The sequence below is a fragment of the Nocardioides sp. genome, assembly GCF_025964975.1.
Classification (GTDB): domain Bacteria; phylum Actinomycetota; class Actinomycetes; order Propionibacteriales; family Nocardioidaceae; genus Nocardioides.
The window spans coordinates 1-54,714 of the sequence record NZ_JAOPXV010000226.1; the positions used below are offsets into that span (position 1 = coordinate 1).

The 54,714-nt window shown below is 70.1% G+C and carries 63 protein-coding genes and 2 pseudogenes (1 of these 65 only partly in view); 26 read left to right on the plus strand and 39 right to left on the minus strand.

From position 1 onward, the window contains the following. Window positions 1-744 (plus strand): isochorismate synthase (locus JWN68_RS17940; RefSeq protein ID WP_297741488.1); only part of this gene is annotated, 744 nt, incomplete at its 5' end. Between the two features lie 109 nt (window positions 745-853). Continuing rightward, on the plus strand, window positions 854-2,056 hold the full coding sequence (locus tag JWN68_RS17945; RefSeq protein ID WP_297741490.1) for a glycoside hydrolase family 16 protein: 1,203 nt from the start codon (window positions 854-856) through the stop codon (window positions 2,054-2,056). Window positions 2,057-2,123: 67 nt separating this feature from the next. On the opposite strand, the gene JWN68_RS17950 is transcribed toward JWN68_RS17945, so the two are convergent. Further along, window positions 2,124-3,995: a Na+/H+ antiporter gene (locus JWN68_RS17950; protein WP_297741492.1), complete on the minus strand. Its 1,872-nt coding sequence runs from the start codon at window positions 3,993-3,995 to the stop codon at window positions 2,124-2,126. A gap of 12 nt (window positions 3,996-4,007) precedes the next feature. Continuing rightward, complete coding sequence (locus JWN68_RS17955; RefSeq protein ID WP_297741494.1) at window positions 4,008-4,379, minus strand: hypothetical protein; 372 nt, start codon at window positions 4,377-4,379, stop codon at window positions 4,008-4,010. 59 nt (window positions 4,380-4,438) lie between these two features. Between JWN68_RS17955 and JWN68_RS17960 the strand changes: the two genes are divergently transcribed. Continuing rightward, the gene (locus tag JWN68_RS17960) at window positions 4,439-6,037 is read left to right on the plus strand and encodes a hypothetical protein (RefSeq protein WP_297741496.1); all 1,599 of its coding nucleotides are present in this window, start codon (window positions 4,439-4,441) and stop codon (window positions 6,035-6,037) included. Here JWN68_RS17960 and menD read toward each other — a convergent pair. The 5 genes from menD to JWN68_RS17985 all read right to left on the minus strand — a co-directional run bounded on the left by menD (window position 6,027) and on the right by JWN68_RS17985 (window position 11,033). After that, a complete protein-coding gene (gene menD / locus JWN68_RS17965) occupies window positions 6,027-7,613 on the minus strand; it encodes a 2-succinyl-5-enolpyruvyl-6-hydroxy-3-cyclohexene-1-carboxylic-acid synthase (RefSeq protein ID WP_297741498.1) in 1,587 nt (528 codons plus the stop codon). The genes JWN68_RS17960 and menD overlap by 11 nt on opposite strands. Next, window positions 7,610-8,557: an o-succinylbenzoate synthase gene (locus tag JWN68_RS17970; protein ID WP_297741500.1), complete on the minus strand. Its 948-nt coding sequence runs from the start codon at window positions 8,555-8,557 to the stop codon at window positions 7,610-7,612. Before JWN68_RS17970 ends, menD begins: the two co-directional genes overlap by 4 nt. Then, window positions 8,554-9,564: an AMP-binding protein gene (locus JWN68_RS17975; protein WP_297741502.1), complete on the minus strand. Its 1,011-nt coding sequence runs from the start codon at window positions 9,562-9,564 to the stop codon at window positions 8,554-8,556. The genes JWN68_RS17970 and JWN68_RS17975 overlap by 4 nt, the downstream gene beginning before the upstream one ends. A 269-nt stretch (window positions 9,565-9,833) precedes the next feature. Further along, window positions 9,834-10,469: a PAS and ANTAR domain-containing protein gene (locus JWN68_RS17980; RefSeq protein WP_297741504.1), complete on the minus strand. Its 636-nt coding sequence runs from the start codon at window positions 10,467-10,469 to the stop codon at window positions 9,834-9,836. A 69-nt stretch (window positions 10,470-10,538) separates the two neighbouring features. Further along, window positions 10,539-11,033 carry a hypothetical protein gene (locus JWN68_RS17985; protein ID WP_297741506.1) on the minus strand — a complete coding sequence of 165 codons (495 nt, stop codon included), beginning with the start codon at window positions 11,031-11,033 and terminating at the stop codon, window positions 10,539-10,541. A 94-nt stretch (window positions 11,034-11,127) separates the two neighbouring features. Between JWN68_RS17985 and JWN68_RS17990 the strand changes: the two genes are divergently transcribed. The 4 genes from JWN68_RS17990 (at window position 11,128) to JWN68_RS18005 (ending at window position 13,611) form a co-directional block, all read left to right on the plus strand. Then, window positions 11,128-11,262, plus strand: coding sequence for a hypothetical protein (locus tag JWN68_RS17990; protein WP_297741508.1), 135 nt, complete (start codon window positions 11,128-11,130; stop codon window positions 11,260-11,262). A 217-nt stretch (window positions 11,263-11,479) separates the two neighbouring features. Continuing rightward, window positions 11,480-11,914, plus strand: coding sequence for a hypothetical protein (locus JWN68_RS17995; RefSeq protein WP_297741510.1), 435 nt, complete (start codon window positions 11,480-11,482; stop codon window positions 11,912-11,914). A gap of 47 nt (window positions 11,915-11,961) precedes the next feature. After that, window positions 11,962-13,110 (plus strand): sterol desaturase family protein, encoded by a 1,149-nt coding sequence (locus JWN68_RS18000; RefSeq protein ID WP_297741512.1) that lies wholly within the window; start codon window positions 11,962-11,964, stop codon window positions 13,108-13,110. Window positions 13,111-13,140: 30 nt separating this feature from the next. Then, window positions 13,141-13,611: a tRNA (cytidine(34)-2'-O)-methyltransferase gene (locus JWN68_RS18005; RefSeq protein WP_297741514.1), complete on the plus strand. Its 471-nt coding sequence runs from the start codon at window positions 13,141-13,143 to the stop codon at window positions 13,609-13,611. A gap of 3 nt (window positions 13,612-13,614) precedes the next feature. On the opposite strand, the gene JWN68_RS18010 is transcribed toward JWN68_RS18005, so the two are convergent. Both JWN68_RS18010 and JWN68_RS19475 read right to left on the minus strand, forming a co-directional pair. Next, window positions 13,615-14,061: an isochorismatase family protein gene (locus JWN68_RS18010; protein WP_366519833.1), complete on the minus strand. Its 447-nt coding sequence runs from the start codon at window positions 14,059-14,061 to the stop codon at window positions 13,615-13,617. Next, window positions 14,024-14,251: pseudogene (locus JWN68_RS19475) on the minus strand (isochorismatase family protein); the annotation flags it as partial. The gene JWN68_RS18010 and the pseudogene JWN68_RS19475, both read right to left, overlap by 38 nt. A 102-nt stretch (window positions 14,252-14,353) precedes the next feature. Here JWN68_RS19475 and JWN68_RS18015 point away from each other — a divergent pair. From JWN68_RS18015 to JWN68_RS18025, 3 genes are read left to right on the plus strand one after another with little or no spacing between them, the layout of a single operon-like run. After that, window positions 14,354-15,187, plus strand: a complete 834-nt coding sequence (locus tag JWN68_RS18015) for an AraC family transcriptional regulator (protein ID WP_297741617.1) — start codon at window positions 14,354-14,356, stop codon at window positions 15,185-15,187. Continuing rightward, window positions 15,094-15,300 carry a helix-turn-helix domain-containing protein gene (locus JWN68_RS18020; RefSeq protein WP_297741518.1) on the plus strand — a complete coding sequence of 69 codons (207 nt, stop codon included), beginning with the start codon at window positions 15,094-15,096 and terminating at the stop codon, window positions 15,298-15,300. Before JWN68_RS18015 ends, JWN68_RS18020 begins: the two co-directional genes overlap by 94 nt. Window positions 15,301-15,330: 30 nt before the next feature. After that, window positions 15,331-15,615 carry a hypothetical protein gene (locus tag JWN68_RS18025; protein ID WP_297741520.1) on the plus strand — a complete coding sequence of 95 codons (285 nt, stop codon included), beginning with the start codon at window positions 15,331-15,333 and terminating at the stop codon, window positions 15,613-15,615. Between the two features lie 15 nt (window positions 15,616-15,630). On the opposite strand, the gene JWN68_RS18030 is transcribed toward JWN68_RS18025, so the two are convergent. Both JWN68_RS18030 and JWN68_RS18035 read right to left on the minus strand, forming a co-directional pair. Then, on the minus strand, window positions 15,631-16,050 hold the full coding sequence (locus tag JWN68_RS18030) for a hypothetical protein (protein ID WP_297741522.1): 420 nt from the start codon (window positions 16,048-16,050) through the stop codon (window positions 15,631-15,633). Between the two features lie 100 nt (window positions 16,051-16,150). Continuing rightward, window positions 16,151-17,170 carry a serine hydrolase domain-containing protein gene (locus JWN68_RS18035; protein WP_297741525.1) on the minus strand — a complete coding sequence of 340 codons (1,020 nt, stop codon included), beginning with the start codon at window positions 17,168-17,170 and terminating at the stop codon, window positions 16,151-16,153. Window positions 17,171-17,501: 331 nt separating this feature from the next. Here JWN68_RS18035 and JWN68_RS18040 point away from each other — a divergent pair, with 331 nt between their 5' ends. Genes JWN68_RS18040 through JWN68_RS18050 form a run of 3 tightly spaced genes read left to right on the plus strand, consistent with a single transcriptional unit; the run spans window position 17,502 to window position 19,839 of the window. Then, window positions 17,502-17,666 carry a hypothetical protein gene (locus tag JWN68_RS18040; RefSeq protein WP_297741526.1) on the plus strand — a complete coding sequence of 55 codons (165 nt, stop codon included), beginning with the start codon at window positions 17,502-17,504 and terminating at the stop codon, window positions 17,664-17,666. Beyond that, a complete protein-coding gene (locus JWN68_RS18045) occupies window positions 17,650-18,543 on the plus strand; it encodes a 1,4-dihydroxy-2-naphthoate polyprenyltransferase (RefSeq protein ID WP_297741528.1) in 894 nt (297 codons plus the stop codon). Before JWN68_RS18040 ends, JWN68_RS18045 begins: the two co-directional genes overlap by 17 nt. A gap of 30 nt (window positions 18,544-18,573) precedes the next feature. Beyond that, window positions 18,574-19,839 (plus strand): GNAT family N-acetyltransferase, encoded by a 1,266-nt coding sequence (locus JWN68_RS18050; protein WP_297741530.1) that lies wholly within the window; start codon window positions 18,574-18,576, stop codon window positions 19,837-19,839. A 13-nt stretch (window positions 19,840-19,852) separates the two neighbouring features. Here JWN68_RS18050 and JWN68_RS18055 read toward each other — a convergent pair whose 3' ends face one another. Genes JWN68_RS18055 through hemL form a run of 7 tightly spaced genes read right to left on the minus strand, consistent with a single transcriptional unit; the run spans window position 19,853 to window position 25,939 of the window. Next, window positions 19,853-20,119, minus strand: a complete 267-nt coding sequence (locus JWN68_RS18055; RefSeq protein WP_297741533.1) for a DUF4229 domain-containing protein — start codon at window positions 20,117-20,119, stop codon at window positions 19,853-19,855. Beyond that, window positions 20,120-21,043, minus strand: a complete 924-nt coding sequence (gene ccsB / locus JWN68_RS18060; RefSeq protein ID WP_297741535.1) for a c-type cytochrome biogenesis protein CcsB — start codon at window positions 21,041-21,043, stop codon at window positions 20,120-20,122. After that, on the minus strand, window positions 21,040-22,617 hold the full coding sequence (locus JWN68_RS18065) for a cytochrome c biogenesis protein ResB (protein WP_297741537.1): 1,578 nt from the start codon (window positions 22,615-22,617) through the stop codon (window positions 21,040-21,042). The genes ccsB and JWN68_RS18065 overlap by 4 nt, the downstream gene beginning before the upstream one ends. Next, the gene (locus JWN68_RS18070; protein ID WP_297741540.1) at window positions 22,614-23,369 is read right to left on the minus strand and encodes a cytochrome c biogenesis protein CcdA; all 756 of its coding nucleotides are present in this window, start codon (window positions 23,367-23,369) and stop codon (window positions 22,614-22,616) included. The genes JWN68_RS18065 and JWN68_RS18070 overlap by 4 nt, the downstream gene beginning before the upstream one ends. Further along, a complete protein-coding gene (locus JWN68_RS18075) occupies window positions 23,362-23,946 on the minus strand; it encodes a TlpA disulfide reductase family protein (protein ID WP_297741542.1) in 585 nt (194 codons plus the stop codon). The genes JWN68_RS18070 and JWN68_RS18075 overlap by 8 nt, the downstream gene beginning before the upstream one ends. Then, window positions 23,943-24,620 (minus strand): histidine phosphatase family protein, encoded by a 678-nt coding sequence (locus JWN68_RS18080; RefSeq protein ID WP_297741544.1) that lies wholly within the window; start codon window positions 24,618-24,620, stop codon window positions 23,943-23,945. Before JWN68_RS18080 ends, JWN68_RS18075 begins: the two co-directional genes overlap by 4 nt. Further along, complete coding sequence (hemL, locus tag JWN68_RS18085) at window positions 24,617-25,939, minus strand: glutamate-1-semialdehyde 2,1-aminomutase (RefSeq protein ID WP_297741546.1); 1,323 nt, start codon at window positions 25,937-25,939, stop codon at window positions 24,617-24,619. The genes JWN68_RS18080 and hemL overlap by 4 nt, the downstream gene beginning before the upstream one ends. Before the next feature lie 278 nt (window positions 25,940-26,217). Between hemL and JWN68_RS18090 the strand changes: the two genes are divergently transcribed. Continuing rightward, on the plus strand, window positions 26,218-27,441 hold the full coding sequence (locus tag JWN68_RS18090; RefSeq protein WP_297741548.1) for a lytic murein transglycosylase: 1,224 nt from the start codon (window positions 26,218-26,220) through the stop codon (window positions 27,439-27,441). An 8-nt stretch (window positions 27,442-27,449) separates the two neighbouring features. Here the strand turns inward: JWN68_RS18090 and hemB are convergent, their stop codons facing one another. From hemB to JWN68_RS18125, 7 genes are all read right to left on the minus strand, one after another. Continuing rightward, complete coding sequence (gene hemB, locus JWN68_RS18095; protein WP_297741550.1) at window positions 27,450-28,457, minus strand: porphobilinogen synthase; 1,008 nt, start codon at window positions 28,455-28,457, stop codon at window positions 27,450-27,452. Further along, window positions 28,454-30,082, minus strand: a complete 1,629-nt coding sequence (locus JWN68_RS18100; RefSeq protein ID WP_297741551.1) for a uroporphyrinogen-III synthase — start codon at window positions 30,080-30,082, stop codon at window positions 28,454-28,456. The genes hemB and JWN68_RS18100 overlap by 4 nt, the downstream gene beginning before the upstream one ends. Next, complete coding sequence (gene hemC, locus JWN68_RS18105; RefSeq protein ID WP_297741553.1) at window positions 30,079-31,020, minus strand: hydroxymethylbilane synthase; 942 nt, start codon at window positions 31,018-31,020, stop codon at window positions 30,079-30,081. Before hemC ends, JWN68_RS18100 begins: the two co-directional genes overlap by 4 nt. After that, a complete protein-coding gene (locus tag JWN68_RS18110; protein ID WP_297741555.1) occupies window positions 31,017-32,312 on the minus strand; it encodes a glutamyl-tRNA reductase in 1,296 nt (431 codons plus the stop codon). The genes hemC and JWN68_RS18110 overlap by 4 nt, the downstream gene beginning before the upstream one ends. Continuing rightward, a complete protein-coding gene (locus JWN68_RS18115) occupies window positions 32,309-32,992 on the minus strand; it encodes a redox-sensing transcriptional repressor Rex (RefSeq protein ID WP_297741557.1) in 684 nt (227 codons plus the stop codon). Before JWN68_RS18115 ends, JWN68_RS18110 begins: the two co-directional genes overlap by 4 nt. 162 nt (window positions 32,993-33,154) lie before the next feature. Beyond that, window positions 33,155-33,397: a glutaredoxin family protein gene (locus JWN68_RS18120; RefSeq protein WP_297741559.1), complete on the minus strand. Its 243-nt coding sequence runs from the start codon at window positions 33,395-33,397 to the stop codon at window positions 33,155-33,157. Continuing rightward, window positions 33,394-34,989, minus strand: coding sequence for an AMP-binding protein (locus tag JWN68_RS18125; RefSeq protein WP_297741561.1), 1,596 nt, complete (start codon window positions 34,987-34,989; stop codon window positions 33,394-33,396). Before JWN68_RS18125 ends, JWN68_RS18120 begins: the two co-directional genes overlap by 4 nt. A 111-nt stretch (window positions 34,990-35,100) precedes the next feature. On the opposite strand from JWN68_RS18125, the gene JWN68_RS18130 reads away from it, so the two are divergent. From JWN68_RS18130 to JWN68_RS18140, 3 genes are all read left to right on the plus strand, one after another. Then, complete coding sequence (locus JWN68_RS18130) at window positions 35,101-35,931, plus strand: HAD-IB family hydrolase (protein ID WP_297741563.1); 831 nt, start codon at window positions 35,101-35,103, stop codon at window positions 35,929-35,931. A 98-nt stretch (window positions 35,932-36,029) separates the two neighbouring features. Beyond that, complete coding sequence (locus tag JWN68_RS18135; RefSeq protein ID WP_297741565.1) at window positions 36,030-36,770, plus strand: sigma-70 family RNA polymerase sigma factor; 741 nt, start codon at window positions 36,030-36,032, stop codon at window positions 36,768-36,770. A gap of 97 nt (window positions 36,771-36,867) precedes the next feature. After that, window positions 36,868-38,139, plus strand: coding sequence for a DUF5667 domain-containing protein (locus tag JWN68_RS18140; RefSeq protein WP_297741567.1), 1,272 nt, complete (start codon window positions 36,868-36,870; stop codon window positions 38,137-38,139). A gap of 12 nt (window positions 38,140-38,151) precedes the next feature. On the opposite strand, the gene JWN68_RS18145 is transcribed toward JWN68_RS18140, so the two are convergent. From JWN68_RS18145 to JWN68_RS18165, 5 genes are all read right to left on the minus strand, one after another. Beyond that, complete coding sequence (locus JWN68_RS18145; protein WP_297741569.1) at window positions 38,152-39,297, minus strand: 1-acyl-sn-glycerol-3-phosphate acyltransferase; 1,146 nt, start codon at window positions 39,295-39,297, stop codon at window positions 38,152-38,154. After that, the gene (locus JWN68_RS18150) at window positions 39,290-40,291 is read right to left on the minus strand and encodes an NAD-dependent epimerase/dehydratase family protein (RefSeq protein WP_297741571.1); all 1,002 of its coding nucleotides are present in this window, start codon (window positions 40,289-40,291) and stop codon (window positions 39,290-39,292) included. The genes JWN68_RS18145 and JWN68_RS18150 overlap by 8 nt, the downstream gene beginning before the upstream one ends. A gap of 39 nt (window positions 40,292-40,330) precedes the next feature. Further along, window positions 40,331-40,432, minus strand: a complete 102-nt coding sequence (locus tag JWN68_RS18155) for an AURKAIP1/COX24 domain-containing protein (RefSeq protein ID WP_008356322.1) — start codon at window positions 40,430-40,432, stop codon at window positions 40,331-40,333. A 149-nt stretch (window positions 40,433-40,581) separates the two neighbouring features. Continuing rightward, window positions 40,582-40,788 (minus strand): helix-turn-helix domain-containing protein, encoded by a 207-nt coding sequence (locus tag JWN68_RS18160; RefSeq protein WP_297741574.1) that lies wholly within the window; start codon window positions 40,786-40,788, stop codon window positions 40,582-40,584. Between the two features lie 178 nt (window positions 40,789-40,966). Further along, window positions 40,967-42,148, minus strand: coding sequence for an acetoin utilization protein AcuC (locus tag JWN68_RS18165; protein WP_297741576.1), 1,182 nt, complete (start codon window positions 42,146-42,148; stop codon window positions 40,967-40,969). Between the two features lie 244 nt (window positions 42,149-42,392). Here JWN68_RS18165 and JWN68_RS18170 point away from each other — a divergent pair, with 244 nt between their 5' ends. Genes JWN68_RS18170 through JWN68_RS18190 form a run of 5 tightly spaced genes read left to right on the plus strand, consistent with a single transcriptional unit; the run spans window position 42,393 to window position 44,727 of the window. Further along, the gene (locus tag JWN68_RS18170; protein ID WP_297741578.1) at window positions 42,393-42,686 is read left to right on the plus strand and encodes a hypothetical protein; all 294 of its coding nucleotides are present in this window, start codon (window positions 42,393-42,395) and stop codon (window positions 42,684-42,686) included. A gap of 35 nt (window positions 42,687-42,721) precedes the next feature. Further along, window positions 42,722-43,138 carry a hypothetical protein gene (locus tag JWN68_RS18175; RefSeq protein ID WP_297741581.1) on the plus strand — a complete coding sequence of 139 codons (417 nt, stop codon included), beginning with the start codon at window positions 42,722-42,724 and terminating at the stop codon, window positions 43,136-43,138. Between the two features lie 6 nt (window positions 43,139-43,144). After that, window positions 43,145-43,555, plus strand: coding sequence for a DCC1-like thiol-disulfide oxidoreductase family protein (locus tag JWN68_RS18180; RefSeq protein WP_297741583.1), 411 nt, complete (start codon window positions 43,145-43,147; stop codon window positions 43,553-43,555). After that, window positions 43,521-44,195: a TetR family transcriptional regulator gene (locus JWN68_RS18185; RefSeq protein ID WP_297741585.1), complete on the plus strand. Its 675-nt coding sequence runs from the start codon at window positions 43,521-43,523 to the stop codon at window positions 44,193-44,195. The genes JWN68_RS18180 and JWN68_RS18185 overlap by 35 nt, the downstream gene beginning before the upstream one ends. 31 nt (window positions 44,196-44,226) lie before the next feature. Next, window positions 44,227-44,727 (plus strand): general stress protein, encoded by a 501-nt coding sequence (locus JWN68_RS18190; RefSeq protein WP_297741587.1) that lies wholly within the window; start codon window positions 44,227-44,229, stop codon window positions 44,725-44,727. Between the two features lie 19 nt (window positions 44,728-44,746). Here the strand turns inward: JWN68_RS18190 and proC are convergent, their stop codons facing one another. From proC to JWN68_RS18230, 8 genes and pseudogenes are all read right to left on the minus strand, one after another. Continuing rightward, window positions 44,747-45,562 (minus strand): pyrroline-5-carboxylate reductase, encoded by an 816-nt coding sequence (gene proC, locus JWN68_RS18195; RefSeq protein ID WP_297741589.1) that lies wholly within the window; start codon window positions 45,560-45,562, stop codon window positions 44,747-44,749. A 6-nt stretch (window positions 45,563-45,568) separates the two neighbouring features. Beyond that, a complete protein-coding gene (locus JWN68_RS18200; RefSeq protein WP_366519835.1) occupies window positions 45,569-46,498 on the minus strand; it encodes a proline dehydrogenase family protein in 930 nt (309 codons plus the stop codon). 44 nt (window positions 46,499-46,542) lie between these two features. Continuing rightward, the gene (locus JWN68_RS18205) at window positions 46,543-47,205 is read right to left on the minus strand and encodes an ABC transporter permease (RefSeq protein WP_297741593.1); all 663 of its coding nucleotides are present in this window, start codon (window positions 47,203-47,205) and stop codon (window positions 46,543-46,545) included. A gap of 71 nt (window positions 47,206-47,276) precedes the next feature. Beyond that, entirely contained in the window at window positions 47,277-47,606 is a 330-nt protein-coding gene (locus JWN68_RS18210; protein WP_297741595.1) for an AAA family ATPase, read from the minus strand. A 103-nt stretch (window positions 47,607-47,709) separates the two neighbouring features. Then, window positions 47,710-47,922: pseudogene (locus JWN68_RS18215) on the minus strand (ATP-binding cassette domain-containing protein); the annotation flags it as partial. A gap of 107 nt (window positions 47,923-48,029) precedes the next feature. Continuing rightward, window positions 48,030-48,620, minus strand: coding sequence for a TetR family transcriptional regulator (locus tag JWN68_RS18220; RefSeq protein ID WP_297741597.1), 591 nt, complete (start codon window positions 48,618-48,620; stop codon window positions 48,030-48,032). Next, complete coding sequence (locus JWN68_RS18225; protein ID WP_297741599.1) at window positions 48,620-49,408, minus strand: sugar phosphate isomerase/epimerase; 789 nt, start codon at window positions 49,406-49,408, stop codon at window positions 48,620-48,622. The genes JWN68_RS18220 and JWN68_RS18225 overlap by 1 nt, the downstream gene beginning before the upstream one ends. After that, window positions 49,405-50,346 carry a Ppx/GppA phosphatase family protein gene (locus JWN68_RS18230; RefSeq protein WP_297741601.1) on the minus strand — a complete coding sequence of 314 codons (942 nt, stop codon included), beginning with the start codon at window positions 50,344-50,346 and terminating at the stop codon, window positions 49,405-49,407. Before JWN68_RS18230 ends, JWN68_RS18225 begins: the two co-directional genes overlap by 4 nt. 54 nt (window positions 50,347-50,400) lie before the next feature. Here JWN68_RS18230 and JWN68_RS18235 point away from each other — a divergent pair, with 54 nt between their 5' ends. From JWN68_RS18235 to JWN68_RS18245, 3 genes are all read left to right on the plus strand, one after another. Next, window positions 50,401-51,177 (plus strand): hypothetical protein, encoded by a 777-nt coding sequence (locus JWN68_RS18235; protein ID WP_297741603.1) that lies wholly within the window; start codon window positions 50,401-50,403, stop codon window positions 51,175-51,177. A gap of 74 nt (window positions 51,178-51,251) precedes the next feature. Next, window positions 51,252-51,890, plus strand: a complete 639-nt coding sequence (locus tag JWN68_RS18240) for a VOC family protein (protein ID WP_297741605.1) — start codon at window positions 51,252-51,254, stop codon at window positions 51,888-51,890. Beyond that, window positions 51,815-52,567 (plus strand): class I SAM-dependent methyltransferase, encoded by a 753-nt coding sequence (locus JWN68_RS18245; protein WP_297741607.1) that lies wholly within the window; start codon window positions 51,815-51,817, stop codon window positions 52,565-52,567. Before JWN68_RS18240 ends, JWN68_RS18245 begins: the two co-directional genes overlap by 76 nt. Here JWN68_RS18245 and JWN68_RS18250 read toward each other — a convergent pair. Next, entirely contained in the window at window positions 52,564-53,607 is a 1,044-nt protein-coding gene (locus JWN68_RS18250; protein WP_297741609.1) for a LacI family DNA-binding transcriptional regulator, read from the minus strand. The two genes, JWN68_RS18245 and JWN68_RS18250, sit on opposite strands and share 4 nt — an antisense overlap. Window positions 53,608-53,688: 81 nt before the next feature. Between JWN68_RS18250 and radA the strand changes: the two genes are divergently transcribed. Continuing rightward, a protein-coding gene (gene radA, locus JWN68_RS18255) for a DNA repair protein RadA (RefSeq protein ID WP_297741611.1) crosses the window boundary here: on the plus strand, window positions 53,689-54,714 show its 5' portion. Its footprint extends 393 nt past the window's final position; 1,026 of the gene's 1,419 nt are visible here — the first part of the coding sequence; the start codon lies at window positions 53,689-53,691; its stop codon lies beyond the right edge, outside the window.

Genomic DNA, 54,714 nt, shown 5'->3' on the forward strand with positions numbered 1-54,714 from the left:
GACGCCGGCGACCTGGAGAAGGTCGTGCTGGCCAGGGACCTCATCGCCAGCTGCACGCAGCCGGTCGACGTGCGGTGGCCCCTTCGTCAGCTCGCTCGTGACTACTCGATGTGCTGGACCTTCCACGTCGACGGGCTCTTCGGCGCGACACCGGAGATGCTCGTCCGCCGCGAGCGGGGCCTCGTGACCTCGCGGGTGCTGGCGGGCACCATCCGCCGTACCGGCGACGAGGTGCGCGACGCGGCCCTCGCCGGCACCCTCGCCCGGTCGTCGAAGGACCTCGAGGAGCACGAATACGCGGTCCGCTCGGTCGCCGACGCCCTCGAGCCGCACTGCTCCTCGATGAACGTGCCCGAGGTGCCCTTCGTCCTGCACCTCCCCAACGTGATGCACCTCGCCACGGACGTGGCCGGGGTGGTCCACGACGCCGCGACGGTCTCCTCGTTGCTGCTGGCCGAGGCGCTGCACCCGTCCGCCGCGGTGGGTGGCACACCGAGCGCGCCCGCACTCCGCCTGATCAGCGAGATCGAGGGAATGGACCGCGGCCGCTATGCCGGACCGGTCGGCTGGATCGACTCCCACGGGGACGGCGAGTGGGGCATCGCGCTGCGCTCGGCGGAGATCAGCGGCAACACCGTCCGGCTCTTCGCGGGCTGCGGCATCGTGGCCGACTCCGTCCCGGAGGCCGAACTGGCCGAGTCGCAGGCGAAGTTCGTGCCCGTCCGGGACGCCCTCACCACCTGATCCCGCCGGTCAGTCACAATTTAGTAGACCTTCGCCCCCCCGTTATGGTGATGAAGCCCTCCGACGGATGCAGGGGGACTTCACACGCACCCGAGCGAAGAGAGATTTCATGTCTAACCGCCGCGCAGTGGCTGGAACGTTCGCCGCGCTGCTCATGCCCACCTCGCTGCTGATGGTCACCGCGACCACCACAGCCGACGCCGCCACCTCGACCGACACGAGCGCCATCCAGGCCAGGGCCAAGGCCAAGAGCAAGGCCAAGCTGGTCGCCATGCCGCAGATCGTGCAGCAGGGCCGCACCCCGGCGAGCGCCAACGCCGCCAAGGCCGCCCTGACCGCCACCGTGAGGCCCGCCAAGGCCGGCCGCCCGGTCGCCCTCCAGGTGAAGAAGGGCTCGAAGTGGAAGACGGTCAGCAAGACCAAGCTGACCTCCAAGGGGCTCGCCGAGTTCGGCGCCCCGATCTCCAAGAGTGGGCAGGCCCTCACCTACCGCGTCACCGCTGCCAGCTTCAAGGGCGCCGCTGCCGTGACCAGCAAGCCGGTCAGCACCTCGCGGTGGCTGACTGCGACCTTCACCGATGACTTCTCCGGTTCCACCCTCAGCCCGACCTGGAACCACCGTGGAGTCGCCTACGAGCCGTCCAGCCTGCGTGAGTGCTCCAAGGGCAGCCCGAGCGCCGTCTCCGTCAGCGGCGGCACCGTCAAGCTCTCGGTGATCAAGGACCCGGCCCGCAGCGCCGAGAAGTGCGTCGCCAAGAAGGACGGCAAGTCGACCGGCAAGTTCGCCTACCGCCTCAACGGCCACATCGGCACCGAGGGTGCCCTGTCGATGCGCTACGGCTTTGCGGCTGCTCGCATCAAGACGCACAAGCTCCGCGGCCAGCACGGCGGCTTCTGGATGCGGCCGACCGTCGCCGGTGGCGGCGACCCGCGCGCCGAGATCGACGTCATCGAGTACTTCGGTGACCAGCACCCCGAGGGTGGACTGACCTCGTTCATCTACTCCACCAAGAACAACCAGGCGGTCAAGACCGGATCGTGGATCAAGAACTCCACGTCCTTCCTCAAGAACCGCAAGGACCGCTGGTCGAAGAACTACCACGTCTTCTCGGTCGAGTGGACCCCGTCGGTCTACATCTTCCGCATCGACGGCAAGGAGACCTGGCGCACGAAGGTCGGCGTCTCCAACCAGCAGCAGTTCCCGATCCTGAGCCTGCTCAGCTCCGACTACGAGCTCTCGCAGATGAAGGGCGGCGACGCCAAGCTGCCCCAGACGATGAACGTCGACTGGGTGCGGCTCTGGCAGGCCTGATCTTCCCTGTTTGAGTACGGCGACGCGCCGTCCCGCTTCGGCGGGGCGGCGCGTTCCGCATCCACCCTCAGCCCGTGAGGTGGTGGACGAAGCACCAGCGCCAGTCCTCGCCCGGCTGGGCGGACTGCATGACGGGGTGCGTGGTGTCGTGGAAGTGCTCGGTGGCGTGCCGGTGCGGGGAGGAGTCGCAGCAGGCGACGTTCCCGCAGTCCAGGCAGCGCCGCAGGGACACCCAGTGCGAGCCCAGCGCCACGCACTGCTCGCAGGAGAGCTGCTCGGAGGCACTCGCCACGGTCGCGGGCCCGGCGGCGGCGAGGTGGTCACAGGAGTCGCCGGCCGCGACCCGGACCGCCCGGACGGTCGTCGCGTCGTCGTCGAGCTCCGCGACGTCGAGCATCGACTCCTCGACGTCGAGGGTCCTCAGGACGTCGCGCACGACCTCGCTGGCGACCACGCCGCTGTCACGGACCTCGAGCACCTTCGCTCGCTCGGCAGCGATCATCACCAGCCGTGCCCGGGCGTAGAGGCTGCTCGGTGACTCCTGCCCGGGGGTGGTGGAGAGCTGCTCCCACGCCGCGAAGTTGCGCTGCTCCACGCGCTGCCGGAGCAGGTCTGAGACCCCGTGCGGGTCGTCGTGCTCCAGCTCGTCGAGGGCGCCGAAGCCAGCCTTGGAGGCCTGCTGCAGCAGCGCCGCCCGCGCCAGGGCGTCCTCGAGCGGGTCCGGAGGCGGTGCTCCCAGCCGGCGGGCGAGCCAGGGCAGGGACAGTCCTTGGAGGAACAACGTCCCGGCCACCACGGTGAAGGCGATCAGGAGCAGGACCTCGCGGTGCTCGGTCTCCTCGGGGATGACGAACGCGGCTGCCAGCGTCACCACGCCGCGCATGCCAGCCCAGCCGATGATGACAGTGTCCCGCCAGGGTGCGACGCCGCTGGTGGCCGGCTCGCTGCCGGGGCGGACCAGCAGCGAGCGCGCGCCGAGGACCCAGAGCAGACGGAGCGCGACCGTGGCGAGCAGGGCGCCGAGGCACACTCCCGTGATCCGCGCCGGGGAGATGTCGCTCTCGGCGGCACCCTCGAGGATCCAGCGGGCCTGGAGGCCGATGAGCAGGAAGACGGTGTTCTCCAGCAGGAAGGCCACGGTCCGCCAGTTGATCCTTTCGGCGATCCGCGACTGCGCCGACTGGATGATCGGGGCCTTGTGGCCGAGCAGCAGACCGGTGACGACGACCGCGATGACTCCGGAGGACTCGAGCTCCTCAGCGAGGAGGTAGGCCACGAAGGGCGTGACGAGCGAGATCGCGGTGTCCATCAAGGGGTCAGTGACGAGCTTGCGGAGCTTGGCCACGACGACGAACACGATGAAGCCGAGAGCAGCGCCGCCGACGGAGGCCCAGAGGAAGTCGAGGCCCACCTCGACGGCGTGCACGCCCACTGACGCGGTCGCGAGCGCCGTACGCAGCGAGACGAGGGCCGTGGCGTCGTTGAGCAGGGACTCGCCCTCCAGGATGGTGACGACCCGGCGAGGCAGGCCGATCCTGCGTGCGATCGCGGTGGCCGCGACGGCGTCTGGAGGCGCCACCACCGCGCCGATGGCGATCGCGATGGGCCACGAGATGCTCGGCACGACGAGGTGGACCACTGCCCCGACGCCGAAGGCGGTGAAGACGACAAGACCGACCGAGAGGAAGAGGATCGGGCGCCGGTTGGCGTTGAAGTCGACCAGCGACGTCTGGATCGCCGCCGCATAGAGCAGGGGTGGAAGCAGCCCCAGCAGCACGATCTCCGGCTCGAGACGGACCTCCGGAACGAACGGCAGGAAGGTGCCGGCGAGGCCGAGGGCGATGAGCAGCAGCGGCGCGGGCACGTCGAGCCGGTCGGCCAGGGCAGCACCGGCCAGCACCACGACGACGAGCGCGACCAGGAAAAGGGCGATCTCCACCCCGGGAGTCTCTCAGGCGTGCGTCGGCGGCGGCGACGCGTGTATCAGGGAGCCTGCTCCGCTGCGGGTGGAGTACGTGAGGAACTCGCGACCCTCGCCGGGAGGGAGGATGAACGATGCCGGGGCCCGGCCGAGGACCTCGCCGTCGAGGTGCGCACTGACGTGCACGTTGCGGTCGGCGGGGATCTCCCACGACACCGGGCCCGGCACGACGACGTACTGGCGTCCGTCGATGCTGACGATCGGATACCACTTCACGAGCGCTTTGGAGTTGAGGCTGAGGTCGATCGTCAGCAGGCGCCTCGGTCCGGTGTGGAACTCGACGTAGGGGATGACGCCGGGGGTTGCCCCGAGGTCGCTCGGGCGGAAGGGTTCGGTGGTCATGGATGACAGCCTGCCCCGGGCCGCCGTGGATAATCCCCCGGGTGCGAGGAGTCGGGGTCGTGGGCAGGCTCGCCCTGGGCGTCCTTGCGCTGCTGGGTCTTCTCGTGATGGCCGCCGGGGCCGCCGTTGCCGGGGTCGTGGGCTCCGACGACACGGTCTTCAACCGCCCCACCGACCTCGGCGAGGACGGGCGCCCGGTCCTCACTGCCCCAGACCTCCTGGCCTATGACGGCATCACGGTCACGCTGCGCGCGTCTGCGCCCGACGGTGTCTTCATCGGTACGGCGCACCCGGTGGACGTGGCGGACTTCGTCGGCGACTCGTCCCGGATCCGGCTGACCCGGGTGACCCGCTCCGGCGTCGTCGCGGAGGACGCAGGCTCCACCGAGCCCGTACGTCCCGCGTCGGCGGACTTCTGGACCAGCTCGATGACAGGCGACGGCGTGGAGGAGCTGACCCTCGACCGCGACTCGGCTGCGACCCAGTGGATGATCGCTCCGGTCACTGGCCAGGGACCCACCACGGTGTCCTTCGGGGTGACGGTCCCCGGGCTGTTCCGCGCAGCACTGGTCGCCTTCGGCCTCGGTGCCCTGGTGCTCCTGGCATGCGTCGAGGTGCTGCTCCGCTGGCGTCGGACCCCGCCATCACCACCTCACCCCATCCTCGAGACGTTTGCGGTGATCGACAGACCCGCCGGAAATCCGGCCGGCAGGCCCGCTGGCAGGCACCGGGCCCAGCGGACGGCGCTCGCCATGGCCGTCGTCCTGTCCGCGACGGGCTGCACGTGGGAGGACCTCGTGCCCGCGAAGCGACAGTCCGAGGAGCTCGCGGCGACGAAGGTCGCGTTGACGAGGGCCGAGCTGCCGGCTCTCCTCGCGTCCTACGACAGCCGGGCGCGCAAGGCCACCGAGGCCGCCCAGCCGCCCCGCTACACCGCGGAGCTGTGGCGGCTCGCCGACCGTGGGCCGGCGCTGGAGAGCGACCTCTTCGGCACCCACGTGGCCCGGCTGACGGGGGTCGGCGGCCCTTCGCCCATCACGCACGCGCCGGTGGGCGTCTACGCGCCGCGGTTCACGTCCTACCCGATGTGGTCGCTCGTCGCGTCGGCGACGGGTGACGACAAGGGCATCGACCTGTTCACCAAGGCGTCCGTCCAGGCACCGTGGCTGCGTCAGGCCGGCACCACGCTCTCGCGCGGCCTCCCCGAAGCGGGCCGCGCGGCCCGACCGGCGAGCAGTGGGCAGGCGGGGGCAGCGACCGCGATCTGGCGCACCTACCTGCGCTCGGGCACCACCGACGACGCCTTGGTGCTCGACCCCGACTCCCAGGAGTGGCGCGACACCGTCGCCGACCTCGGCAGCCGAGCGATGTTCCGCGGCTACACCGTCTCGGCCGAGCCCGCCGGCAAGAGCGGCCTGTCGCGCGTCGTGCAGGTCGACGACGGAGCACTGGCGATCGTGGCGCTGCGGGTGACGACCCGGCTGAAGGGACGGCCCGACCTGCAGGTGCGGTGGGCGCCGCCATACGGGAAGTATCGCCCCAGCGGCGACGGCGTCCTGTCCTTCGCGCACCTTGCCGTCGGCGTGATCCACCTGCCCTCGAAGGGACCTGCGCGGTTGCTGGGCGCGACTTTCAGCGAGGTCGCGGTCACGCCCTGAGGGCGCGGATCCGCGAATCCAGATCCCGGCGGTTGTCCCGACGGACGACGGCCTCGACCACCTCGATGCCGCCGTTGGGCGTGGCCAGTGCCTGCTCGAGCTCCGCCGGGCTGGCCACCCTCAGGTGCGGCGTCCGCGTCGCGGCGCACAGACTGGCGATGTCGACGTCGTGCGGGGTGCCGAAGAGGGCGTCGTAGCGGTCGGCGAACTCGGGTGCGCCCTGCTCGAGCATCGAGAAGATCGACCCGCCGTTGTCGTTGACCACCACGATCGTGAGGTCGGGCCGCGGTTGCGCCGGGCCGAGGATCAGCCCGGTCGCGTCGTGCAGGAACGTCACGTCCCCCATCAGCGCCAGCGCCCGGCTCGTGCGCGGTCGCCCGAGGGTGGCGCCGATCGCGCTGGACACGGTGCCGTCGATACCCGCGAGCCCCCGGTTGGCGATCACCTTGCGCCGGTCGCCGACGTCATAGCGCGCGGCCATCAGGTCCAGGTCGCGGATGGGGCTGGACGCGCCGACCCAGAGCAGTCCGCCGGGCGGCACTGCTCGGCTGACAGCACCGGCCACGTCGTACGGCGTGAGGTCAGCCTCCGCCCTCAGCAGCTCGTCCAGCTGCCGACCCACCGACCTGTCGGCCGCGACCCACGCGTCGAACCAGGCCGTGTCCCTCGACTCGGCGGTCGTCGCACGGGCGACGGCCCGGTCGACCGCGAAGGGCCGCTCGCGCCACAGGCCTCGGTCCTCGACGTCCCACACCTCCACGTCGTCGCGGGAGAGGAGGCGGCTCACCGGGCGCGACAGCGTCGGGTGACCGGCGACGACCACCCGCTCCACCTGCTCGCCGAGTTCGCCGTCGAGGAGCAGGCGGTAGGTGCGAAGGGCATGCGTGCCGGTGCGTGACCCGCTGGTCGGCTCGGCCAGGAGCGGCCACTGGCCGCGCTGGGCGAGCACCCGCGCCGACGGGCCGGCGTCGTCCCCGGCGACCACGACCGTCCGCGGACCGTGCGGGATCTCGACCTCGTCGTGACGCGGAGCGCGCGGCTCCACCAGCGCGACCGGGGGGACCGGCCAGGTGTCCGTGGGCACGAGCGGGTCGTCGAGCTGCACGTTGAGGTGCAGCGGCAGCCCACGACCGCCGAGGAGTCCGTCGACCTCGGTCCGCTGGTCCGGGTCTGCGACGTCGAGGAACTCGAGTCCCGGGATCATCCGCACCTGGTCGGTCGTCTGGTTGGCGCTGGTGCCGCGGAGGCGGGCCGGGCGGTCCGCGGTGACCAGGACGAGAGGCACTCCGGCGTGTGCCGCCTCGAGGGCCGCCGGGTGGAAGTTGGCCACGGCCGTCCCGCTGGTGCAGATCACTGCTGCGGGACGGCGCGACACCTTGGCCAGGCCCAGCGCGAGGAAGGCCGCCGTACGTTCGTCGATGCGCGTGTGCAGCCGCAGAGCGCCGGCCTCGGCCGCGGCGAAGGCAGCGAAGGACAGCGGTGCGTTGCGGGAGCCGGGCGCGATGACCACGTCGGTGACCCCGGCCTGCACGAGGGCGGCCACGACTGTGCGCGCCAGCTCGGTCGACGAGGTCACAGCCCGAGATCCTGCCGTACGGCGCGGAGGCGACTCTCCCAGTGGGCGCGTCTCGCCGGCGACGCGGAGACCCGGGCCACCGCTGCGTCGTCCACCTCGACCGGCCTGACCGCCAGCATCCCGTCGACGGGCAGCAGCGGACTGATCGCGACGTCGTCGCTCAGCAGCTGGACCGTGGCCAGCCCGCAGGCGTGCTCCAGCGACGGCAGCGCCGCAGCCAGGGCGACGCCGGCAGCGATGCCGATACTCGACTCGACCGCGCTCGACACCACGACTGGCATGCCGATGTCCTCGGCGATGCGCAGGCAGGCGCGCACGCCACCGAGCGGCTGGACCTTGAGCACCGCTATGTCCGCTGCGGCGAGGTCCCGCACCCGATAGGGGTCCGCGGCACGCCGGATCGACTCGTCAGCAGCGATCCGAACGTCTACGACCCGACGAACTGCGGCGAGCTCCTCGACGCTCTCGCAGGGCTGCTCGACGTATTCGAGGCCACCGGCCGCCCGGTCCAGCAGCCCGATCGCGCGGGTCGCCTCGTCCAGGTCCCACCCTCCGTTGGCATCGACCCGGATCAGCCCGCCGGCGCCGAGGGCGTCGCGGACGGCTTCGACGCGGGCGATGTCGTCGGCCAGCGTCCGGCCGCCGCGTTCGGCGACCTTCACCTTCGCCGTCGTGCAGCCACCGGCGCGCACGATCTCGTGGGCCTGCTCGGGGCTGCAGGCGGGCACGGTGACGTTGACAGGCACGGTGTCACGCAGCGGCGTGGGCCAGTCGCCGGCGGCGGCCTCCAGGGCGCACTGCAACCACGGGGCGGCGACCTCGGAGTCGTACTCCAGGAACGGGCTCCACTCCCCCCAGCCCACCGCCCCTCTGATCAGCATCCCCTCGCGGACGGTGATGCCCCGGAAGGTCGTGCGCAGCGGGATCGAGAAGACGTGCGTCACGCGCTCCTCCTGAGGCACTCGCGGTCGACCTTGCCCGTGGGCAGGAGCGGAAGCTCAGGGAGTACGACGACCTGTCGCGGCGCCCACGAGCGCGGGTGCACCTCGGCCACCCAGTCGCGCAGGTCCTCGTCGCGGCCCACGACGAAGGCCACCACCCGCGAGCCCCATTCCTCGTCGGGGACACCGAGGACCTCCACCGCCTCCACGCCGGGGTGCTCGCGCAGTCGCGCGGCCACTGCGGGCAGGGGGACGTTGACCCCGCCGCTGATCACCACGTCATCGATGCGTCCGAGCACCTGGAGCCGCCCGTCGTCGTCGAGCCGGCCGGCGTCCGCGGTGACGAACCACCCGTCGACGAGCGTCTCGGCGGTCAGCGCAGGGTCGCCGTCGTAGCCGTCGAACACCGTGGGGCCGCCGACCCGGATCCGCCCGTCCGTCCCCAGCGCGAGGGCCACCCCGTCGAGCGGCACTCCGTCGTAGACGCAACCTCCAGCGGTCTCGGAGGCGCCGTACGTCGCGACCACGCGGAGTCCTTCAGCGGTCGCTCGGGACCTGAGCGCCGGGTCGATGGGGCCGCCCCCGAGCAGGATCGTGTGCACCGCACGGAGCGCCTCGACCTGGGCGGGCCGGTCGAGGAGCCGGTGGAGCTGGGTCGGCACGAGGGAGGTGAACAGGGTGGTCTCCGGCCCCGTTCCCAGCGCCCCGGCGAAGTCGAGGTCGCTGACCAGGAGGGGATCGTGACCGGCTAGTACGGAGCGGGCGATGACCTGCACGCCTGCGACGTACGACGCCGGCAACGCCAGCAGCCACTGCCCCCGGGCCCCGAGGCGACGGGCGCTCGCCTCGACCGAGGCCACGACCGCGGACCTGGACAGGACGACCCGCTTGGGTCGGCCCGTCGACCCCGAGGTCTCGATGAGCAGCCGCTCGGGCTGCGAGTCGACCAGCCAGGCGCTCAGCTGGCCGATGGCCGTCACTGTGTCGTCGGATGGCCTGAGGAACTTCACCCCTGCACGCTATCCGTCGCCTCCTTGGTCAACCATTTGGGCACAAATTCTCACAATTCATCGAAGGCGCCCTTGCCCGTGTCTATGCTGGTGATTCCACTCCTGTACGGGAGGCCCGAACTCAGTCTCGAGGGAGGGGGAGGATGGCGAGTTTGGGTGGCTTCGGCCCGACCCTCACCCCGGCCATGAGCGTGGCATCACCTCGCCGCGCCAGCGGAGGACTATTCGTAGTATTCCGCTGGCGCGGTCCACGTCATTTCGGGCCCACCTCAGCGCAGGAGACGGCCCAGCAGGTCGTCCAGGCTGGTCCGCTGGTCCTGCCCGTCTGTGAGCGGCCGCGTCGTGACCTGGTCGACGAGCCGCTGGGCGAGCTCACCGACCTTCAGGTCGCTCTTGTCGGCATGCTCCCGCAACCTCGCGAAGGCCACCACGTCGTCGCACCCGTGGGCGGCCATGACGATGCCCTTCGCCTGGTCGACCACCGAGCGGGCCTCCGCGACACGGACCAGGGCGTTCTCGCCCTCGGACGGGCCCTGCCTTTCCCGCACCCCCGTCAGGTCGACGAAGTAGCCCGTCACGGACTCCACGCGGCCGTTCGGTCCGAGCGTGCCGCGACCCACGGAGAGCACGTAACGGACCTCTTCGTCCGCACTGATGATGCGGTGGTAGCAGCTGAAGGGGAGTCCGTCACTCGTGACGGCCTCAAGGGCCTCGAAGGCCCGGAGGGCATCGTCGGGGTGCTTGTGCTTGAGCATCAGGTCGGTCGTCGCCGGCATGGCGCGGGGCTCGTAGCCGTGGAGCTCGTACATCCCGTCCGACCACGACCAGACGTCGTCCTCGACGAAGTAGGAGAAGTAACCCACCGGGGTGTTGTTGGGCCGACCGTCAAAACTCAACTCGCCCATGGGTCCTCCCGACGTCATGCGTGCCCTCCCTCAGACGATATCCACGTCGAGGGCCGATGGCTACACGGATCAGCCGGCGCGGGCGTCGCTGGAGAGGTTCATGGCGACCGACCCCGTCGAGTCGTCCGCAGCGACCAGGTCCGACACCGCGTCGAGCAGCGCGAGGTCCCAGTGCTGGATGACCTCTGTCCGAAGCTCCTGGGCGTCCTCTGCGAAGTCGGCTGGGTCGAGCCCGGCCCCCCATGCGGCGTCGGCGTAGGCCGCGACGTCATCGGCATCGGCGACTTCGGCAGCGCTGACGAAGCGCGCCGCGCGATCGAGGCGCGACATGTGCTGGTCGAAGACGTCGTCGTCGATGACCGGGAGCAGCTCGCGCAGCTCGAGCGCGACCTCACTGTGGGTCGCGGGGGGCAGCACGCCGTCACCCACCGTGGCGCGCGCACTCAGCCGGCTGGCCAGTCGAAGGCCCTCGACGAAGCGGTCATCGCGGCGAGTCGCGCGCCCGGCATCGGCGAGCGACGGCAGACCGCGCAGCCCGGCCTCTCCCCTGCTCCGTGTGCCCATCCGCCCACGCTAGCCATCAGTGCCGGCAGCGTCCACCACCCCAAGGGCGCTACCGCGGGCCAGGGAGCTTCGCTAGTTTTCAACCATGGGAATCATGAAGAAGGTAGGCGCCCTCGGAGTCGCCAGGATGGTCTACACCGAGGCTCGCAAGCCGCACAACCAGGCAAAGATCAGGCACGCGATGCAGACGGTCAAGGAGCGACGCAGCCGGGGAGCCCGCCCGCGCTGATGCTGGCCAACGCTGCTCGAGGTGGCCCACGCTGGGCGGCATGACAGGTCAGGACCAAGCTCCGCCGCTCTTGATGCGCGACCTGTTCGGCTGGTACTCCATGACGCTGCTGGGCCTGGATCTCAGGACAGGCCTGCTCGAGGCCTTGCTCGAGGCCCCCGGGGGCTGCGGAAGAGGTGCCCGCGCGAGCGGGGGTCGATCAGCGCAACGCCTTTGAGTGCTGCGAGCAGTGACCGCCGGCGGCCACGCGTCCCACCAGGACGGCGTCTTCACCGTCTCCCCCGAGACGGCGTTCCTACTGAGTCCCGCGTTCCCGGTCGACGTGCGCTCGGTGCACCACCTCGGAGATCCGCTGCCGGTCCTGCAGCAGATCCCGCAAGGTCCTCACCAGCGGCGGCGTCGTGATGATCGCGGAAACAGGTATGTCGGCGACCTCTACCGGGACGCCACCAACCCGTTCTCGGTCGTCACCTACGGAGCCGGGCTCATCTACTGCCTGCAGGAGAACCTGTACTCAGGAGGAGCGGGAATCTCTGGAGGCGACGGCCTCGACTGGATCACCCGGGCCTTGGATGAGGCGGGATTCGGCTCGATCCTGGTCAAGCCCTCGGAGACTGGCTACGCGATCATCACGGCCACGCCCACGGCTTGAGTACGAATACCGTCCCGTCCTCCCCGTTCTGCGCCCATGATGGCGCCATGAGCGATACCTCCACCCTGGTCCAGCGACGCGGCATCCGGGGGTTGGTCACCCACCCCCAGTTCGCCTCCGGGACGGCCTGCCTGCTCGGCATCCTCAGTCTGCTGACGGTGCTGTGCTTCCACTTCCCGCAGGCGCTCACCAGCCAGGAGTTCCGCGCCGTCTACACGGAGGGCTTCGCGCGGGACATGCTCCTCGTCGGTCTCGTGCTGACCTACATCTCCGGCACCGTCGCCATCCTCCAAGGCCACCACCGCCGCTATGCGTTCACCGGCCTCGCGAGCGGCACCCTGGCCCTCCTGCTCGGCGGGACCACGGTCCAGTTCGAGAAGATCAACCAGACGCCGTACTCGCTCGGACTGGACTGGTTCGTGCTGGCGCTGTTCTTCTCGGCGCTCGTCTTCATCCCGCTCGAGCACCACTTCGCCCGGCGCCCGGTGGCGGTGTTCCGCGACGGGTGGCGCACGGACGCCGTCTACTTCTTCATGAGCCACGTGCTGGTCCAGTTCATCCTGCTCATGGTCACCGCCTCCACCTCCATCGTCGTCGGCGCCGCACACATGCCCGACGTGCAGGCCTTCGTAGGTGCCCTGCCCTTCATCGTCCAGTTCCTCCTGGCCGTCTTCTTCGCAGACCTCGCGCAAGCGTTGCTGCACCGCTGCTACCACCGCATCACCACCTTGTGGAAGTTCCATTCGGTGCATCACTCCAGCCGTGACCTCGACTGGCTCGCCGGGTCACGCGTCCACCTGGTCGAGACCGTCCTGACCCGCAGCATCGTGGTCCTGCCGCTGCTGGCGCTGGGGCTCGAGCAGCCCGTGGTGAACGCCTACGCCGTCCTCGTCGGGCTGCAGGCCGTGGTCGCCCACGCGAACATCGACATCCGGTTCGGGTGGCTCGAATATGTGATCACCCTCCCGCGCTACCACCACTGGCACCACGCCCGCCACAAGGAGTACTGGGACTGCAACTACGCGATCCACCTCCCTCTCGTGGACATGCTGATGGGTACGTTCAAGCTGCCGCGCGACCACAGCTGGCCCGAGGAGTACGGCGTCTTCACCCTCGAGTCCGTCCCGCGCGGCTTCGTCGCCCAGCACGCCATGCCGTTCCGCCGCCAAGCGGCCTACGAGGACTACGTGCGCTGAGCCACAGGCCATCTCGGGATAACCTGAACCGTGTTCCATGTGATGTTCCTCGAGCCCCGCATCCCGCAGAACACCGGGAATGCGATCCGGCTGGCCGCCGGCACGGGAGTCACCCTGCACCTGGTCGAACCCCTCGGCTTCGACCTGAGCGAATCGAAGCTGAAGCGCGCGGGGCTGGACTACCACGACCTGGCATCGATGGAGGTGCACCCTGACCTCGACGCAGCCCTGGGGAGCGCGGCGCTGACGTCGTCGAGGGTCTTCGCCTTCACCGCCCACGCCACCCGGTGGTACACCGAGGTCGAGTTCCGACCGGGCGACGTGCTGCTCTTCGGACCTGAGCCGACCGGCCTGTCGGACGACGTGCTGAGCCACCCGCGAGTCACCGATCGGCTCCGGATCCCGATGCTCGAGGGCCGTCGGTCACTGAACCTCGCCAACTCCGCGGCCGTGGTGATGTATGAGGCCTGGCGTCAACAGGGATTCCCGGGCGCGCACTAGGCGTCAGCCGGCGAAGGCGGCCCGCCCCTGCATGGCCGAGGTGACGAGGTTGCTCGAGGGCAGCGCGTGGCCGGCGCGGACAGCGTCTGCCCAGGCCTCGGTGGAGCTGACAGCGGCGACGTTGGAATGGAGCAGCACCAGCAGGACCTCGTGGAGGACCTCAGCGCGTACCTTGCCCATCTCATTGGCCAGGTGGATGGCGCCCGTGGCGTCGGAGAGCACTTCAGCGGCCAGACCGAGAGCCTCTGCCCCCAAGGCGGTGGCGATGTCGCAGTTGATGGTCATGTGGCCGACCACCGTGATGGTGTCGACTCCCTGCCCGCGCAGCCACTCGGCGACATCGGTGCCGGCGAACACACTGCTCTTCTCCTTCGTGACTTCTCTTCCACGAGGGCTGGAGCCTCTTCTCGACCTCAGAGTGCAGCGCCCACCCGGCGGACCCGGCCGCAAAGACCGGAGAGCCAGCGGACTGCTCGTGCTGCACCACCACGACAGGAAGGCCGTGCTCGGTCGCCACCTCGACGGCTCGGACGATGTTGGCCAAGGACTCATCGCGGGGCGGGTACTGCACCTGGAGTGGGCCGTCGAAGTACTCCTGCTGGACATCGATGACGACAAGGGCGCGGCGGGGGCTGCTTATGGGTTCTCCTCAGTGAGATGTGCTGACCAGGACAGCCTCACGCGCTCCCACCGACTAGCGTGAGCGGCTGTTGAGACCACCTTCGATGGACTCGGGCCACACATGCAGATCGGCGTGCACGCGTTCAGCGGTATGACGATGTTCCACCTCGCCGCCCCGCTGCTTGTGTTCGGCGAGGTCGGCCGCCTTGGCCTGGCGGCCGGGTGGGACACCATCGTGTGGACCAAGGACGGGCGGGCGATTCGCACCGCTGAAGGCCTGGTCATCGACGACGTCCAAGGGCCTTCGAGCGTCGCCGCGGCCGACCTCCTGATCTTCGCGCCGTGGCCCAACGACCTCCCGCCCGCCGGCCCGACACTCACGTCCCTCATCAGCGCAGCCCACGCCCGCGGAGCCGGCATCGTGGGCCTCTGCCTCGGAGCCTTCGCCGTGGTCGACGGCCTGCCTCTCGAAGGCAGGAGCGTCGTGACCCACTGGGCAGCGACTTCTCAGCTCGGCGAGCGGCGGCCCGGTGTACAGGTCGATCCGGTGGCTCTCTACCTGGACCACGGCGACGTCCTCACCTGCGCCGGGACCGCGTCGGCACTGGATGCGTGTCTCCACATCGTCCGCTCCCACCTCGGCGCCGCCGCAGCCACGACCGGGGCGCGCCACCTCGTCATCGCTCCGTACCGCGAAGGCAACCAGGCGCAGTACGTCGATCGCCCGGTGCCGGAGCCAGGAGGGGTCGGCCACCTGGGGCCCACCCTCGACTGGGCCCTCGAACACCTCGAGCTGGACCTCGGCGTGGATCAGCTCGCCGATCACGCAGGCATGAGTCGCAGGAACTTCACCCGCCGGTTTTGGGAGGTCACGGCACCACGCCCGCGAGGTGGTTCCTGGCACGCCGGCTCGACGAGGCACGCAGCCTCCTCGAGACCACCACGTGGCCGATGACGCGCATCGCTGCCACGTGCGGGTTCCAGAGCGTCGTCACCTTTTGCCAGAACTTCGTCTCGGCGTATGCCACCACGCCGACCTACTACCGGGACAGGTTTGCCGCGGGCTGACGAGGAGCCCGCAGCCTAGCCTCGACCGCTGTGACCACCTCTCTACGCGAGATCACCGCCGACAACGAGGCAGTCGTGCGCACTCTCCGCACCACCCCCGACCAGGAGCAGTTCGTCTCCACCGTCGACTACACCCTGCGGGAAGCCGCCAACGAGCCTGAGGGCAACCCCTGGCTCCGTGCCATCTACGCAGACGACCTGCCCGTCGGCCTCGAGGGCAGCCCGGCGGGCTTCTACGCCCGACTCGGCTTCGTCGCGACTGGTGAGCACAATTCCGATGGGGAGATCGTCCTGCGCCTACCCCTGCAGGAGTAAGGAACGCAGCCAGGATCAGCCTGCGAGTGCCTGCTCGATCTCGGCGATGGCGGCGCTCTCCTTCGCCGAGGTGTCGTCGGCCGCAGCGGCGACGTCCTTCGCCGACTCGAGCACGACCTGCTTGTATTCCTCGACGAGCTGCGGAGCCTTCTGCTTCAGGATGCCGACGGCCTGCCTCAGCAGCTCGAAAGTGCGTGCGTTGACCTGCTCCATGCCGCCGGACGGCATCTCGGGGAGGCCGCCGGTGACGAGCTTCTGCACCTCGGGCGAGGCGCCCTGGACCGCGTTGCTCGCTGCGAAGGACTCCTTGAACGTGTCGAAGAAGCCCGGCTCCGCCTGGGCAACGAGGGCGCCCGCGCGCAGTGCGGCGGACCGGACGGTCTTCTGCTCGTCCTCGGTGAGGGCGGCCGTGGGCTGTTGCGACGACTCCGTCATGCGCTGCTCCTTCTGGCTGACGGGCACCGGACTGTGCCCGTCGCTCCTGTCTACCCCAGCGAGGTGCGCAACGCCTCTCCGCAGGCGCGGTCCTTCACCCCTAGGGCCGGGTCTCAGCGCAGACGTCCGCATCAACGATCCCGGCCACCGGCCAGGCGCCGTTGATCGTCGTCGAGATGACCGTGATCGTCGACTCGCGATCGGGGTAGTGACTCGACCAGAAGGAGACGCCGGCGTCGGCGCCCGACATGGTGATCTGTGGCGAGTCGGTGTCGAGCCAGAGGCCGAGCCCGTAGCAGCGTCTCTCGCCCCGGTCCGGCTCGCTGCGCGGCGTACGCATGTCTGCGAGGGTCTCCGCGGTGACGACCTGCCCTGCCATCAGTGCTGCCCAGAAGCGCGCCATGTCGGCGGTGGTCGTGTACGCCCCGCCGTCTCCCGTGGCGATCACCGGCAGGTTGAAGACGTTGGTCCGCCACTGACCCTCGACCTCGACGTAGCCCAGTGCGGCTCTGCCCGGGAGAGCATCGGAGCGCGGAAAGCCGGTGCCGACCATGCCTGCCGGCGAACAGACCAACTCGGCCACCAGGTCCTGGTAGGAGCGGCCCGAGACCCGTTCCGCGATCAGGGCAAGCACCACGAAGGCGCCGTTGCAGTAGTTGAACCGGTCGCCCGCCCGGAACTTCGTCGGGTAGCCGTCGAGGATCGGGAGGAAGTCCTGCGTCCTCACCAGGCGGTGCGCGGAGACAGCGAGCTCGTACTCCTCACTGTCGAACTCGTCCTCGTCGAGGTAGTCGCCGATGCCCGACCGGTGGGAGAGCAGGTGCTCGACCGTGACGTCGTCGGCGATGAGTGGGAGGTCCGTGCCCAGGAGGTGACGGGCGGTGGTCGCGAGCGTCAGCAGCCCCTGCTCCACCAGGCGCATCACCACCACGGCGGTGAAGGTCTTGGAGCCGCTGGCCATGCCCAGCTGGCTGTCGGTGGTCATCGCGACGCCATGGCGTCGATCGGCCAGGCCGTACGCCGCATCGAGCTCGACAGCGCCGCCCCGCTCTACTCGCACGACCCCCGCGAAGCCTGTCAGAGCTGCGGTCTCGTCGACGCGGCGCCGCAGTTCGCTCATCGCGCCACGCTAGGCGCCACCGGGGCGGCGCGCCAGCGTGGTTCGACGGTGGTCGCCCGGGTCTGGATTCACGACTCCGGCAGGACGGGTTGATGGCGAAGGTCAGGGAGTGGATGAGCCGCCGCTCGGGAAGTGGAGTGCTTGGCGAGCCGGGCATCACTCAGCGGCCAGGACAGAGCAGCGGCGGGCCCGGCGACGGCCCGATCACCGGCGGGTCGTCCGGACCGGCGGGTGCGGCAGGGCAGCCGGACTGACGACCGCGTCCTCCACCTCGGGGTGAGCCCATGGATCGGCGGCCACATCCGGGTCGGGACTCAGCAGCAGCCACGCGGTGCCGTCCTCCGTCCCGGCCGACGTGCTGGCCGATGCGTCCGCGCACGAGGACCCCGAGGACCCAGACGACCTCGCACCAGTGAGTCCCCCGACCGTCGAGCAACCCGCCGAGCCGGGAGGGGTCAGCCCCCTGTCACAATCCACCGGTGGCAACACCCTCTGACTGGCTCGCCGGAGCACGCCCTCGCACCCTCCCCGCAGCTGTGGCCCCTGTGCTGGCCGGCACCGCCGTTGCGGCGTACGTCGATGAGCCGGTCTGGTGGAAGGCGGCACTGGCCCTCGTGGTCAGCCTGGCGCTCCAGGTCGCGGTCAACTACGCCAACGACTACTCCGACGGCATCCGCGGCACCGACGACCTGCGGGTCGGTCCGATGCGACTGGTCGGCTCGGGCGCAGCAAGCCCGGCGGCTGTGAGGACGGCGGCGATCCTGGCCGTGGTCGTCGCCGCCGTGGCCGGCCTCGTCCTCGCGGCGACGACGGCCTGGTGGCTGGCCGTGGTCGGGTTGGTGTGCGTGCTCGCCGCTTGGTTCTACACCGGTGGCCCCAAGCCCTACGGCTACCTCGGCCTCGGCGAGCTGATGGTGTTCGTCTTCTTCGGACTGGTGGCCGTCATCGGCACGACCTACGTGCAGACCAAGTCCTTCGAGCTCCTCGCGTTGTACGCCGCAATCGGCATCGGCGCCCTCGCGTGCGCGATCCTCGTGGTCAACAACCTGCGCGACATCCCCACCGACACCGACGCCGGTAAGCGCACCCTCGCCGTGGTGCTCGGGGACGAGCGGACGCGCTACTTCTATGCCCTGCTCGTCGGCGCCGCGGCCGTGGCCGTCGTCGCCGTGGCGGCCGCATCCACGTGGTGGTGCCTCCTCGGGCTGCTCTTCCTCGTGCGGATGGTGGCGCCGCTGCGGACGGTGATCGGCGGTGGCGAGCACAGGGTGACGGGGCCGGCGCTGATCCCGGTGCTCCAGCAGACCGGTGTCGGGCAGCTCGTCTGGGCGGTGCTGGTCGGCGTACCCCTGCTCATCGTCGGTTCCAGCTAAATCCGTTGCCGCGCTGACTACCGTGGACGCGTGGACTACGACTTCGCGACGCTCGACTTCTCCGACGACTCCGAGGCGGCACGCGCGCGCATCAGCGGCTGGCTGGGCGCGGTGCAGCGCGGCTTCCACAGCGGGCGGCCGGACGCGGAGTTCGAGAAGAACTGGCTGGCCCACGTAGCGGCCGACGGGGTCGTCTGCCGCGGAGCATGGTTGCCGCCGGACGCCTTCGGCGCCGGGCCGGTGCCGGTCGCCACCTTCGCGAGCTTCGACAAGACCCTCAACGCCGGGCACGAACTGCTCCCGCTGCGCATGGTCACCGACGTCACCGCCAGCCCCGCCCACCGTCGCCGTGGCCTCGTGCGGCGACTGATGGAGGACGACCTCGCCGACGCGGCCGCCGCCGGGATCCCGGTGGTTGCCCTGACCGCCTCCGAGGCGACGATCTACGGCCGTTGGGGCTTCGGCGCCGCCACCTTCGCCCAGAAGGTGGAGGTGGACACCGGTCCCCGCTTCGGACTGCGCGACTTCACCGACCCGGGACGGGTGGAGCTGATCGAGCCGCCGGAATCGTGGGAGATCATCAAGGACGTCTTCGACCGCTTCCACGCCGTCACCCGGGGGTCGGTGGACTGGCCGCAGTTCTACGAGACCCTGCACACCGGCGCCTACAACTTCGATGACGGTGGGCCCGACAAGAAGCTCCGCGGCGCCGTCCACCTCGACGCCGACGGAGCCGTGGACGGGTTCGCCCTCTACAAGTCGGAGGGCAGCGGCGACGACCGCAAGATCGAGGTCGCCGAGATGGCCGCGCTGACCACCGCCGCCGGCCTCGCGCTGTGGGAGTTCCTGGGTGGGATCGACATGGTGAAGAAGGTGACCTTCGGCCTCGCCGACCCCGACGACCCGCTCCGCTGGGCCCTGACCGACATCAATGCCGTCACCTACAAGGCCATCGAGGAGTTCCTCTGGGTGCGCATCCTCGACGTCGAGACCGCGCTTGCGGCGCGTCCCTGGTCGGCCGACGGCCAGGTGGTGCTCGCAGTGGACGACACGCAGGGGTACGCCGCCGGGCACTTCCGCATCGTGAGCGAACAGGGCCGGGCGAAGGTCACCCGCACCGACGACCCCGCCGAGATCACGCTCGACGCCGAGACCCTCGGCTCGCTCTACCTCGGAGGCGCCAACGCGTCGGCTCTCAACCGAGCCGGCCGGCTCCACGGGAACGAGTCCGCGGTCGCCCGGTTCGCGCAGATGGCCGACCTGGCCGTGCCGCCGTACAACATTACCGGGTTCTAGGCCGAGCGACGGCTCAGTCGCGGTCCTCGCGGGCGTTGCGCTGTTCGAAGGCCGCCGTGGCGCGGGCCGCTCTCTCCTCGACGCGGCGGGCGAAGGCGTCCCGCTGGCGGTTGAGCAGGAAGTAGGAGACCACCCCGGAGATGGCGAAGCCGACCACGAAGACAGGGAGGCGCGGGACGTCGCGGCTGCCGATGATGAGCGACCAGATGAGCATCACGGTGATCACGCTGGCCACGAAGACCAGGACGCGCAGGCCCGTGTAGACGGCGAATTCCTTCACTTACGACACCTCCGTGGTCGTGGAGTGGATGGCGGCGGGAGCCGCGTAGGAGTGCTGGCTGGTCGAGCTGAAGAAGTTGATGCCGATGAAGTTGAACCAGAGCGTGGCGAGCCCCACCAGGGCCACGATCGCGGCGTTGCGACCCTTCCAGCCTGCGGTGGCACGGGCGTGGAGATAGGCCGCGTAGACCACCCACGTGATGAACGCCCAGACCTCCTTAGGGTCCCAGTTCCAGTAGGACGACCACGCCTCGTGCGCCCAGATCGGGCCGGTGATCAGCACCGCGAAGGTCCACACCGGGAAGCCGAAGGCGTGCATGCGGTAGGAGATCCGGTCCAGCGACGTCAGCCCCGGCAGGCGGGCGAGATAGCCGCGCTCGGCCCTCGACCGCTCCTTGAGGAGGTAGAGCACCGAGCAGAGGCCGCCGAGGGTGAAGGCAGCGGTCGCGATCACCGCGGAGACGACGTGGATAACGAGCCAGTAGGAGTACAGCGCCTCGGTGAGAGGCGCGACCGGCTCGTAGAGCCAGAGCACCGCCAGCATCATCATCGACAGCACGAAGGCGACGACGAGCGGACCCATCCACTCGAGCTTGAAGCGACGCAGGAAGACCAGGTAGAGCAGGCCGACGAAGAACGTCCCCGACAACGTGAACTCATACATGTTCCCCCACGGCACCCGGTTGGGGTCAGAGGCCATCCCCCGGCCGACGAGCGCGATGAGGTGCACGCCGACGGCGACGACGGTGAGGAGCACGCCGAGGCGTCCCGCCATCGCGATCCGACCGGACGTCACCTGCTGCTCGGCAGGAAGCCTGCGCAGCCCCGCCCACTGGACGAGGTGCGCCAGCAACGCGAGGAAGTAGACGACCCCGCTGGCCGCCACCGCCTGGTTGCTCAGCACTTCCCACGATGCGTCGGTCATGGAGACACCTTTCCAGTTCCTTGAAGTGACAGCGTGATCGCGGCCAGCTCGTGCTCTCCGCGCTCCGGGTCGCCGCCGTTGCTGCGATCGAGGGCGCCCAGGTCCACGACGGTCTCCCCGTTCTCGTCGCGCCGGGTCCGCACCCACACCCGGCGGGGCCGGATGAAGAGCGAGGCGCACAGCCCGAGCAGTGCCAGGCTGACGCCGGTGAGGGCGATCAGCTTGCCGGGCGTACGGCTGATCTGGATCTTGTTCCAGCGCTCGATGCCCTCGAAGGTGACCGTGCCCAGGTCGTCGGGCAGGACGATGCTGTCGCCCTCACGCATGTCGAGGCGGAACGGCTTCCCGTCCTCCTTCAGCACCTGCTCGGCGTTGCTCTTGTCGAGCACGTAGACCGACTCACCGCCGCCACCGTCGAGCCCGAGGTCGCCGGTGTAGACGAGCATCGACAGCACGGGATCGGCCAGGTCGCCGAAGCTCGAGCGGGGCAGCCCGTCGCCGAGCGCGAAGGTCGGGTAGAACTCGCCCTCGAGGCCGATCTGGCCCGGTCGCGCGTCGGCTGCCTTCACGACCCCGAAGGACTGGAAGGTCTCGTCGACCGGGAGGAAGATCGTCGGGCCGCTGTAGGCCACGTCGCCGTTCCCGTCCCGGACGGTGATGACCGGCGCATAGCCGTGGCCGATGAGGAAGATCTCGGTGGTCCCGATCTTCAGCGGGTGGTTGACCCTGAGGTCGTAGGACTTCACCGCCGAGCTCGGCGTCTCCTGGTAGCCGAGCGTGCTCACGAACTTGCGAGCCATCCCGGCGCGGGGGCCCTCGGTCAGCCAGTCGACCTCGAAGTCCTCGACGGTGAAGCTGAAGGGCTCCATGTCGGTGGCCGTGAACATGCTGCCGGGCACGAAGTCGTCGTACTGCGTCAGGTCGTTGGAGAACCCCTGGCCCTCCACCACGATGACGCCGCCCTTGTAGCCGAACAGCCCGCCCATCGCGAAGCCGACGAGCACGACCAGCACCGAGATGTGGAAGACGAGGTTGCCGGCCTCGCGCAGGTAGCCCTTCTCCGCCGAGACCGAGTCCTCTCCGACCACGACCCGGTAGCGGCGACGCTTCAGCTCCGCCGCCGCCCGCTCGAGCACGTCGGCACCACCGTCGTGAGTCGTGTACGCCGCATGCTCGGGCAGCCGCGAGAGGTTCCGTGGAGCCCGGGGGGGCTTCGCCCGGAGGGCCCGCCAGTAGACGCCGGTCCGCGGCACGATGCAGCCGACCAGCGAGATCATCAGCAGGATGTAGATGGCCGAGAACCAGGGCGAGTCATAGACCGAGAAGAGGCCGAGCTTCTCGTAGACCGGCGTCAGCTCCGGGTGGGCGTCCTGCCACCGGGAGACACCGATCGAGTCGACGTCCTCCTGCGGCACGATCGAGCCCGGGATGGCAGCGAGGGCGAGCAGGAGCAGCAGCACCAGAGCCGTGCGCATCGAGGTCAGCTGCCGCCACAACCAGCGACCGAGCTCGCGGGCGTTCATGTCGTTCGGCATGGGGGTGGCCTGGCGGTCACGACCGCCGGTGTCGCTCATACGGGCGGCTCGAAGCCGGTGATCAGGCGGACCTGCAGCCACTGCACGACCACGTCCCAGGCGCCGGTGACCAGCAGGACACCCACCAGCACGAGCATCAGGCCGCCGATCCGGGTCACCCACTGCTGGTGGCGACGCACCGCGGCGAAGGCGGACAACGCACGCCGATAGGCAAGGGCCGCAACGATGAAGGGCACACCGAGGCCGACCGCGTAGACCGCGGACAGGAGAGCGCCCCGGGACGCCGTTGCCTCGTTCGCCGAGAGGGAGAAGATGACCGCCAACGTGGGCCCCACGCACGGGATCCAGCCGAGCCCGAAGAGGAACCCCAGCAACGGGGCGGCGGCGAGTCCGACCGCCGGCACCCGGTGGAAGCGGACGTCGCGCTGCAGCAGCGGGACGAGGCCGACGAACGCCAGGCCCATCACGATCACGAAGACACCCAGCACGACGTTGAGCTCGCGCACGTTGGCGTTGAGCCAGAGACCGAACTGCCCGGTGATGGCCCCCAGGGCCACGAACACCACGGCGAAGCCGAGCACGAAGAGCATCGACCCGGCAAGCAGCCGTCCGCGCCCGTGTCGGCCCTCGGCGAGGTCGACGCCGGAGATCCCGGTGGCGTAGGACAGGTAGCCGGGAAGCAGCGGGATCACGCACGGCGAGAAGAAGGAGACCAGGCCGGCGATCAGGGCCACGGGGAGCGCAAGGACGAGCGACCCGGAGCTCGCGGTCTGCTGGAACCACTCACCCACTGGACTGACCGGCTGTCTCCTCGGCGATCTCCTCGACGATGTCCACCAAGGTCGTCACCGACGGCACCGGGCCGAAGATCGCGGCGGCGATGCGCCCCTCGGCGTCGAGGACGAACGTCGTGGGGGGCGACCTGACCGGCATGACCTCGGAGAAGGTGAGCAGCGCCTGGCTGTCGGGGTCGTAGATCGACGGGTAGGGGACGTCGTTGGTGCGGACGAAGGCGAGCGCGTTCGCGACCGATGCGTCCCGAATGTTGATGCCGACGAAGTCGGCCACGCCGGACGTCAGCTCCGCCGCGGCGACCAGGTCGGGCTGCTCCGCGCGGCACGGCGGGCACCAGGCACCCCAGACGTTGACCACGACGACGCCGCCGCGCAGCTCGGCCAAGGAGATCGCGTTGCCCTCGAGGTCGTCACCGGTCAGGTCGATCGGCTCCTCGCGGTCCCCGACAGGGATCTGGGTCACGGTGGCGTCGTTGGAGATGTAGCCCTTGTCACCCGTGCCCTCCAGGGACGAGCACGCGCTCGTGGTGAGCGCGACAAGGGCGATCAGCGCGACGACGGACCGAGCGATCACGGCCGGTCTTCGGGCTTTGCGCCGCCGGCCGAGAAGGGCGCGTTGCGGTCGGCGACCGGGATCAGGTCAGCGGCCGGCTCGGAGTAGGCCACCTGGCGCAGCTTGTCGTCCTCGAAGTGGAGGGAGGTCACCGAGCACAGGGTGCACTGGCGCGACTTCGGGTGGTGCAGGTAGGAGCGCTTCTCCAGGAACAGTCGGGTGATCCAGATCGGCAGCTGGTGGGAGACCACGACCGCTTCGTGCCCGCGCGCCTCGTCGCGGGCGTCCTCGATGGCCGCCATCATCCGGGCCGTGATCTCGTCGTAGGGCTCGCCCCAGGAGGGCTTGAGCGGGTTGTACATGTGTCGCAGCAGGCTCGGGCGCTTGACGAAGGTCATGGCGCCCTCGCTGAAGCCGATCCCCTCGAACTTGTTGGACGACTCGATCACCCGCGGCTCGATGGTCGGGGTCAACCCGCGAGCCGCGGCCAGCGGCGCGGCCGTCTCCTGGGCCCGCTCGAGAGGTGAGGTCCGCATGTGCACGATGTCGCGGCCCGCGAGGGCCTCGCCGACCCGCTCAGCCATCTTGTTGCCGAGCTCGGAGAGGTGGAAGCCGTCGCGGCGGCCGTAGAGCACGCCCGCCGGGTTGTAGACCTCACCGTGGCGCACCAGGTGGACGATCGTCTTGTCGCTCATGCTGTTCCTGTTCCTATCGCTGCGGCAGCCTTTGCTGCACCGGGCAGGGCGTCGAGAATGGCGGACAGGGCTCGGTCGTCGTGGGCGGCCGAGACGAACCACGCCTCAAAGGCCGACGGCGGGAGATAGACCCCGGCGTCGAGCATGGCGTGGAAGAAGGCGGCGTAGGCGGCCGTGTCCTGGCCGGACGCACCGGCGAAGTCGGTGACCGCGCCGTCGCGGAAGAAGACCGAGAACATCGTGCCGGCAGCTTGTACGACGTGGGGCACACCGACGGCGGTGAGTGCGTCAGCGACGGCGGACTTGATCGTCTCGGCGGTCGCTGCGAGTGCGGCGTACACCTCAGGGGTGGCCAGGCGGAGGGTGGCGAGGCCGGCGGTGGTCGCAATCGGGTTGCCGGAGAGTGTGCCTGCCTGGTAGACGGGGCCCTCGGGTGCGAGGTGCGCCATCACGTCGGCTCGACCGCCGAACGCGGCAGCCGGGAAGCCCCCGCCCATCACCTTGCCGAAGGTCATCAGGTCGGGGGTCCACCCCTCGACCGCGCCGTCGAGGCCCCAGCCGCCCTCGCGGGTGGCGCGGAAGCCGGTCATCACCTCGTCGCTGATGAACAGGGCTCCGTGGTCACGACACGTCTGGGCGAGGAACCTGTTGAAGCCCGGCCCGGGCGGGACGACGCCCATGTTGCCGGGGGTGGCCTCGGTGATCAGGCAGGCGATGCGCGGGCCGTGCTCGGCGAAGGCAGCCGCCACGGCCTCGCGGTCGTTGAAGGGCAGCACGATGGTCTCGGCCGCCGTGCTGGCGGAGACGCCTGGCGTGCCCGGCACGGCCAGCGTGGCCAGACCCGACCCGGCGCTGGCCAGCAGCGTGTCGACGTGCCCGTGGTAGCACCCGGCGAACTTGATCACGAGGTCGCGGCCGGTGAAACCACGCGCGAGCCGGATCGCCGACATCGTGGCCTCGGTGCCGCTGGAGACGAAGCGGACCTTGTCGACGGGCGTACGCGACACGATCTCCTCCGCGAGCAGCACCTCGGGCTCGGTGGGTGTGCCGTACGACGTGCCGCGGGAGACGGCTTCGGCGATGGCCGCCTGGACCTGCGGGTGGGCGTGACCGAGCAGCATCGGGCCCCAGGAACAGATCAGGTCGACGTATTCGTTGCCGTCCACGTCGGTGAGCCAGGCCCCCCGGGCGCTGCGGATGAAGCGCGGCGTCCCGCCGACGGCGGAGAACGCTCGGACGGGAGAGTTCACCCCACCCGGCGTCACCGCTCGGGCCCGCTCGAAGAGCGCGGCGGAACTGGTCACGGAGCGGTCGGTCACGCCGCCATTGTCGCCCAGCACCCAAGGACACCACGACTCGGCACCGACGCACTGGTTCGCATCCGTGATCCAGGCCTCACCAAGGGGTGGGGACCCCTTGTCCCACGTCACAGGGCCACCGATGATGGGAACTTGCTCGCGCACGCGAGGCTCCGCTGTGGCCTGGATCACATCCGGGTGTCGGGTGCGTAACTCAGTGTGACAACATTCGTTGGAACCCCTGCACGGTCTTGAGGGAGATCGTGTTCGGATTCCAGCACCTCAGGGAGACCCCAGCGATGTCAGCCACCACTCGACTGCACAAGGCGACCGCGATCGTGCCGCTCGCGCTTCTCTCGGCCGCTTGGAGCATCAGCCTGACCGGGGGCGCCTCCACTGCCAGTGCGGACGAGGCAGGTGGCACCCTCCCCGACGGCAGCACCGTGCCGACCGAGGCCATCGAGGCCCCCGCCAGCGTGTCCTCCCCTGCCACCTTGGCGCCCGCCGCCCAGGGCGACACCGGCTCGATCATCGCCACCGCCTCGACCAGCGGCATCCCCTCAGCAGCTCTGGCGGCCTACCAGCGCGCCGAGGCCGTCATCAACTCCGCGGACAAGTCCTGCGAGCTGCCCTGGCAGCTGATCGCGGCCATCGGTCGCGTCGAGTCCGACCACGGTCGCTTCGGCGGCAACACGCTCAGTGACGAGGGTGTGGCCCAGCCGGGAATCTACGGCGTCGCTCTCAACGGCAAGAACAACACCCAGAACATCGCGGACACCGACGCCGGCCTCTACGACAACGACACGGAGTACGACCGCGCGGTCGGCCCCATGCAGTTCATCCCCTCGACCTGGTCGGTCGTCGGCGTGGACGGCGACAACGACGGCAAGCGCAACCCGCAGGACATCGACGACGCGGCCCTCGCCTCAGCGGTGTACCTCTGCTCCGGTGACGACGACCTCTCCACCGCCCAAGGTCAGCGGGCGAGCGTCTACCGCTACAACCACTCCAACGACTACGTCGACCTCGTGCTGTCGATCATGCAGGCCTACATGGACGGCGACTACACCGCGGTCGCCAACGGCACCACGTCCGCCGGCGTCTTCCTGCCCAACCCCGCCCGCCCCACCACCGGCACGGCGAGGAACGGCGGCGGCGGCAAGGGCGGCACCAAGGCGGTCACCACGGGCGGCACGGGTGGTACGAAGACCACCACGACCAAGACGCCGAAGCCGACGCCCACGAGCTCGTCGAACCCGACCCCCCCGGCGACCCCGTCCCCGACCCAGACGTCGGCCCCGGCGCCCACCAACAACCCGACCAACGTGCCGACGAAGGTCCCCGTCTCCAACCCCCCGACGGTGCCGATCCCCCCGGTGCCGGTGCCGACCAGCACGACGTTGCCCCCGGTGCTCACGCTCGCCGACGCGCTGGCGCAGTGCGTTGCGCAGGGCGTGATCGACAACCCGCTCACCGGCAACAACGAGCTGAACGACTGCGCGAACAAGTTGCTCGCGCCCTGACTCAACTCTCAGCGAGCGAGCAGGCGGGCCGCGTCAGCAGCCCAGTAGGTGAGGATCACGTCGGCTCCGGCTCGCCGGATCGCGGTGAGGGTTTCGAGCATCGCGGCGTCGCGGTCGATCCAGCCACGGGCAGCGGCCGCCTCCACCATGGAGTACTCACCCGACACGTTGTAGGCCGCCACCGGCACGTCGACCGCGTCGCGCACGCGACGAACCACGTCGAGGTAGGCCAGTGCCGGCTTCACCATCACGATGTCGGCGCCCTCCGCCACGTCGAGCAGCGCCTCGCGCACGCCCTCGCGGACGTTGCCCGGGTCCTGCTGGTAGGTCCGCCGGTCGCCCTCGAGCGACGAGCCGACTGCTTCTCGGAACGGTCCGAAGAAGGCGGAGGCATACTTCGCGGAGTAGGCCAGGATCCCGACCCGGGAGTGCTCGGCGGCATCGAGAGCCCGGCGGACCACCGCGACCTGACCGTCCATCATCCCGCTCGGACCGACCATGTCGACGCCGGCCTCAGCCTGGGCGAGGGCCATGTCGGCGTAGGCCGCGAGCGTCTTGTCGTTGTCCACCTCGCCGTCGACGGTGAGCAACCCGCAGTGACCGTGGTCGGTGAACTCGTCGAGGCACAGGTCGCTCATCACCGTGAGGGCGTCACCCACCTCGGCGACCGCGTCGTTGATGGCGAGGTTGAGGATGCCGGTGGGGTCGATCGCCCCGCTGCCGGTGGCGTCCTTCGACGAAGGGACGCCGAAGAGCATGACGCCGCCCAGACCCAGCTCTGCTGCCTCGGAGACGGCTGCGCGCAAGGAGTCGCGGGTGTGCTGCACCACCCCGGGCATCGAGAGGATCGGCACCGGCTCGGAGATGTCCTCGCGGACGAAGACCGGCAGGATCAGCTGACCTGACTGCACGGTCGTCTCCCCCACGAGTCGACGCAGCGCGGGAGTCCGCCGCAGGCGACGCGGACGGATGACCGGACCCACGACCTCCTGCGGCTCGCCCGCGCCGACGGTCACTTCGCGCGGACCTTGCGGCGCGCCGTGGGCTTGCGTTCGCTCGGCTTGGTGACCGGCTCGCCGGCCTCCAGCAGGTCGAGGCGACGGCTCGCACCGAAGTCCGCGAGGGCATCCACGAGGAGCTCGACGTCCGGCTGGGGCGCCAGCACGTCGACCCGCAGACCGTGCTCCTCGGCGGTCTTCGCCGTGGCCGGGCCGATGACCGCGATAATCGTCGAGGGGTGCGGCTTGCCGGCAATCCCGACCAGGTTGCGCACGGTCGACGACGAGGTGAAGACGACGGCATCGAACTTGCCGGACTTGATGGCGTCACGGGTCTCGGCCGGGGGCGGCGTCGCGCGCACCGTGCGGTAGGCCGTCACGTCGTCGCACTCCCAGCCGAGGTCGATCAGACCGGCCACGAGGTTCTCGGTGGCGATGTCGGCGCGCGGGAGGAAGACCCGGTTGATCGGGTCGAGCACGTTGTCGTACGGCGGCCAGTCGGCCAGCAGGCCAGCAGCGGACTGCTCACCCGACGGCACCAGGTCGGCACGCAGGCCCCACGCGGCGATGGCCTCGGCGGTCTTGTCGCCGACGGCGGCGATCTTCAGCCCGGAGAACGCCCGAGCGTCCAGGCCGTACTCCTCGAACTTCTCGCGCACGGCGCGGACCGCGTTGACCGAGGTGAAGGCGATCCACTCGTAGCGGCCCTCGACGAGACCGCGGACGGCCTTGTCCATCTGCAGCGGGTTGCGGGGCGGCTCGACGGAGATCGTCGGCACCTCCTCCGGCACCGCGCCGTATTCGCGGACGCGGCGCGAGAGCGAACCGGCCTGCTCCTTCGTGCGCGGCACGAGGACCCGCCAGCCGAACAACGGCTTGGTCTCGAACCACGACAGGGTCTCGCGCAGGTTGACCACGTGACCGATGACCGTGATGGCCGGCGGTGCGATGCGTGCCGCGCGAGCGTCAGCGGCGATGTTGGCCAGGGTGGAGATGACGGTGGACTGCCCGGTGGTGGTGCCGACGCGAGTCATCGCGACCGGGGTGTCCGCGGAGCGACCCGCGGCGACCAGGGCGGCTGCGGTCTCACCGATGGAGCCCACGCCGGAGAGCAGCACGAGCGTGCGCTCGTCGGCGTACTGGCTCCAGTCGATCTTGGCGCCGCAGGTGACCACAGCCACCTCGCGGTGGTCCTTGGTGGTCAGCGGGATGCCGGCGTAGGCCGGGACCGCGGAGACCGACGAGATCCCGGGGACGATGTCGAAGCCGACACCGGCCTTGGCGCACGCTTGCGCCTCCTCGGGCCCGGAGGCGTAGAGGAACGGGTCGCCGGTCATCAACCGGACGACGCGGTGCTTCTTGCCGTGCTTGACCACGACCTTCGCGCGCGCTGCGTGGGTCAGGGGCTGGCCGTCCTCGCCGAAGCCGCCGTCGACGATCACCGGACCGCCCTCGCTGACCTCGACGAGGGTGCGCACCAGGTCGATGTGCTCGGGAGCCTCGGTCACGATGACCTCGGCCTCGCGCAGCAGCTCCACCGCGCGAACCGTCATCAGGCCCGGGTCACCGGGCCCGCTGCCGACGAACGAGACCCACCCCCGGGGCGCGGTCGTGGTGGCTGTGGTCTTCGTTGGTCGCGTCATGCCTGCTGCTTCCTCACTGGTGCGTGCATCAAATCTGCGGCGCCATCGGCGAGCATCTCGCTCGCGAGGCGGGTCCCGGTGCCGGCGGCGTCGTCAACCGCACCGGTCATGCTCATCCGAACCGACAAACCACCGTCCGGCGACAACACGACGGCCCTGATCCACAGCTCGTCGCCGTCCTCGCCCTCGACGACCTCCGCCAACGCCCCGAGCGGAGCGGAGCAACCGGCCTCGAGGGTGGCGAGCACGGCGCGCTCAGCGCTGACCGCGGCGCGGGATGCCGGGTCCTCGAGCTCAGCCAGCCGGCCGAGCAGCTCGGTGTCGTCACTGCGGCACTCGATCGCCAGCGCGCCCTGCCCGGGGGCGGGAAGCATCTGGAGCGGGTCCATGACCTCGGTGGCCTCATCGGCCCGGCCGAGGCGGACCAGGCCAGCGAGGGCGAGCACGACGGCGTCGTACTCACCAGTGGCGACCTTGCCGAGGCGGGTGTCCACGTTGCCCCGGATGTCGTGGATGTCGAGGCCCAGACCGAGGGCTTCGAGCTGGGCGGCTCGGCGCGGGGAGCCGGTGCCGACGCGACTGCCGCTCGGCAGCTCGCCCAGGGTGAGACCGTCGCGGCCGACGACGGCGTCGCGGGGGTCCTCCCGGGTGGGCACCGCGGCCAGGGCGATGCCCGCAGCAGGCTGGGTGGGCAGGTCCTTGAGCGAGTGGACCGCCACGTCGACGTCACCACGGAGCAGGGCGTCTCGGACGGCCCCGACGAACACGCCCGCGCCACCCATGGTGGCCAGGGGCGCGCTGTTGACGTCACCCTCGGTCGTGATCTCCACGAGCTCCACCTCACGCCCCAGCCGCTCGCGAATCAAATCGGCGACGTGCCCGGACTGGGTGGTGGCAAGCGCGGAGCGGCGGGTCCCGATGCGCAGGGCGGCGGTCATGGACGGCCGTCCTCGACCGCGGCGCGCGTGACGGCGTCGACGGCCTCGGGATCGAGCGCGAAGAGGTCCGCCAGGGCGGTGGCGTAGGACACGGCACCAGTCTCGTCGGCCAGCTCCTTGACGCGCACGGTCGGCTCGTGGAGCAGTTTGTCGGCGACACGACGGACCGTGTGCAGGACTTCGGCGCGGGTGGCCGGGTCGAGGTCGGGCAGCCGGACCGCGAGCCGCTCCATCTCCGCCTCGACCACGGCGGTGGCCATGGAACGCAGCGCCACGACGGTGGGCGTGACACTGGACTGGCGACGGGCCGAGAGGAAGGCACTGATCTCCTGCGCGACGATGTCGCGGACCCCTGCGACCTCCAGGGCGGCATCTGAGTCGCGGAGCTCGTCGGCGAGCGTGGCCAGACCGACGAGGCTGACGCCGGGAAGCTCCTGGACGCCAGGGTCCACGTCGTGCGGCAGGGCGAGGTCGATGATCGCCAGTGGGTAGGTGACGCCGACCCGCGCCTCGGCGAGCGCGTCACGCGTGATCAGCACCCCGGCCGCGCCGGTGCACGAGACGACCACGTCCGCGCTGCGCAGGGCGCTGTCCAGCTCGGAGAAGGGCAGCGGCCGGGCGGCGTACTGACGAGCGAGCCGGTCGGCGTTGCTACTGGTCCGGTTGACGACGACGATGTCGCTGGCGCCCAGCCTGGAGCAGGTGGAGATGGCGAGGGAGGCCATGGCGCCGGCACCGACCACGACGACGCGACGACCTGCGATCGAGCCGGGGATCCGCTCGAGCGCGGCAGTCACCAACGACGGGGCAGCGCGGTCGATGTCGGTCTCGGCGTGGGAGCGCTTGCCGACGCGCAGGGCCTGCTGGAAGAGCACGTTGAGGGCCGGACCCACGCTGCCGAGCTCCTGGCCGAGGCGGAGGGCGTTCCTGGTCTGACCCAGGATCTGACCCTCGCCGACCACCATCGAGTCGAGCCCGGAGGCGACGTTGAACAGGTGGGAGACGGCGCCGTCGTCGTAGTGGACGTAGAGGTGCGGGACGAGCGCCTCCGTCGACTCACCGGCGCGCTCGACCAGCAGTCGCGACACTTCCTCGATGCTGCCGTGGAACCGGTCGACGTCGGCATAGATCTCGAGCCGGTTGCACGTCGAGATGACCGTGGCCTCGCTGACGTGCTCGCTGCCCATCACGTCGTCGACGAGCTTGGTGACGCCGTCAGCATCCAGCGCGAGCCGCTCGAGCAGCGCGACGGGCGCGGACTTGTGGGAGACACCCACCACCAGGACGCTCACGCCGAGTTCTCCTGGGCAAGTGCGCTGGCCGCAGTCTTGCGCTGGACGTGGAAGGCGAGGATCTGGAGCTCGATGGAGAGGTCGACCTTGCGCACGTCCACGCCGTCCGGCACCGAGAGCACCGTGGGGGCGAAGTTCAGGATGCTGGCGATGCCAGCGGTGACCATGCGGTCCGCGACGTCCTGGGCTGCGAGCGCCGGTGTGGCGATGACGCCGATGGCGACGCCGTGCTCGGCGGCGATCTCCTCCAGCTCGTCGAAGGGGCGGACATCGACACCGGCGACGACTTCGTCGTGCCGGTCGGGATCGGCGTCGAGCAGTGCCACGACGCGGAAGCCGCGACTGCGGAAGCCGGAGTAGTTGGCGAGGGCGTGCCCGAGGTTGCCGATGCCGACGATGACGACCGGCCAGTCCTGGGTCACCCCGATCTCGCGGGCGATCTGGTAGCGGAGGTATTCGACGTCGTAGCCCACGCCGCGCGTGCCGTAGCTGCCGAGGTAGGAGAGGTCCTTGCGGAGCTTGGCCGAGTTGACCCCGGCAGCGGTGGCGAGCTCCTCCGACGAGCAGGTCTCGATGCTGTCCTCGGCCAGGGTGATGAGGGCCCGGAGGTAGATGGGCAGCCGAGCAACGGTGGCCTCGGGAATGTCCCGGGCCGTGTCGTTGGACGTGCGTGCAGTCACCGCGTCTTCTCTCCAGTCCTCTCGATCCCGGGTGTGGGAAACCCGTGTGAAGTCGATCGGACGCGATCACTGTAGGAGTTTGTGAACGAGAGAACAAACTGAGACGACATAGCGGCTAGCACATGTGAGAAGTGCCACCGGCACCGGGGTGGCGGGGAAGGATCAGCTCCGGAGGGCAGCTCGCAGGCGATCCGGATCGACCCGCCAGAAGTCGTGCTGCTTGCCGTCGACGAACGTCACCGGCACCTCCTCGGTGAAGCGCTCCTGCAGGCCTGCGTCGGTGTCGATGTCGATCTCGGCGAAGGACTCGCCCAGCTCGGCACAGACGGCCGCGATGACCTCCCTGGCGCCGTCACAAAGGTGACAGCTCGCGCGGCCGTACAGGGTGACGCGTGGCTGGCTCACTCCAACAGACCCAGGGCGCGCCGCCGCTCGATCCCCCGCAACCGGCCCTTCTGCACCTTGCCGGTGACGGTCAGCGGCAGCTGGTCGACGACCTCGATGCGCGTGGGCTGCTTGAAGCGGGCGAGGCGTACGGCGGCGTGCTGGCGGACGCTCTCGGCGAGCTCGTCGTCCGCGCCGGTCGTGACGACGTAGGCGACAACCGCCTCTCCGGTCTCTGCGTCCTCGACCCCGATCACCGCAGCGTCGAGGACACCGGGGACCTCGCGGATGATGTCCTCGACCTCGGAGGGGTAGACGTTGAAGCCGCTGACGATGACGAGCTCCTTGATCCGGTCGACGAGGAAGAGGTCGCCCGTGTGGTCGAGGATCCCCACGTCGCCGGTCGACCACCAGCCCGCCTCGCTCGGGCCCCCGGCCCCATCGGGCCAGTAGCCGCTGAAGAGGTTGTCACCCTTGACCTGGATCTCGCCGGGGTCGTCACCACTGGCGAACCCGCCCCGGGCGTCGACGAGCCTCAGCTCGATGCCGGGCAGCGCTGCGCCGACCGAGCCGTTCTGGACCTCCACGCTGCACAGGGTGCTGGTCACCACGGGTGAGGCCTCGGTCAGCCCGTAGCCCTGGTGGACGGGGATGGAGGTGAGGGCGGTGAACTCCTCGATGACGTCGCGCGTCAGCGGGGCGGAGCCCGACAGGACCAGCCGGACCGGTCCCAGCCGGTCGGCGAGGTCCTCGATCGCTCGCCACTGGGCGAAGACGGGTGGCGCGATCGGGACCACGCTGACCGCCTCGTCCTCGATGAGGTCCAGCACCCCGGCGGGGTCCCAGTGCTGGACGAGCAGGAGCTTGGCGCGGTGCCGGAGGACGCCGCCGAGCACCGCGTTGAGGCCGTAGACGTGGAAGAGGGGGAGCACGCCCAGCACGACGTCGTCCCCGTGGATCATGGGCGGGTCGATCCGGCCGACCTGGTCCAGGTTGGACATCAGCGCGCGGTGGGTCAGCATCGCCGCCCGCGGCCGTCCGGAGGTCCCGCTGGTGTAGAGGAGGGCGGCGAGCTTCTCGGGGTCGGGGAGCGGCGGCACGGGGATCGCCGCCGTCGCGACCAGGTCGGCAAACGGCACCTCGCCCTCGGCGGGCACCTCGTCGATCACGACGATCCGGGGGTGCTGTGCTCGAGCGACGAGGTCGTCGTCGAGATCGGTCGGCTCCCCGTCCAGGGCGGCGTCGACGTCGGCGCACGCGGTGCGTACGGCGGACAACGCACCCGGATCAGTGATGACCAGACGCGTCCCGGAGTCGGCGATCATCCGCGCGAGCTCGTCGGCGGTCGAGCGCGGGTTGACCGGTACGGCGACCACCTGGGCTCGCAGCACGCCGAGATAGCTGCTGACGAACTCGACCCGGTTGCCCATCACGATCATGACCCGGTGTCCGGCCAGCATCCCGAGGCGACCCAGCCCGGTCGCCAGCGACGCGACCTCGTTCTCGAGCTCGAGCCAGGTGCGGCCCCGACCCTCGGACTCCACCAGTGCCAGGCGGTCCGGCGCCTCCACCGACGCGTTCAGCACCAGGTCTGCGACGTCGATCTGCGGCATGGGCCGATACTTCCACACGCTTCACCCCTGGGAAGGTGCTTCCGGTCTACGCTGACGGTCGTGACACCGCCTGACAGGACCCGCCGACCGAACCTGCAACAGCGTTCGACGATGGCCGGGGAGGCGGCGGCTGCGGCTGCGGACGTCGAGACGGCGCTGAACATGCCCAGCGACCTCACGGCAGCGGCATTCTTCGACGTCGACAACACCCTCATGCAGGGCGCCAGCATCTTCCACTTCGCTCGCGGGCTGCACCGCCGCGACTTCTTCACCACGCGCGAGATCGTCGGGGCGGCCTGGAAGCAGACCTACTTCCGGCTGGTGGGCGTCGAGGATCCCGAGCACGTCGCCGAGGCGCGCAACTCCGCCTTGAGCTTCATCGCCGGCCACACGGTCACCGAGCTCGAGGAGATCGGTGAGGAGATCTTCGACGAGGGGATGGCCCACCGCATCTGGCCGGGCACACGGGCGCTTGCTCAGATGCACCTCGATCAGGGCCAGCGGGTCTGGCTGGTCACCGCAGCCCCCATCGAGATCGCCTCGATCATCGCGCGGCGCCTGGGCCTCACCGGTGCGATGGGCACCGTCGCGGAGCACGAGGACGGCGTCTACACCGGGCGGCTCGTCGGTGACCTGCTGCACGGGCCGGCGAAGTCCGAGGCTGTCAAGGCGCTCGCCCTGCGCGAGAACCTCGACCTGGGCCGCTGCTCGGCCTACTCCGACTCGTTCAACGACCTGCCGATGCTGTCGATGGTCGGCGACGCGTGCGCCATCAACCCCGACGCCCGGCTGCGCGCCTACGCCAAGGCCCAGGGCTGGCGGATCCGCGACTACCGCACCGGTCGGCGTGCCGCTCGGGCAGGTTTCTTCGTCGCGGCGGCCGCCGGTGGTGTGAGCGGCGCCCTCGCGGCCGGCGCGGCCGTCCGCTCCCGTCGTCACTGACGCTCGCCACCCCCACGTGGGTTCCCATCGGACCGGCCTCCGCATATCCTGCAGTCTTGGCCACGATGCTGGCCGCACCTGGGAGGGTTGGCAGAGTCATGTGGGGTGACACGGAGTTCGCGGCCGGCCTCGATGCCCTGCGCCGCGCCGTCGCCCTCTCCCTCGTGCCGGCTTCCGCCCCCGCTCTCGGTGTCCTGATGAGCGAGGCGTCACTGCCCGCCGCCACCACTCCCGGCGGCTTCGGTGACGCCGACCAGGCAGCCTCCTCCGAGGAGGACGAGGCAGAGCGCGCGCGGCTCATCGCCCTGGTCGAGCTGGCCCGCGGCGGCGACAAGGAAGCATTCGGCCTGCTCTACGACCATTACCAGCCCTCGGTCTACCGGTTCCTCTACTACCGCACCCGCTCGGCGAGCCTGGCCGAGGACCTCACGTCCGACACGTTTTTCCGGGCCCTGCGCAGCATGAACAACTTCCGCTGGCAGGGCCGGGACTTCGGCGCCTGGTTGACGACGATCGCCCGCAACCTCACGACCGACCACTTCAAGGCCGGGCGCACCCGTCTCGAGATGACCACCGAGGACATGGGCCTCCACGACGACGCGACCGAGGGCCCGGAGGCCGAGGTGCTGGCCGGGCTCACCAACGAGGTCCTGCTGACCGCCCTCAGCGAGCTGCCCAACGAGCAGCGGGAGTGCCTCATCATGCGCTTCCTCCAGGGCATGAGCATCGCCGAGACGGCTCTCGCCCTGGGCCGCTCGGACGGCGCCGTCAAGCAGCTCCAGCTCCGGGGGGTCCGCAACCTCGCCAAGCTGATGCCCGAAGGGATGAGGGACTCATGATCGGGGCCGTAACCTTCCAGCCCCCAGCCTCGTTTGGCTGGGTGGAGGGGCACCGACCGGCCGTGCGAGACGGCCAGCTGAAGCAAGGAAGATCGCGATGACAGGGCCGTTCTCGGTACGCCGAAGAGCCGATGAGTTCAACTCGGCTCTCAGCGACCCCTCGACGCCGCTGACGGAGCGTGATGCCCGGCAGTTCGCCAACCTGCTCGCGGTCGTCCGCGACCTCCGCTCGATCCCGCAGCTCCAGCCGCGTCCCGAGTTCGTCGCCGACCTGCGATCCCGCCTGATGGTCGAGGCCGAGACCGCCCTGCTCCCCCAGTCCGTCGGCTCGCTCACGGCCGCTGAACAGCGGATCTCCCTGCCGGTCCGGGCCAGGAGCCGCGACCGCCGGGTGGCCGCCGTGCTGGGTGGTGCCGCGCTCATCGGAGCCACCGCCTCAATGGCGGTCGCAGCCCAGCCCGCACTGCCCGGGGAGTCGCTCTACCCGGTGAAGCGCGCACTCGAGGACGTCGAGACCCGCATCGCCGGCAGCGACGCCGCCAAGGGCGAGGCCATGCTTGCCCATGCTCAAGGACGGCTCGACGAGATCGACGAGCTGGCCGACCGCAGCAACCTTGCCAGCCAGAGCGCGATCGGCTCCACGCTCGACACCTTCAGCGACCAGGCCAGCGAAGCGTCCTCGGTGCTGCTGACGGCCTACGACGAGACCGGTGACGAGGCGGTCATCATCGATCTGCGTACGTTCGCCGAGACCAGCATCGACCGTCTCGCCACCCTCCAGAGCGCGCTCCCCGTGTCGTCACGCGAAGAGCTGGTCGCAGCAGCCGAGAGGCTCAGCGACATCGACCGCCGGGCGAGCGAGGTGTGTCCCGCGTGTGGCGGGGTGCCTGCCTCCATCCCGTCCAACCTGCTCGCCGGTGTCGTCTCCTCGCAGGACGTGGGATGGCTCATCGTCGCGTCCAGCGAGGACCCGGCACTGAACAAGCCGTTCCAGCCCGAGGCCCCTGCCGTCACCCCCGCCCCGATCTCGGGACAGGACGTGGACGGCGTCGAGGTGCCCGACCTGACGGTCCCTGACCCCGGCGCGACGACGACACCGACGCCGACGTCCAGCCCGACCAACGGCAACGGGACCGGGAAGGGGACCGGGACCAAGACCCGGGAGGGGACCAAGCTCCCGGGCGCCGGGACCGACGTCCAGCAGCCCGTCAACGAGGTCACCAAGCTGCTCACGGGCGACCTCGACGACGCCACGTCAGGTTTGCCGGTGACCAACGAGGTCACCAACGGCGTGGGCACGGCCGTCGACGGGACGCTCGAGCAGCTGGACGACACCCTCGACGGCATCTCCCCGCCGACGCTGCCCTGACCTGGCACCCGGTCAGCGGAAGACGTTCTCGCGTTCGCGGAGCAGCGCGAAGAGCGTCTGCTGGATGGTCTCGCGCACCTGATCGGTGACGTTGAAGACCAGCATCGGGTCCTCGGCCTCGCTCGCGTCGTAGGAGTCGGTGCGGATCGGCTCGCCGAACTCCAGCAGCCACTTGGACGGCAGCGGTACCAGCCCCAACGGTCCCAGCAGCGGGAAGAACGGGGTGATCGGGATGTAGGGGATGCCGAGGAGCCGCGCCAGCGACGGGAGATTGCCCACCATGGGATAGATCTCCTCCGCACCCACTACCGACAGCGGCACGATCGGCACGCCGGTGCGCAGGGCGGCGGAGACGAAGCCCCCGCGTCCGAACCGCTGGAGCTTGTAGCGCTCGCTGAACGGCTTCCCGATGCCCTTGAACCCTTCGGGCCACACGCCGACGAGCTCACCGCCGGAGAGCATCCGCTCGGCGTCCTCACCGCAGGCCAGGGTGGCACCGCTCCTCCGGGCCATCGAGCTGATGAACGGCATCTCGAAGACCAGGTCGGCCCCGAGCGGTCGCAGGAAGCGCCCCGTCTCGTCGTAGATGGCGACCATGGTCATCAGTCCGTCCACCGGGACGGTGCCGGAGTGGTTGGACACGACGAGGGCGCCGCCGGTGGCGGGGATGTTCTCGACACCGCGCACCTCGACCCGGAACCACTTCTGGGCGATCGGGCGCAGGGCGGCCATCAGGAACCGCTCGGTGATCTCGGCGTCGAAGCCGTATTCGTCGACGACGTATTCACCGGCAAGTCGGCGCCGCATGAAGGCCATCATCTCGGCGAGCCGACGCTCCCACTGGTCCCCGAACACCTCCAACGCGGCGTCCTGGAAGGCGGCGAGCCAGTCGCCGACGGGCACGCCCGCGAGTGGGTGCCGCTCCTCGGTCGTGATGGGCGCCCGCGTCACAGGGACGGCGGCGGGCGTGGGAGCAGGCTCCTGCTCCTGCGTCCTCTGCTCGGGAGCCGGCGCCTTCGGCTTGGGCGTCCGCTTCTTCGGGCCGCCGGCGAGGCTGCGGGCGGCAGCAGACGGACGCTCCCGCCCGGTGCCGCGGCCGGGGCGACCGTTGGTGCCGATGGGAATGATCTGCGCATCCGAGCTGCCGGCGTCAGACATGTGCCACTCCCCCCGAGGCTGGTCCCAGCACGGGGCCGCGCACCGGAACCCCGAGGGAGACACCGAAGTCGGCGAACGCCGAAGCGGTGGTGAACCGGGGCTCGAAGCCGAGCACCTCACGCATCCGGGTGGTGTCGACGCCGCGACCGAAGGTCAGGAAGCCGAGCTGCTCGGGTGAGAAGTCGGCGACCCGAGCCTGCCGCAGCACGGACCCGAGGCGGCCCACGGCGAAGCCGGGCATGGCCACGCTCGGCTTGCCCAAGCGACGGGTCGCCTGGGACAGCATGAGGATGCCGTCGCCGGCGACGTTGAAGGTGCCGGGGACGCCGCTGACGACGGCGTGCTTGAGCACGCCGAGCAGGTCGTCCTCGTGCAGGAACTGCAGGCGCGGGTCGAAGCCGATCACGCGCGGGAGCACGGGCAGCCGGAAGTAGCTGGTGAGGGGACTGACGACGTGGGGGCCGATGACGTTGGCGGCGCGGAGCGTGGTGACCGTCACGTCGGGACGCCGGCGGGCGAAGCCGCGGACGTAGCCCTCGACCTCGTAGACGTCCTTGGCGTATCCGGAGCTGGGCAGCCTCTTGGGCCCCATGTCCTCGGTGAACATCGCGGGGTCGCGTGAGCTGGCGCCGTACATCGTGGTCGTCGACTTCACGACCAGGTGCTTGACGATGGGCGACTTCTGGCATGCAGCGAGCAACTGCATGGTGCCCATCACGTTGAGCTCCTTCATCGTGTTGCGACCGCCGGCCGAGCCGGGGGTGGCGATGACGCTCATGTGGACGACGGTGTCGACGTCCTCCTTCGCCAGCACCTTGGCGATGACGGGACTGCGGATGTCGGCGCGCACGAAGGAGACGTCGCCGATGTCACCGCGAGGTGGGACGACATCCACGCCGATGACGCGGTCGATGGAAGGGTCGCTGGCGGCTGCGCGCGCGAAGCGGCGACCCACGTGCCGGGAGATCCCGGTGACCAGCACGACCCGTCCCATGACCTGTCGACCTCAGCTGAGTGTGAGTGCGGCGAGTGGTTACTTGCCGAGCTTGCGACGCTGCACGCGCGTCTTCTTCAGAAGCTTGCGGTGCTTCTTCTTGGCCATGCGCTTGCGCCGCTTCTTGATGACTGAACCCACGAAAGAACCTTTCACGAACCTGCGCGGACGCAACGAGATGCGCCCCCGGCGCCCAGGCGACTGCCCGCACGACGCAGACAGCCTACTGTGCGGGCCGGACGCGCGAGAATCGGTGTCCGATCACCCACACGGCGCGAGGCGGGTGAAGCTCAGCCGGCGTTGTAGAAGCTCTTGCGCAGGTATTCGTTGACGTCGTCCTCGGTCACCCGGAACGACCGGCCGACCCGGACGGCCGGCAGCTCGCCGCCGTGGACGAGGCGGTAGACGGTCATCTTCGAGACGCGCATCTTGGCCGCGACCTCAGCAATCGTCAGGAAGACGACGTCGGACATGTCTCCAGGGGTGTTGGCAGCCATCGGTGCACCGTTCCTTCTGCGCAACGGCACCGGCTTCCCCACCGGTGTCACGAATTCGTGGCGCTCTGGAGGTGACAATAGGGCCAATGTGGCCCATGAGGAAGGGTGTTACTAGAGAAACATGAGGGACGTCCGGCGTGTCGGGTTGATTTGACCCTTCAAGCGCTCCGAAGCGGCCTCAGTGATGGGGGTCGAGCCCGTGCAGCGGGAAGACCGCGGTGCGCGTGGCCATGATCTCGCGATCGAGCCAGGTCGCTGGGTCGTAGCCGCCCGACCAGTCGCGATAGGCGGGGGTACGGCCGTCGGTCAGGCGGTATGGCGCCGTCCGACCCGTGGCCTCCAGGACATGGGCTCGCCAGTCGGCCGGCGTCTCGGTCGTCGGCTCCAACGGGCGCCCGGCGACGATCGCCAGCAGGTGGCTCCAGGCGCGCGGCACCACCTCGACGAGCGCGTAGCCACCACCCCCGGTGACCACCCACTTGCCCTCACACAGCTCGTGGGCGAGCTCGTGGAGAGCGAGGTACGCCGTACGCTGCCCGTCGACGCTCAGCATCAGGTGCGCCAGCGGATCCTCCATGTGCGAGTCGCAGCCGTGCTGGGACACGAGGATCTGGGGCTGGAACTCTCGCAGCACGTGCGGAACGACGGCGTGGAAGGCGCGCAGCCAGCCCCCGTCAGCCGTGCCGGGCGGCAGGGCGACGTTGACCGCGCTGCCCTCGGCGCCCACGCCCCCGGAGTCCTGGGCGAAGCCGGTGCCGGGGAAGAGCATCTGCCCGGTCTCGTGCAGGGAGATGGTGAGCACCCGCGGGTCGTCGTAGAAGATCTTCTCCACGCCGTCGCCGTGGTGGACGTCGATGTCGACGTAGGCGACGCGCTCGACACCCTGGTCGAGCAGCGTCTGGATCCCGACGGCGATGTCGTTGTAGATGCAGAAGCCGCTCGAGCGGTCGGCCATCGCGTGGTGCAGGCCGCCGGTGACGCTGGCGCTGTGCAGGGACTCCCCGCTCAGCACCTGCCGGAAGGCCTCGACGGTGGCGCCGACCACGTGGGCGGCGGCCAGGTGCATGTCGTGGAAGACCGGGTTGTCGTCAGTGCCGAGCCCGTGCTTGAGGTCCTCGCCTCCGTCGGTCCCCAACCGGGTGACAGCCGCGATCAGCTCCCGGCTGTGCACCGTGGCGATGAGGTCGTCGTCGGCCATCGGGGCGGGCACGACGGTCAGGTGGTCGAGGATGCCGAGGGATCCCGCGAGCCGCATCGTCAGGTCGAGCCGGATCGGCGACATGGGGTGGTCCGGCCCGAAGTTGTATTCGGTCAGCGACGGATCGAAGACGACCGACGCCGGTCCGGAGCATTCGAGCATGGGTGGAACCTATCGCCGCCTGCCGGAGACAGACGGCGCCGGGCGAGTTGAACGTGTTCAGAAAGTGTGTCACCATCAGTTCTGAACACGTTCACCTCAATGGAGGCAGCCGGTGCAGGATCCATGGACACCGTCGTACGCACCCCGGTGGAGCCCTGCGCCCGGATGGCTCGGAGCCGGACTGGTCCTCGGGCCGCTTTGTGGCGCCGGGGTAGGGGCGACGCTGTTCGTGGTCGGGTCGGCGATGGACGGCTACGGTCTCGACCTGGCCTCCGCCGTTCTCGGACTGAGGCTCGGAGCTGTCTTCGGTGTGGTCATCGGCCTCGTTGTCGGCTTCGCGATGGCCCTCCTCGTGGGCAGCCGCCTGACCACACAGCAGACGCGCGAACGCGCCTTCCTGTGGTGCTTCTCGACCGGCCTGATCACCCTTCCCGTGGCCACGATCCTCTTCGCGTTCCACCCCGTCGGCATCCTGATCGGCTTCGGGTCCGCGCTGGCGGTCGGGACGCTCGGCTACCGGCTTGCCTCCTCCATCTAGACGTCACCGCCCACCTCCTCCGAAAAGAGCTCACCGTGGACTGGCCCGCCGCTTCCTACTTCACCTACCTCGCCGTGACCGTGCCACTCACGATCTGGGTCGCCCGCACGCTGTCGACCAATGGCCGCGTCTTCCTCGAGGACGTCTTCGACGACAACAAGGCCCTCGCCGACGCGATCAACAAGATGCTCGTCGTCGGCTTCTACCTCCTCGACGTCGGCTTCGTGATGCTCTACCTCCGCACCGGCAGCCTCGTCGTCGACCTCGCGACCTTGATCGAGGTGGTGAGCGTCAAGGTCGGCGCCGTCATGGTCGTCCTGGGACTGATCCACTTCACCAACGTCTACGTGTTCAACTCGATCCGCCGCCGGGTCCGGATGGAGGGCCTGCGGACACCGCCACTCCCGCCGCAGCACTACGTCGCCTCGCACCAGCCCGCCTACCCGAGATGATCCGCGATGCGGTTGGCAGTGTTGTACGACGACCGATGTGGCCTGTGCCAGAGGTTCGGGACCTGGCTCGACCAGCTGGCGCTCTTGGTCGAGCTGGACCTCGTCCCGGCCGGCTCGGTGGCGGCCCGACACAGGTTCCCGTCGCTGGACCACGGGCGGACGCTCGAGGAGATCCCCGTGGTCAGCGACGCCGGCGAGGTCTGGACGGATGGACACGCGTGGGTGATGTGCCTGTGGGCGACCGCTGCCCATCGAGCCCTGGCGGAGAGCCTGGCCCGGCCGTCGCGTCTGCCGCTCGCCAAAGGCGCCGCCCATCTCGCAGCCGGGCTCCGCAAGGGCACGACCCGGCAGTCGACCTCGGGAGGTGACTACCCTGACGACTGTGTCGGAACCTGCGCCCCGAACCCCCAAGGCTGAGCAGACCCGGGCCACCATCGTGGCCGCAGCCATGGATCTCTTCCGCACCCGCGGCTTCGAGGGAGCGACGATGCGTGGCATCGCCGATGCGGCCGGCGTCTCGCTCGGCAGCGCCTACTACTACTTCAGCGGCAAGGAACACCTGATCCAGGCGTTCTACGGCCAGATGCAGGACGACCACCTGTCCGCGGCACGGGAGGTCCTCGAGACCGAGACCGACTTCGCGGCGCGGTTGCGCGGGGTGCTCACCGTCTGGGTCGAGGTCGCTGCGCCGTACCACGAGTTCGCAGGCACCTTCTTCAAGAACGCCGCCGACCCGACCAGCCCGCTCTCCCCCTTCTCCCCCGAGTCGGCAGACGCCCGGGCTGCAAGCACGGCGATCTTCCGCGACGTGGTCGAGGGCTCCGACCTGAAGGTCGCCAGCTCCTTGCGGCCCCGGCTGCCCGAGCTGCTGTGGCTGCTGCACATGGGCATGGTGCTCTTCTGGGTGCACGATCGCAGTCCCGGGCAGGAGCGCACCCTGGCGCTCGTCTCGGGCGCTGTCCCGCTCGTCGACAAGCTCGGACGGCTCTCGCGGCTGCCGGTCGTGCGGGGTGTCGTCAACGACGTCGTGGCGCTGCTCGACTACCTCGACGATTGAGCCGCCTCCACGCCGGTGCCACACTTGACGCATGGACACCTCAGGCAAGCGCGCCGCCGGCCTCGATCTGGACTTCCCGCAGTCGCTGGCCGTCTATGACACCTACGACGAGGCACAGCGCGCGGTCGACCACCTCTCGGACAAGGAGTTCCCGGTCGAGAACCTGCTGATCGTCGGTACGGACCTCAAGCGGATCGAGCGCGTCACCGGGCGGCTCACCTGGGGCCGCGTGGGCCTCGCGGGCGCTGTCACCGGGCTGTGGTTCGGCGTCTTCGTGGGCCTGGTCTTCGCGTTGTGGGCCGAGGACGGCGGCGTGCTGGGCATCCTGGTGTCCACGGCGCTCTTCGGCGCCCTGTTCGGGGTCGTGTGGGCCCTGACCGGCTACGCCGCGACGCGCGGTCGGCGCGACTTCAGCTCGGTGACGGCCGTGGTGGCCACGAGGTACGAGGTGCTGGTCGAGCACAAGCACCGGGAGTCGGCACGGGCGATCCTGGCAGCGGCGCCGGGATTGCTGCCCGACCCCTACGCCTGAGGGGCCGTCCGAGCAGACCTCAGGAGCCCTCGGCCAGCTCGCGGGAACGGTCCCGGGCGGCTTGCATGGCGGCGAGGAAGGCGGCACGGACCCGGTGCACCTCGAGCTCTCGCAGTGCGGAGGCCGTGGTCCCACCGGGTGAGGTGACCTGCTCGCGCAGGACGACAGGGTGGGTGCCGGTCTCCCGGAGCATCTTGGCCGAGCCGTAGAGCGTCTGGATCACCAGCTCCGTGGCGGTGGCGCGCGGCAGGCCGAGGTGGACGCCTGCCTCGATCATCGACTCCACCACGAAGAAGATGTAGGCCGGGCCCGAGCCACTGATCGCAGTGACGGCGTCCTGCTGCTTCTCGGGCACCCGCACGACGCGACCGGTGGAGGCGAGCAGCGCCTCGGCCTCGGCGAGGTGTGCCTCGTCGCAGTGGGAGCCGGGCGAGATCGCCGCCATCCCCTCGTCGACGAGCGCAGGCGTGTTGGGCATGACCCGGACGACCGCGACACCCTCGGGCACCCGCGACTCGATGAAGGCCGTGGTGATGCCGGCGGCCAGGCTCACGAGGAGCTGGCCGGGACGCAGCTCCGGCGCGATCTCCTCGAGCACTGCTGCCATGTCCTGCGGCTTGACGACGAGCGCGACGGTGTCGGCCTTGCGGGCGGCCTCGATGTTGGACACCACCGAGACGCCGTACCGCTCCTCCAGCTCACGCCCCCGCTCGGCGCGCTTCTCCCCGACGAGGAGGAGGTCGACGCGGCGGCCGGCGCGGACGAGGCCTGACAGGAGGGTCTCGCCCATCACGCCGGCGCCAATGATGGCCGTCTGGGTGGCGCGCACGGGCATGGGTGCCTACTTCTTCGAGACGAGGGAGCGCAGGAAGAATGTCAGGTTCTGCGGACGCTCGGCGAGGCGTCTCATGAGGTAGCCGTACCACTCCTGGCCGTAGGGGAGGTAGACCCGCACGGTCTCCCCTGTCTTCGCCAGCCGCTTCTGCTCGTCGGGCCGGATGCCATAGAGCATCTGGAACTCGTAGGTGCCCGGGCGGCGGCCGTGCCGGCTGGCCAGCGACGACGCGATCTGGATCATCCGAGGGTCGTGGCTGGCGATCATCGGATAGCCCTGACCCGCCAGCAGGACCTTGAGGCAGCGGACGTAGGACTTGTCGATGTCGAGCTTGTCCTGGAACGCCACCGAGTCGGGTTCGTGGTAAGCGCCCTTGCACAGCCGCACGCGGGAGCCCTCGTAGGCGAGCGAGCGGCAGTCGGCCTCGGTGCGGTGGAGCATGGACTGGAGCACGGCACCGGTCTCGGGGAAGTCTTTGCGCAGCTCGCGCAGGATCGCCAGCGTCGAGTCGGTGGTGGTGTGGTCCTCCATGTCCAGGGTGACCGTGGTGCCGGCGTTGCGCGCGGCGCGGCAGATCTCGCGGGCGTTCTCGAGGGCGACCTTCTCCCCGTTCTCGGGCAGCGCCTGGCCCACCGCCGAGAGCTTGACGCTCACCTCGGCCTTGCCGGCCAGACCGCGTCGAGCGAGCTCCGAGAGGACGTCCTTGTAGGCGGCGACCGTCGCCTCGGCCTGGGCTGCGTCCAAGGTGTCCTCGCCGAGGAAGTCCAAGGTGACGCGCAGTCCGTCGTCGATCAGCCGAGCGGTCGCGTCGACGGCCGACTCGGTGGTCTCGCCCGGGACGTGACTGGTGACGATGCCGGAGGACACCGGCATCGTGCTGACGAGGTTCTTGACGACGTCGCTCTTGGCGAGCAGGAGAATCGGTCGACGAAGCAGTGGCATGGAGTCAAGGCTACGCCGAAGCGCCCCGACCGACCCAGTCAGGCCGTACGCCGCCGCAGGGTCGCCGCCCCGAGCGCGAGCCCGGCGATCGCGAACCCTAGGACGACGGCGATGTTGCGCCATACCAAGGACTCGTCGGCCGCACCGACGAGCTCCTGCATCGCGTCGATGGCGTAGGAGAGGGGCAGGACGTCGCTGATGGCCTCGAGCACGGGCGGCAGCGCCTCTCGCGGCACGAAGAGCCCGCACAGCAGGAGCTGCGGGATGACCACGAGCGGCATGAAGTGCACCGCCTGGAACTCGCTCCGCGCGAAGGCGCTGACGAACAGGCCGAGTGCGGTGCCGAGCACCGCGTCGACGACGGCAACGATCCCGAGCAGCCAGACGGGACCGTTCACGTCGAGCCCGAGCAGCCCGACGCTGACGCCTACCGCCCGGCTGGCCTGCACCGCCGCGATCGCGCCGAAGGCGAGGGCGTAGCCCAGCAGGAAGTCGAGCTTGCCCATGGGCATCGCGAGCAGGCGCTCCAGGGTGCCGCTGCTGCGCTCCCGCAGCGTCGTGACGCTGGTGACCAGGAACATCACGATGAAGGGGAACAGCGCGAGCAGCCCTGGCCCGAAGCGGTCGAACGAGTTGCCGGGAAGGTCCTCGAACATCCACCACGGCAGGCTGATCAGGGCGCACGGGACCACCAGCAGCATCACCAGGGTCCGGCCGTCGCGGCGGACCTAGGTGAGCACGCGGCCGGCGACGGCGAGCATGGTGCTGGGCCTCACGGGGGAGTTCCTTCGACGATCCGCAGGAACGCGGCCTCGCTGTCGTGGGCCTCGCCGCGTATGTCGGCAGGCGACCCGCTCGCGATCACCCGGCCGTCGCGCATCAGCACCAGCTGGTCGCACCGTTCGGCCTCGTCCATCACGTGACTGGAGACCAGCACGGCCGTGCCGCCAGCGGCGATCCGGTGGAACAAGGCCCAGAGGTCCCGACGGAGCACCGGGTCGAGACCCACGGTCGGCTCGTCCAGGACCAGCACGTCGGGTTTGCCGTGCAGGGCGACCGCCAGGCTGGCGCGCGAACGCTGCCCGCCGCTGAGCCGGCCCACCCCTGGTCGCGGTGGTCGCCCAGGTCGACGGACGCGGTCGCCTCCTCGACGACTCGGTCGATGTCCCCGGGCACGCTGAGCCGCGGGCGAAGAAGCGGAGGTTCTCGGCGACGGACAGGTCGTCGTACACGCTCGGGGCCTGGGTGAGGTAGCCGACGCGGTTGCGAAGCGACGGGGAGCCTGCCGGCAGGCCGAGGATCTCCACGGTCCCGGCATCGATCTTCTGGACGCCCACGACGGAGCGCATCAGGGTCGACTTGCCGCACCCGCTCGGACCCAGCAGGCCGGTGACGCCCGGGCCGACGTCGAGGCTCAGACCGGGAGCACCTCCCGGCCGCCGCGAGCGACCCGGAGGGCGTCGATCGCGATGACGTTATTCACCATGTGTTGAATCGTGTGCCGTCCCTCGACGCTGTCAAGGCGTCAGGGCAGCTCGCCGGTGAGGTAGCGCTGGATGGTGGGGGCGTAGGTGGCGATCAGGACGGCCGGGGGCATCGAGGCGAGTGGCTCCACGCGGAGCACGTATCGCATGAGGATCAGCCCCAGCACCTGACTGGCCAGCAGCGTCATCCGGTACTCGGGACGATCCAGGCCGAGCGCGACGCCGACCGGCTGGACGATGAGAGGCAGGAAGCCCTCGGAGAACAACCGGTCGCCGCCGGGCTCGAGCGCACTGCGCACCACCGTGAGCAGGGCCGGCTGGAGGGCCGGGTCGTCCCACACCGCCACGAAGGCGCCGACAAAGCGCTCCGCCACCGTCTCAACCGGCCCGTCGATCAGTGGTCCGAGGACCTCGCGAGGGTCGACCGGCAGCTCCATCGCGGCGAGGAACAGAGCGTCCTTGGTGCCGAAGTAGTGGTGCACCAACGACGGATCGACACTCGCCTCCGCGGCCACGGCGCGGATCGTCGTACCCCGGAAGCCCTTCTCGGCGAAGCTCCGCCGAGCAGCCGCGAGCACATCGGCACGGGTGTCCGGGCCGCCCGGACGGCGACCCGGCGAGGGCCGGGTCATCAGGGTGTTCGGATGGCGAAGTGCTGACGGGCGAAGTCGAGCGACTCGCTGAGGTCCTTCAGGCGCTCGGCCCGGCTGGTGCACTTGCGGGTGTTGATCTCCAACACGATGTGGCCGTCGAACTCGCGCTCGGCGAGGTGGGAGAGGAAGGCCGCGGCTCGCATCACGCCGCGGCCCGGCACGAGGTGCTCGTCCTTGGCCGAGCCGCTGCCGTCGGTGAGGTGGACGTGACGGAGCCGGTCTCCCATGCGCTCGGCCATCTCGATCACGTCCGAGCCGGCGATGGCAGCGTGCGAGAGGTCGATCGTGGTGTTGGCGTAGTGCTGCTCGCTCGGGTCCCAGCCCGGGAGGTACATCTCCATTCCTCGACGTGACGACGCACGCCACGGGTACATGTTCTCCACGGCGAAGGCGATGCCGGTCGAGGCCTCGAGAGCTGCGATGCCGTCGACGAAGCCGGCGGCGTAGTCCTTCTGCCAGCGGAACGGCGGGTGGACGACGACAACGTCGGCCCCGACGTCGGCGGCGAGCTCGGCGGAGCGTTCGAGCTTCCCCCAGGGCTCGGTGCCCCACACCCGCTGCGTCCAGAGCAGGCAGGGCGCATGGATGGCGCACACCGGCATCTCGTGGTGCTCCACCAGCTGCTTGATGGCCGCCGTCTGCTGCGAGAGCGCGTCGATGCCGACCATCACCTCGACGGCGTCGTAGCCGGTCTGGGCCGCATAGCCGAAGGCGTGGGCGGTCGACTCCGGATAGACCGATGCGGTGGACAGGGCGATGAGGGTCACGGGCGCCCCAGCACCGAGATCTGGTCGAGGCGCTCGAGGATGACGCCCTCGCGCAGCGCCCAAGGACAGATCTCGAGGGCGGGCAGGTCGAAGATGTCCATGCACGCCTCGGCGACCAGAGCGCCCGGGACGATCTGGTGCGTCCGGCTCGGCGAGACCCCCGGCAGGTCGGCCAGCTCCTCGGCGGACAGCGAGATCAGCTTGGGGATCCACTCGGCGAGGGTCTGGCGCTCCAGCACGCGAGGGACGAGGGCGCCGTCGCCACTGGGGGCGGCGCCGCAGATGCGGGCCAGCGACCGGAAGGTCTTCGACGTGGCCGCCGCGTGGTCCGGCGGACCGGGACGGAGCAGGTTGCCGGCGTCACGGGCGATCTCAGTGCGGATCTCCCGACGCAGCCGGCGGACCGTCTCGTCGTCGGGGCGGTCGCGGGCGAACCACGTCCGCGCCAACCGAGCGGCACCGAGCGGCAGCGACCACGCGACGTCGGGAGACTCGTCGGCGCCGCCGGCGATCTCCAGCGAGCCGCCACCGATGTCGAAGATCGCCAGCCGGCCCGCAGACCACCCGAACCACCGGCGTACGGCGAGGAACGTCAGTCGGGCCTCGTCCTCGCCGGAGAGCACCTCGAGGTCGACCCCACTGACGGCCTTGACGTGGGCCAGCACGTCGTGGGAGTTGACGGCGTCACGCACTGCTGAGGTGGCGAACCCGAGCATGTCCTCGCACCCCTTGTCCTCGGCCACGCGGACCGCTGAGGCGCAGAACTCGGTGAGCGCTTCGATGCCCGCCGGTGTCACCGCCCCCCGGTCGTCGAGGTGCTCGGCGAGCCGCAGGGCCTGCTTGTGCGAGAAGGCCGGGAGGGGCGCCGCACCGCCGTGCGCATCCACCACGAGGAGGTGCCCCGTGTTGGAGCCGATGTCGAGGACGCCCAGACGCATGGGTCCAAACTACTAGGGAAGCCTGATGGACATGGCCGCCCGTAGGATCACGTGGTGCCTGAAGTCGACCTCGTGTTTCCCCGTGCCTACGTCGAGTTCCTCGATCCCGCCGACGAGGACCAGGTCTTCCGGTGCGACCTGACCTGGTTGACGTCGAGCTACATGTGCATCTTCGGCCAGGGTTGCCAGGGGATCTACGCGGACGCGCCCGACACCGGGTGCTGCACCCTGGGCGCGCACTTCGCGGACAAGGACGACGAGTTGCGCGTCGCGGCGTACGTCGCCCAGCTCACCCCTGACCAGTGGCAGTTCCACCCCGGCAGACCCGTCAAGAAGAGCGACTGGATCGAGAAGGACGACGACGGCGAGCGGAAGACGCGCACCCGCGAGCACGCGGGCCAGGGCGCGTGCGTGTTCCACAACCGTGCCGACTTCGGGCCCGGAGTCGGACCGGGCGGCGCCGGTTGTGCGCTCCACGGCCTCGCGCTCGAGCAGGGCCGCAACCCGCTGGAGACCAAGCCCGACGTCTGCTGGCAGTTGCCGATCCGGCGCACCTACCGCACGGTCGAACGTCAGGACGGCACCTCCTACACCGAGGTGTCGATCGGTGAGTACGACCGGCGCGGCTGGGGACCCGGGGGGCACGACCTCGACTGGTACTGCTCGGGGAACACCGAGGCCCACGTCGCCGTCGACGCGGTCTTCGTCACCCACGCACCCGAGCTGACCGAGCTGATGGGCGAGCGAGCCTATGCCGAGCTCGTCCGGCACGCGGAGGCGCATGTGCGCTCGCGGTCCGCGCTGGCGCTGCATCCGGCAGACCCTCGCTGAGCCCAACTTTCTCGACGTCAAGAAAAGACGACCCCCGGTGTGGGCGCCGCGGACCGCGGGATAAGAATGCCTGCATGCGCCTGGACCACCTCTCTTTCGCAGCCGGACCTGATGGTCTCGCCAGCACCGCCCAGCGCCTTGGGGGCCTGCTCGGCAAGGAGTTCACCGACGGTGGGGTGCACCCTCGCTTCGGCACCCGAAACATGACCATGCCGCTGGACGGGGGCAACTACCTCGAGATCGTGGAGTGCCTCGACCACCCGGCCTCCGACAAGGCGCCGTTCGGCCAGGCCGTCCGCGCCCGCTCCGCTGCCGGCGGCGGCTGGCTGGGCTGGGTCGTCGCGGTCGACGACATCGCCGCACTCGAGACTCGTCTGGGCCGCGAGGCCGTCAAGGGCAACCGTCATCTCCCCACCGGGGAGGAGCTGCTGTGGCAGCAGCTCGGCGTCAACAGCCTCATCACCGACCCGCAGCTGCCGTTCTTCGTCAAGTGGGAGACGGCGCCCGACATGCACCCGAGCAACGGAGCCGACCCGGACTTCTGTCTCGCCACCCTCGAGATCGCCGGTGACCCGCAGCGCGTGAGCGAGTGGCTCGGCCAGAGCGTCGAGGCACCCCTCGAGGACGTCAAGGTCGAGTGGGTCGCCCCCAACGGCACCCCGGGCATCCTGGCGGCGCAGTTCCAGACCCCGTCAGGACTGGTCCGGCTCTGACCATCCCGTCGCCGAACATCTGGTACCACCCGGCGACCTACGAGCTCGAGAACCGGGCAGCCGACCCGCACGGGCGGATCGAGGCCGCGATGGCGTCGGTCGCGTCCTGGGACGCGGCACGATTCCTCGACGTGGGTTGCGGGACCGGGTTCCACCTGCCGGGTTGGGCAGGCAGGGCTGCGACGGTCGTCGGGGTCGAGCCGCACCGGGACCTCGTGGCGCTGGCGCGGCGGCGTACTCGCCGGATGCGCAACGTCTCGGTCGAGGTCGGTACGGCGCAGGCCCTCCCGGTCGCAGACAGCAGCATCGACGTCATGCAGGCGCGCTGGGCCTACTTCTTCGGCCCCGGCTGCGAGCCCGGTCTCGGCGAGCTCGACCGCGTGATGGCCCGCGGCGGGACTGCGTTCGTCGTGGACAACGACGCGTCCCGCTCGACCTTCGGCGGGTGGTTCAGGCGGGGCTGCCCCGAGATCGACCCGGACGTCGTCGAGCGCTTCTGGTCGGTCCGCGGGTGGACCCGCATGCCTGTCGAGATGGGCTGGTCGTTCGAGCGTCGCGCGGACCTGGAGTCGGTCGTGCGGATCGAGTTCGCCCCCGACCTCGCGGACGCCATCCTGGCCGAGCACGAGGGGACGTCTGTCGACTACGCCGTGAACGTGTGGTGGCGCCGCTTCTAGCTGGACTCGCGAACGGCGAGGGTGGGGGTGAGCAGCACGCCTGACGTCGTCGCCGGCAGGTGGCTCAGCAGGTCTTCGAGGGCGCGCACGATCGCGACGGCGACGTCCTCCAGCGGCTGGCGCACCGAGGTCAGCCCGACGGGGAAGACCTGCGCCACCTGCGAGTCGTCGAAGCCGACGACGGCGATGTCGGTGCCGGGAGCGAGCTGGCGGATCCACAGCGTGTGCAGCACACCCATCGCCAAGGTGTCGGATGCGCAGACGAACGCAGTCGGCGCCGACTCGTCGAGGAGCACGGCCGCGGCCCCTGCTCCGCTCTGGACGGAGTCCTCCACCCGGGAGGCGAGCCCGGTGGTGGGGAGCCCGGCGTCGTGCATCGCGCCCAACCAGCCCGCCCGGCGGTCCTCACCGATCGGCGAGTCCTTGCGCCAGCCGATCCAGGCGATCCGCGTGTGGCCCTTCGCGAGCAGGTGCTCGGTGGCCAGCCGGGTGCCGGCGGCCCCGTCGACGTCGACCCACGGGTGGGTGGCTGCGGGGTCGTCCCAGGGACGGCCGAACGCGACGAACGGGGCACGGTGCTCGGAGAGCCACGCCGCCTGCGGGTTGCCGAGATAGGTGTCGGTGACGACAAAGGCATCGACGGCGGTCGAGCGCATGAGGTTCTCGTAGCCGCCGACCGGGTCCTCGTTGTCCCCGGCGAAGAGCAGCACGTGGTAGCCCGCCTCGGCCGAGGTGTCGACCAGGGTGTGGACGAAGCGATCCATCATCGCGTTGGCCGTCCCCTCCTGGGCCGGAGCGACGCGGAGCCCGATCAGCTGCGAGCTGCGGGTGCGGAGGTTGCGGGCGGCGCGGTTGGGCGAGTAGCCCATCTCCTCGATCACCTGACGCACGCGTTCGAGGGTGCCGGGGCGCAGCAGGTCCGGGTTGTTGACGGCGTTGGACACCGTCTGGCGCGAGACCCCGGCGCGCTCGGCGACGTCCGCGAGCGTCGGCGGCGAGACAGGGATGAACCCGGTGGCTCGAGGCTCCGTGCGCGACATCAACGACTCCTTGATCGTTCCAATCCAGCTGCAGCATAACGGGGGCAGGGCCTGTCGGTGCCGTCGCCTACCGTTCAGCGCATGAGCAAAACCGCCAAGGCCCGGCCCGCCCACCGCTGCACGGAGTGCGGCTGGGAGACCTCCAAGTGGGTCGGTCGCTGCGGCGAGTGCCAGGCGTGGGGATCGGTGGCCGAGAGCGCCGCGACGACCATGCGCACGGCCGCGTCACCGGTGACGACCCCGGCCGTCCCGATCGGGCAGGTCTCCGTGGAGGACTCGAAGTTCCGCACGAGCGGCGTCCCCGAGCTCGACCGGGTGCTGGGCGGTGGCCTCGTGCCGGGGGCGGCGATCCTGCTCGCGGGCGAGCCGGGCGTCGGCAAGAGCACCCTGCTGCTGGAGGTCGCTGCCCAGACCGCCCGGGTCCGGACCCGCACCCTCTATGTCACCGGCGAGGAGTCGGCCTCCCAGGTCCGGCTGCGCGCCGACCGCACCGGGGGCGTGCACGACGAGCTCTACCTCGCCGCTGAGACCGACCTCGGCGCCGTCCTGACGCACATCGAGCAGGTCCGGCCCACATTGCTGGTCATCGACTCCATCCAGACCATCGGGGCGAGTGGGATCGAGGGCGTGCCTGGCGGGGTGACCCAGGTCAAGGAGGTCGCGGCCGCGCTCATCCGGGTCGCCAAGACCCGCAACATCACGACGGTGATCGTCGGACACGTCACCAAGGACGGGTCCATCGCAGGTCCTCGGGTCCTCGAGCACCTCGTCGACGTCGTGCTCCACTTCGAGGGCGACCGCAACTCGCGCTTCAGGATGGTGCGCGCGATGAAGAACCGGTTCGGCCCCGTCGACGAGGTGGGTTGCTTCGACCTGTCCCCCGCCGGGATCCGGGCAGTCACCGACCCGACCGGGCTCTTCGTCGAGCACCACTCCTCGGAGGTCCCGGGCACCTGCGTCGCGGTGACGATGGAAGGACGACGTCCGATGCTCGCCGAGGTCCAGGCACTGGTGACGCCCTCACCCCTGGAGAGGCCGCGACGGACCACCTCGGGCATCGACGGATCACGCGTCGCGATGATCCTCGCCGTGCTGCAGCAGCACGCC

What these genes read in the sequence shown, in the direction of transcription:
- JWN68_RS17945 (WP_297741490.1), top strand. Translation starts at nt 854, where the DNA reads ATGTCTAACCGCCGCGCAGTGGCTGGAACGTTCGCCGCGCTGCTCATG.
- JWN68_RS17955 (WP_297741494.1), bottom strand. Translation starts at nt 4,379, where the DNA reads ATGACCACCGAACCCTTCCGCCCGAGCGACCTCGGGGCAACCCCCGGC.
- JWN68_RS17980 (WP_297741504.1), bottom strand. Translation starts at nt 10,469, where the DNA reads ATGGGCGAGTTGAGTTTTGACGGTCGGCCCAACAACACCCCGGTGGGT.
- JWN68_RS17985 (WP_297741506.1), bottom strand. Translation starts at nt 11,033, where the DNA reads ATGGGCACACGGAGCAGGGGAGAGGCCGGGCTGCGCGGTCTGCCGTCG.
- JWN68_RS17990 (WP_297741508.1), top strand. Translation starts at nt 11,128, where the DNA reads ATGAAGAAGGTAGGCGCCCTCGGAGTCGCCAGGATGGTCTACACCGAG.
- JWN68_RS18000 (WP_297741512.1), top strand. Translation starts at nt 11,962, where the DNA reads ATGAGCGATACCTCCACCCTGGTCCAGCGACGCGGCATCCGGGGGTTG.
- JWN68_RS18015 (WP_297741617.1), top strand. Translation starts at nt 14,354, where the DNA reads ATGCAGATCGGCGTGCACGCGTTCAGCGGTATGACGATGTTCCACCTC.
- JWN68_RS18030 (WP_297741522.1), bottom strand. Translation starts at nt 16,050, where the DNA reads ATGACGGAGTCGTCGCAACAGCCCACGGCCGCCCTCACCGAGGACGAG.
- JWN68_RS18035 (WP_297741525.1), bottom strand. Translation starts at nt 17,170, where the DNA reads ATGAGCGAACTGCGGCGCCGCGTCGACGAGACCGCAGCTCTGACAGGC.
- ccsB (WP_297741535.1), bottom strand. Translation starts at nt 21,043, where the DNA reads ATGACCGACGCATCGTGGGAAGTGCTGAGCAACCAGGCGGTGGCGGCC.
- JWN68_RS18065 (WP_297741537.1), bottom strand. Translation starts at nt 22,617, where the DNA reads ATGAGCGACACCGGCGGTCGTGACCGCCAGGCCACCCCCATGCCGAAC.
- JWN68_RS18080 (WP_297741544.1), bottom strand. Translation starts at nt 24,620, where the DNA reads ATGAGCGACAAGACGATCGTCCACCTGGTGCGCCACGGTGAGGTCTAC.
- JWN68_RS18090 (WP_297741548.1), top strand. Translation starts at nt 26,218, where the DNA reads ATGTCAGCCACCACTCGACTGCACAAGGCGACCGCGATCGTGCCGCTC.
- JWN68_RS18100 (WP_297741551.1), bottom strand. Translation starts at nt 30,082, where the DNA reads ATGACGCGACCAACGAAGACCACAGCCACCACGACCGCGCCCCGGGGG.
- hemC (WP_297741553.1), bottom strand. Translation starts at nt 31,020, where the DNA reads ATGACCGCCGCCCTGCGCATCGGGACCCGCCGCTCCGCGCTTGCCACC.
- JWN68_RS18125 (WP_297741561.1), bottom strand. Translation starts at nt 34,989, where the DNA reads ATGCCGCAGATCGACGTCGCAGACCTGGTGCTGAACGCGTCGGTGGAG.
- JWN68_RS18130 (WP_297741563.1), top strand. Translation starts at nt 35,101, where the DNA reads ATGGCCGGGGAGGCGGCGGCTGCGGCTGCGGACGTCGAGACGGCGCTG.
- JWN68_RS18135 (WP_297741565.1), top strand. Translation starts at nt 36,030, where the DNA reads ATGTGGGGTGACACGGAGTTCGCGGCCGGCCTCGATGCCCTGCGCCGC.
- JWN68_RS18140 (WP_297741567.1), top strand. Translation starts at nt 36,868, where the DNA reads ATGACAGGGCCGTTCTCGGTACGCCGAAGAGCCGATGAGTTCAACTCG.
- JWN68_RS18145 (WP_297741569.1), bottom strand. Translation starts at nt 39,297, where the DNA reads ATGTCTGACGCCGGCAGCTCGGATGCGCAGATCATTCCCATCGGCACC.
- JWN68_RS18150 (WP_297741571.1), bottom strand. Translation starts at nt 40,291, where the DNA reads ATGGGACGGGTCGTGCTGGTCACCGGGATCTCCCGGCACGTGGGTCGC.
- JWN68_RS18160 (WP_297741574.1), bottom strand. Translation starts at nt 40,788, where the DNA reads ATGGCTGCCAACACCCCTGGAGACATGTCCGACGTCGTCTTCCTGACG.
- JWN68_RS18165 (WP_297741576.1), bottom strand. Translation starts at nt 42,148, where the DNA reads ATGCTCGAATGCTCCGGACCGGCGTCGGTCGTCTTCGATCCGTCGCTG.
- JWN68_RS18170 (WP_297741578.1), top strand. Translation starts at nt 42,393, where the DNA reads ATGGACGGCTACGGTCTCGACCTGGCCTCCGCCGTTCTCGGACTGAGG.
- JWN68_RS18180 (WP_297741583.1), top strand. Translation starts at nt 43,145, where the DNA reads ATGCGGTTGGCAGTGTTGTACGACGACCGATGTGGCCTGTGCCAGAGG.
- JWN68_RS18190 (WP_297741587.1), top strand. Translation starts at nt 44,227, where the DNA reads ATGGACACCTCAGGCAAGCGCGCCGCCGGCCTCGATCTGGACTTCCCG.
- proC (WP_297741589.1), bottom strand. Translation starts at nt 45,562, where the DNA reads ATGCCCGTGCGCGCCACCCAGACGGCCATCATTGGCGCCGGCGTGATG.
- JWN68_RS18205 (WP_297741593.1), bottom strand. Translation starts at nt 47,205, where the DNA reads ATGCTGCTGGTGGTCCCGTGCGCCCTGATCAGCCTGCCGTGGTGGATG.
- JWN68_RS18220 (WP_297741597.1), bottom strand. Translation starts at nt 48,620, where the DNA reads ATGACCCGGCCCTCGCCGGGTCGCCGTCCGGGCGGCCCGGACACCCGT.
- JWN68_RS18230 (WP_297741601.1), bottom strand. Translation starts at nt 50,346, where the DNA reads ATGCGTCTGGGCGTCCTCGACATCGGCTCCAACACGGGGCACCTCCTC.
- JWN68_RS18240 (WP_297741605.1), top strand. Translation starts at nt 51,252, where the DNA reads ATGCGCCTGGACCACCTCTCTTTCGCAGCCGGACCTGATGGTCTCGCC.
- JWN68_RS18250 (WP_297741609.1), bottom strand. Translation starts at nt 53,607, where the DNA reads ATGTCGCGCACGGAGCCTCGAGCCACCGGGTTCATCCCTGTCTCGCCG.